This is a genomic window from Herbaspirillum sp. C9C3, from assembly GCF_013359625.1.
Taxonomy (GTDB): domain Bacteria; phylum Pseudomonadota; class Gammaproteobacteria; order Burkholderiales; family Burkholderiaceae_D; genus Herbaspirillum.
Genome location: NZ_JABFMQ010000008.1, coordinates 77,015 through 133,504, shown reverse-complemented (window position 1 = coordinate 133,504; position 56,490 = coordinate 77,015). Strand labels below are relative to the sequence as shown.

General features: G+C 63.1%; 53 protein-coding genes and 2 tRNA genes (1 of these 55 running past the window's edge). 16 read left to right on the top strand and 39 right to left on the bottom strand.

Annotated elements, in window-relative coordinates; translation table 11 throughout:
* Positions 1–780 carry the 5' portion of a type I glutamate--ammonia ligase gene (gene glnA / locus HNO82_RS10430; protein WP_034331334.1) on the bottom strand. 636 nt of this gene lie to the left of the window's left edge, so only the first 780 of its 1,416 coding nucleotides appear in the window; it begins with the start codon at positions 778–780; the stop codon falls past the left edge of the window.
* Between the two features lie 428 nt (positions 781–1,208).
* Between glnA and HNO82_RS10425 the strand changes: the two genes are divergently transcribed.
* Positions 1,209–1,670, top strand: a complete 462-nt coding sequence (locus tag HNO82_RS10425) for a rhodanese-like domain-containing protein (RefSeq protein WP_175343657.1) — start codon at positions 1,209–1,211, stop codon at positions 1,668–1,670.
* Positions 1,671–1,694: 24 nt separating this feature from the next.
* Here the strand turns inward: HNO82_RS10425 and HNO82_RS10420 are convergent, their stop codons facing one another.
* Entirely contained in the window at positions 1,695–2,423 is a 729-nt protein-coding gene (locus HNO82_RS10420) for a response regulator (RefSeq protein ID WP_175343656.1), read from the bottom strand.
* The gene (locus HNO82_RS10415) at positions 2,424–3,149 is read right to left on the bottom strand and encodes a response regulator transcription factor (RefSeq protein ID WP_034350482.1); all 726 of its coding nucleotides are present in this window, start codon (positions 3,147–3,149) and stop codon (positions 2,424–2,426) included.
* Positions 3,150–3,529: 380 nt separating this feature from the next.
* Between HNO82_RS10415 and HNO82_RS10410 the strand changes: the two genes are divergently transcribed.
* The gene (locus HNO82_RS10410; RefSeq protein ID WP_175343655.1) at positions 3,530–5,071 is read left to right on the top strand and encodes a DUF1800 domain-containing protein; all 1,542 of its coding nucleotides are present in this window, start codon (positions 3,530–3,532) and stop codon (positions 5,069–5,071) included.
* A gap of 15 nt (positions 5,072–5,086) precedes the next feature.
* Positions 5,087–6,406 (top strand): DUF1501 domain-containing protein, encoded by a 1,320-nt coding sequence (locus HNO82_RS10405; protein ID WP_175343654.1) that lies wholly within the window; start codon positions 5,087–5,089, stop codon positions 6,404–6,406.
* An 80-nt stretch (positions 6,407–6,486) separates the two neighbouring features.
* On the opposite strand, the gene iscX is transcribed toward HNO82_RS10405, so the two are convergent.
* From iscX to iscR, 9 genes are all read right to left on the bottom strand, one after another.
* Positions 6,487–6,681: a Fe-S cluster assembly protein IscX gene (gene iscX, locus HNO82_RS10400; RefSeq protein ID WP_175343653.1), complete on the bottom strand. Its 195-nt coding sequence runs from the start codon at positions 6,679–6,681 to the stop codon at positions 6,487–6,489.
* Positions 6,682–6,714: 33 nt separating this feature from the next.
* Positions 6,715–7,053 carry an ISC system 2Fe-2S type ferredoxin gene (fdx, locus tag HNO82_RS10395; protein ID WP_008330354.1) on the bottom strand — a complete coding sequence of 113 codons (339 nt, stop codon included), beginning with the start codon at positions 7,051–7,053 and terminating at the stop codon, positions 6,715–6,717.
* A 61-nt stretch (positions 7,054–7,114) separates the two neighbouring features.
* Positions 7,115–8,980 carry a Fe-S protein assembly chaperone HscA gene (gene hscA / locus HNO82_RS10390; RefSeq protein WP_008330355.1) on the bottom strand — a complete coding sequence of 622 codons (1,866 nt, stop codon included), beginning with the start codon at positions 8,978–8,980 and terminating at the stop codon, positions 7,115–7,117.
* A 45-nt stretch (positions 8,981–9,025) separates the two neighbouring features.
* Positions 9,026–9,652 carry a LysE family translocator gene (locus HNO82_RS10385; protein ID WP_175343652.1) on the bottom strand — a complete coding sequence of 209 codons (627 nt, stop codon included), beginning with the start codon at positions 9,650–9,652 and terminating at the stop codon, positions 9,026–9,028.
* A 13-nt stretch (positions 9,653–9,665) separates the two neighbouring features.
* Complete coding sequence (gene hscB / locus HNO82_RS10380) at positions 9,666–10,181, bottom strand: Fe-S protein assembly co-chaperone HscB (RefSeq protein WP_175343651.1); 516 nt, start codon at positions 10,179–10,181, stop codon at positions 9,666–9,668.
* Between the two features lie 177 nt (positions 10,182–10,358).
* Positions 10,359–10,682, bottom strand: a complete 324-nt coding sequence (gene iscA / locus HNO82_RS10375) for an iron-sulfur cluster assembly protein IscA (RefSeq protein ID WP_006712826.1) — start codon at positions 10,680–10,682, stop codon at positions 10,359–10,361.
* Between the two features lie 55 nt (positions 10,683–10,737).
* Complete coding sequence (gene iscU, locus HNO82_RS10370; RefSeq protein ID WP_008330359.1) at positions 10,738–11,136, bottom strand: Fe-S cluster assembly scaffold IscU; 399 nt, start codon at positions 11,134–11,136, stop codon at positions 10,738–10,740.
* Between the two features lie 81 nt (positions 11,137–11,217).
* On the bottom strand, positions 11,218–12,471 hold the full coding sequence (locus HNO82_RS10365; protein WP_008330360.1) for an IscS subfamily cysteine desulfurase: 1,254 nt from the start codon (positions 12,469–12,471) through the stop codon (positions 11,218–11,220).
* Between the two features lie 17 nt (positions 12,472–12,488).
* Positions 12,489–12,983, bottom strand: coding sequence for a Fe-S cluster assembly transcriptional regulator IscR (gene iscR / locus HNO82_RS10360; protein ID WP_008330361.1), 495 nt, complete (start codon positions 12,981–12,983; stop codon positions 12,489–12,491).
* Between the two features lie 338 nt (positions 12,984–13,321).
* Here iscR and HNO82_RS10355 point away from each other — a divergent pair, with 338 nt between their 5' ends.
* Both HNO82_RS10355 and kdgD read left to right on the top strand, forming a co-directional pair.
* Positions 13,322–14,089, top strand: a complete 768-nt coding sequence (locus HNO82_RS10355) for a FadR/GntR family transcriptional regulator (RefSeq protein WP_008330362.1) — start codon at positions 13,322–13,324, stop codon at positions 14,087–14,089.
* Positions 14,090–14,392: 303 nt separating this feature from the next.
* A complete protein-coding gene (gene kdgD / locus HNO82_RS10350; RefSeq protein WP_175343650.1) occupies positions 14,393–15,313 on the top strand; it encodes a 5-dehydro-4-deoxyglucarate dehydratase in 921 nt (306 codons plus the stop codon).
* A 159-nt stretch (positions 15,314–15,472) separates the two neighbouring features.
* On the opposite strand, the gene HNO82_RS10345 is transcribed toward kdgD, so the two are convergent.
* From HNO82_RS10345 to HNO82_RS10330, 4 genes are all read right to left on the bottom strand, one after another.
* Complete coding sequence (locus HNO82_RS10345) at positions 15,473–17,242, bottom strand: methyl-accepting chemotaxis protein (protein ID WP_175343649.1); 1,770 nt, start codon at positions 17,240–17,242, stop codon at positions 15,473–15,475.
* A gap of 308 nt (positions 17,243–17,550) precedes the next feature.
* Complete coding sequence (locus tag HNO82_RS10340) at positions 17,551–18,660, bottom strand: lactonase family protein (RefSeq protein WP_175343648.1); 1,110 nt, start codon at positions 18,658–18,660, stop codon at positions 17,551–17,553.
* Positions 18,661–18,744: 84 nt separating this feature from the next.
* Positions 18,745–20,313, bottom strand: a complete 1,569-nt coding sequence (gene garD / locus HNO82_RS10335) for a galactarate dehydratase (protein WP_008330366.1) — start codon at positions 20,311–20,313, stop codon at positions 18,745–18,747.
* A gap of 78 nt (positions 20,314–20,391) precedes the next feature.
* A complete protein-coding gene (locus tag HNO82_RS10330) occupies positions 20,392–21,732 on the bottom strand; it encodes an MFS transporter (RefSeq protein WP_008330369.1) in 1,341 nt (446 codons plus the stop codon).
* Positions 21,733–22,071: 339 nt separating this feature from the next.
* Here HNO82_RS10330 and HNO82_RS10325 point away from each other — a divergent pair, with 339 nt between their 5' ends.
* A complete protein-coding gene (locus tag HNO82_RS10325) occupies positions 22,072–23,130 on the top strand; it encodes a permease (RefSeq protein WP_034350702.1) in 1,059 nt (352 codons plus the stop codon).
* A 14-nt stretch (positions 23,131–23,144) separates the two neighbouring features.
* On the opposite strand, the gene mnmH is transcribed toward HNO82_RS10325, so the two are convergent.
* The 7 genes from mnmH to HNO82_RS10290 form a co-directional block, all read right to left on the bottom strand.
* Positions 23,145–24,236, bottom strand: a complete 1,092-nt coding sequence (gene mnmH / locus HNO82_RS10320; protein WP_175343647.1) for a tRNA 2-selenouridine(34) synthase MnmH — start codon at positions 24,234–24,236, stop codon at positions 23,145–23,147.
* Positions 24,236–25,270, bottom strand: coding sequence for a selenide, water dikinase SelD (selD, locus tag HNO82_RS10315; RefSeq protein ID WP_175343646.1), 1,035 nt, complete (start codon positions 25,268–25,270; stop codon positions 24,236–24,238). The genes mnmH and selD overlap by 1 nt, the downstream gene beginning before the upstream one ends.
* Before the next feature lie 91 nt (positions 25,271–25,361).
* Positions 25,362–25,763 (bottom strand): hypothetical protein, encoded by a 402-nt coding sequence (locus HNO82_RS10310; protein WP_175343645.1) that lies wholly within the window; start codon positions 25,761–25,763, stop codon positions 25,362–25,364.
* On the bottom strand, positions 25,750–26,331 hold the full coding sequence (locus tag HNO82_RS10305; protein ID WP_175343644.1) for a nucleotidyltransferase domain-containing protein: 582 nt from the start codon (positions 26,329–26,331) through the stop codon (positions 25,750–25,752). The genes HNO82_RS10310 and HNO82_RS10305 overlap by 14 nt, the downstream gene beginning before the upstream one ends.
* 113 nt (positions 26,332–26,444) lie before the next feature.
* Positions 26,445–26,520: transfer RNA gene (locus tag HNO82_RS10300), tRNA-Asn, on the bottom strand.
* A gap of 180 nt (positions 26,521–26,700) precedes the next feature.
* Positions 26,701–26,776: transfer RNA gene (locus tag HNO82_RS10295), tRNA-Asn, on the bottom strand.
* Positions 26,777–26,902: 126 nt separating this feature from the next.
* On the bottom strand, positions 26,903–28,120 hold the full coding sequence (locus HNO82_RS10290; protein ID WP_008330389.1) for an amino acid aminotransferase: 1,218 nt from the start codon (positions 28,118–28,120) through the stop codon (positions 26,903–26,905).
* Positions 28,121–28,553: 433 nt separating this feature from the next.
* On the opposite strand from HNO82_RS10290, the gene uvrB reads away from it, so the two are divergent.
* Together uvrB and HNO82_RS10280 are read left to right on the top strand one after the other, a co-directional pair.
* On the top strand, positions 28,554–30,635 hold the full coding sequence (uvrB, locus tag HNO82_RS10285; RefSeq protein ID WP_175343643.1) for an excinuclease ABC subunit UvrB: 2,082 nt from the start codon (positions 28,554–28,556) through the stop codon (positions 30,633–30,635).
* 72 nt (positions 30,636–30,707) lie between these two features.
* Positions 30,708–31,505: a uracil-DNA glycosylase family protein gene (locus tag HNO82_RS10280; protein WP_175343642.1), complete on the top strand. Its 798-nt coding sequence runs from the start codon at positions 30,708–30,710 to the stop codon at positions 31,503–31,505.
* Between the two features lie 25 nt (positions 31,506–31,530).
* Here the strand turns inward: HNO82_RS10280 and HNO82_RS10275 are convergent, their stop codons facing one another.
* Together HNO82_RS10275 and HNO82_RS10270 are read right to left on the bottom strand one after the other, a co-directional pair.
* Positions 31,531–33,534: a methyl-accepting chemotaxis protein gene (locus HNO82_RS10275; RefSeq protein ID WP_175343641.1), complete on the bottom strand. Its 2,004-nt coding sequence runs from the start codon at positions 33,532–33,534 to the stop codon at positions 31,531–31,533.
* A gap of 482 nt (positions 33,535–34,016) precedes the next feature.
* Positions 34,017–34,271 (bottom strand): hypothetical protein, encoded by a 255-nt coding sequence (locus HNO82_RS10270; protein ID WP_034350705.1) that lies wholly within the window; start codon positions 34,269–34,271, stop codon positions 34,017–34,019.
* 103 nt (positions 34,272–34,374) lie between these two features.
* On the opposite strand from HNO82_RS10270, the gene HNO82_RS10265 reads away from it, so the two are divergent.
* Positions 34,375–35,313, top strand: a complete 939-nt coding sequence (locus HNO82_RS10265; protein ID WP_034350484.1) for a LysR substrate-binding domain-containing protein — start codon at positions 34,375–34,377, stop codon at positions 35,311–35,313.
* Between the two features lie 45 nt (positions 35,314–35,358).
* On the opposite strand, the gene HNO82_RS10260 is transcribed toward HNO82_RS10265, so the two are convergent.
* The 4 genes from HNO82_RS10260 to HNO82_RS10245 form a co-directional block, all read right to left on the bottom strand.
* The gene (locus HNO82_RS10260; RefSeq protein WP_175343640.1) at positions 35,359–35,676 is read right to left on the bottom strand and encodes a putative quinol monooxygenase; all 318 of its coding nucleotides are present in this window, start codon (positions 35,674–35,676) and stop codon (positions 35,359–35,361) included.
* A gap of 80 nt (positions 35,677–35,756) precedes the next feature.
* Positions 35,757–36,677, bottom strand: a complete 921-nt coding sequence (locus HNO82_RS10255; RefSeq protein ID WP_008330413.1) for a metal ABC transporter substrate-binding protein — start codon at positions 36,675–36,677, stop codon at positions 35,757–35,759.
* Positions 36,678–36,735: 58 nt separating this feature from the next.
* Entirely contained in the window at positions 36,736–37,623 is an 888-nt protein-coding gene (locus tag HNO82_RS10250) for a metal ABC transporter permease (RefSeq protein ID WP_008330415.1), read from the bottom strand.
* Positions 37,620–38,456: a metal ABC transporter ATP-binding protein gene (locus HNO82_RS10245; RefSeq protein WP_175343639.1), complete on the bottom strand. Its 837-nt coding sequence runs from the start codon at positions 38,454–38,456 to the stop codon at positions 37,620–37,622. The genes HNO82_RS10250 and HNO82_RS10245 overlap by 4 nt, the downstream gene beginning before the upstream one ends.
* A 423-nt stretch (positions 38,457–38,879) precedes the next feature.
* Between HNO82_RS10245 and HNO82_RS10240 the strand changes: the two genes are divergently transcribed.
* The 5 genes from HNO82_RS10240 to HNO82_RS10220 all read left to right on the top strand — a co-directional run bounded on the left by HNO82_RS10240 (position 38,880) and on the right by HNO82_RS10220 (position 43,171).
* A complete protein-coding gene (locus tag HNO82_RS10240) occupies positions 38,880–39,473 on the top strand; it encodes a DUF2796 domain-containing protein (RefSeq protein WP_175343638.1) in 594 nt (197 codons plus the stop codon).
* A gap of 119 nt (positions 39,474–39,592) precedes the next feature.
* Positions 39,593–40,327, top strand: coding sequence for an ABC transporter ATP-binding protein (locus HNO82_RS10235; RefSeq protein ID WP_175343637.1), 735 nt, complete (start codon positions 39,593–39,595; stop codon positions 40,325–40,327).
* Positions 40,324–41,592 (top strand): ABC transporter permease, encoded by a 1,269-nt coding sequence (locus HNO82_RS10230; RefSeq protein WP_008330430.1) that lies wholly within the window; start codon positions 40,324–40,326, stop codon positions 41,590–41,592. The genes HNO82_RS10235 and HNO82_RS10230 overlap by 4 nt, the downstream gene beginning before the upstream one ends.
* A gap of 15 nt (positions 41,593–41,607) precedes the next feature.
* Complete coding sequence (locus HNO82_RS10225; protein WP_175343636.1) at positions 41,608–42,378, top strand: DUF3299 domain-containing protein; 771 nt, start codon at positions 41,608–41,610, stop codon at positions 42,376–42,378.
* A gap of 217 nt (positions 42,379–42,595) precedes the next feature.
* Entirely contained in the window at positions 42,596–43,171 is a 576-nt protein-coding gene (locus HNO82_RS10220; protein ID WP_175343635.1) for a hypothetical protein, read from the top strand.
* 711 nt (positions 43,172–43,882) lie between these two features.
* Here the strand turns inward: HNO82_RS10220 and HNO82_RS10215 are convergent.
* The 9 genes from HNO82_RS10215 to HNO82_RS10175 form a co-directional block, all read right to left on the bottom strand.
* Complete coding sequence (locus HNO82_RS10215; protein ID WP_175343634.1) at positions 43,883–44,551, bottom strand: DUF2026 family protein; 669 nt, start codon at positions 44,549–44,551, stop codon at positions 43,883–43,885.
* A 259-nt stretch (positions 44,552–44,810) separates the two neighbouring features.
* Complete coding sequence (locus tag HNO82_RS10210; protein WP_008330434.1) at positions 44,811–45,122, bottom strand: hypothetical protein; 312 nt, start codon at positions 45,120–45,122, stop codon at positions 44,811–44,813.
* Between the two features lie 436 nt (positions 45,123–45,558).
* Complete coding sequence (locus tag HNO82_RS10205) at positions 45,559–46,758, bottom strand: M20 aminoacylase family protein (protein WP_175343633.1); 1,200 nt, start codon at positions 46,756–46,758, stop codon at positions 45,559–45,561.
* On the bottom strand, positions 46,755–48,176 hold the full coding sequence (locus tag HNO82_RS10200) for a M20 family metallopeptidase (RefSeq protein ID WP_175343632.1): 1,422 nt from the start codon (positions 48,174–48,176) through the stop codon (positions 46,755–46,757). The genes HNO82_RS10205 and HNO82_RS10200 overlap by 4 nt, the downstream gene beginning before the upstream one ends.
* A gap of 39 nt (positions 48,177–48,215) precedes the next feature.
* A complete protein-coding gene (locus HNO82_RS10195; RefSeq protein WP_175343631.1) occupies positions 48,216–49,061 on the bottom strand; it encodes an ATP-binding cassette domain-containing protein in 846 nt (281 codons plus the stop codon).
* Complete coding sequence (locus HNO82_RS10190) at positions 49,058–50,062, bottom strand: ABC transporter ATP-binding protein (RefSeq protein WP_008330451.1); 1,005 nt, start codon at positions 50,060–50,062, stop codon at positions 49,058–49,060. Before HNO82_RS10190 ends, HNO82_RS10195 begins: the two co-directional genes overlap by 4 nt.
* Positions 50,063–50,084: 22 nt before the next feature.
* Positions 50,085–51,005: an ABC transporter permease gene (locus tag HNO82_RS10185; protein WP_175343630.1), complete on the bottom strand. Its 921-nt coding sequence runs from the start codon at positions 51,003–51,005 to the stop codon at positions 50,085–50,087.
* Positions 51,006–51,022: 17 nt separating this feature from the next.
* Entirely contained in the window at positions 51,023–51,940 is a 918-nt protein-coding gene (locus HNO82_RS10180; protein ID WP_008330456.1) for an ABC transporter permease, read from the bottom strand.
* A gap of 71 nt (positions 51,941–52,011) precedes the next feature.
* On the bottom strand, positions 52,012–53,550 hold the full coding sequence (locus tag HNO82_RS10175; protein ID WP_175343629.1) for an ABC transporter substrate-binding protein: 1,539 nt from the start codon (positions 53,548–53,550) through the stop codon (positions 52,012–52,014).
* A 380-nt stretch (positions 53,551–53,930) separates the two neighbouring features.
* Here HNO82_RS10175 and HNO82_RS10170 point away from each other — a divergent pair, with 380 nt between their 5' ends.
* Complete coding sequence (locus tag HNO82_RS10170; RefSeq protein ID WP_175343628.1) at positions 53,931–54,842, top strand: LysR family transcriptional regulator; 912 nt, start codon at positions 53,931–53,933, stop codon at positions 54,840–54,842.
* A 198-nt stretch (positions 54,843–55,040) separates the two neighbouring features.
* Here HNO82_RS10170 and HNO82_RS10165 read toward each other — a convergent pair whose 3' ends face one another.
* On the bottom strand, positions 55,041–56,084 hold the full coding sequence (locus HNO82_RS10165; protein WP_217509872.1) for an autotransporter outer membrane beta-barrel domain-containing protein: 1,044 nt from the start codon (positions 56,082–56,084) through the stop codon (positions 55,041–55,043).
* Between the two features lie 179 nt (positions 56,085–56,263).
* Here HNO82_RS10165 and HNO82_RS10160 point away from each other — a divergent pair.
* Positions 56,264–56,490 (top strand): hypothetical protein (locus HNO82_RS10160; protein WP_217509871.1); only part of this gene is annotated, 227 nt, incomplete at its 3' end.

Below are 56,490 nucleotides of genomic sequence, written 5' to 3'. Positions count from 1 at the left end.
GGGCATGAAGGTCGCGGTCTTGCCGTAGGTGTGGGCGACGTTCCAGATCACGTACTTCAGGGTCTGGGTCCAGTCAGCGCGCTCGACCAGGGTCGAGAACTTGGTGCCCAGTTCGTTCTGGCCAGCGCCAGCCACTTCGTGGTGGTGCACTTCGACGGGGATGCCCAGGGATTCCAGGATCAGGGACATTTCCGAACGCATGTCCTGGAAGCTGTCGACCGGGGGAACCGGGAAGTAGCCGCCCTTGACGGTCGGACGGTGGCCGGAGTTGCCGCCTTCGATCTTGGCGCCGGTGCTCCAGGAAGCTTCTTCGGAGTCGATCTTGACGAAGGAACCGGACATGTCGGCACCCCAACGCACGCCGTCGAAGATGAAGAATTCGGGTTCCGGACCGAAGTAGGCGGTGTCGCCCAGGCCGGAGGACTTCAGGTACGCTTCAGCGCGCTTGGCGATGGAGCGCGGATCGCGGTCGTAACCCTTGCCGTCGGACGGTTCGATCACGTCACACTGCATGAAGAGGGTGGTCTCTTCCATGAACGGGTCGATGTTGGCGGTGTTCGGGTCCGGGATCAGCAGCATGTCGGAGGCTTCGATACCCTTCCAGCCGGCGATCGACGAACCGTCGAAGGCGTGACCGGATTCGAACTTGTCGATGTCGAAATGCGAAACAGGCACGGAAACGTGCTGTTCCTTGCCACGGGTGTCAGCGAAACGGAAGTCGACAAACTTGACTTCGTTGTCCTTCACCATCTTCAAAACCTCTGCGGCCGTCCTTGCCATGCGAATCTCCTAAAACGAGGAAGTAGTATAAATTGGGGTGTTGAGCCGTTTTTTTGCGACTGGATCTTTGCATTTGATACAACGGTCTTGCGCCGAACTCAGTCGCGGATGATAGCAGATTCCATGCCACCAACCTTTCAGGTGCGCCAATAATGGAATATTTTAGGGAGGGCGCGGCCATCCGGGCAGCAAGCGCGGTGCAGCACTACGGATAGATTGCATTCTTTTAGTGCATCTCGATAAAAATGCACCATAAAAATGCAATCATTTGACGAAAGCAGCAAATTGCACCAACGATGTGCATGCGCCGTGTTGGGGCAGACTGCTTGCCGATGAGAAAGCATGCACCGGCCTGGGAAAATTGCCTAACTGTTTATATTGTTTAAAATCATTTGTCCGCTGTTCCTTCTTCTTCAGAGACTTTTCCCATGAGCAACGCATCCATTCTCAGTACTGCCGCCCACCGTGCCGCCGACGGCCATCTGCCCTACGCCGGTGCCGTGACACCGCAGGAAGCCCTGGCCCTGCTGCAATCCGATCCCGCCATCAAGCTGGTCGACGTACGCACCCGCGCCGAGCGCGACTGGGTGGGCGTGGTCCAGATCCCGCCGGCGCAACACCTGGCGGTGCAGTGGAATCTCTACCCCGAAGGCAAGCCCAATCCGCAATTCCTGGAGCAACTGCAGGAAGTCGCCCGGCCGGACGAGGTATTGCTGTTCCTGTGCCGCTCGGGCGTGCGTTCCAGGCATGCGGCCAAGCTGGCCACGGAAACGGGTTACACGCGTTGCTTCGACATTCTCGAGGGTTTCGAAGGCAACAAGGACGCCAACGGCCATCGCAAGACCATCGAAGGCTGGTGCCACGCCGGCCTGCCCTGGGTCGGGGCCTGAGACTGCACCACCTGCGCAGGCCCTTCAGGTCTGCAGGCTGCGCGCCTGCAGGGCGCTGGCCAGCGACTGCAACAGCAGGCTGATGGCTTGCTGGCCGTCGGCGTCGGCGCGCAGCGCTTCTTCCACGCAATCCAGCAAGGCCACCAGCTCCAGCCGCCCCATGGTCAGGGCCGCGCCCTTCATGCGGTGCGCAAGCTGCGCCATGCGCGCCCGGTCCCCCAGCAGGCTGGCCTGCTCCAGCGCGGCCAGATCATGGCGGGTGGTTTGCAGGAACAGCCGGTCCAGGTCCTGGCCGTATTCCTGCTCGGGCGTGGCGACCTCGCCTTCGTCTTCGGTGTCGTGATCGCACCAGAGCGCCAGCAGCCGACGAATGGCCTGGGTCTGCAGGGGCTTGGCCAGCATGCCGTCCATGCCGCTGTCCAGACAGCGCTGCACGTGCTGGGCATCGGCCTCGGCGGAAATGCCGATCAGGGGCGTATAGGGACGCTGGCGCTGCTCCTGTTCCAGACGCCGGACCTGGCGCGCCACTTCCTGTCCGGGGATGTCGGGCAGGAAGCAGTCCAGCAGGACCAGTCCATAAGGCCGCGCCCGGATGGCGGCCAGCGCACTGCTGCCATCGGCCACGCAATCGACCTGGCAGCCCAGCCGCTGCAGGCGATTCTGCATGGCGTAGCGGATGGTGACCGAATCATCAACCAGCAGTACGCCCGGTTCATTCTGCCTGGTCACTGCGCTTTCCCTCTGATGCGGCATTTACAGCTCCTTGATCTGATATTCGATCTTGAACAATTCGTTGTCACTGCGCACGCCCAGCTTGCGGAAGGCCGACTGCTTCTGTCCGCTGATGGTCTTGACGCTGCGTGCAAATTTTTCGGCGATTTCGGTCACCGACATGCCATCCAGGCAACAGCGCAGGACTTCACGTTCGCGCGGCGACAGGCTGGGCATGTCCGACAGGGTGTCTGGCGAGGTTTCGGTGCTGCGCGTACGCCGTCGCGGCGGGCGCACCTCGGGCTGGCTGCGAGTGGCCGCCTCGGCGGCCTGCATGATGGCCAGCTCGCGTGTCATGGCGCTGTTCAGATATTCACGTCCACGACTGATGGTACGAATGGCCAGGATCAGCTCGGCCAGTTCCTGCGATTTGCTCACGAAGCCGCGCGCGCCGGCCTTCATCGCCATGGCTACCGTCGCCGGGCTGCTGTGGGCCGAGGTCACCAGGATCTTGGCGCGGGGGAAACGCACACGCAAGGCGCGAATCAGGTTCAGACCGTCGATGTCATTGCTGCCCAGCGAATAATCGATGAGCAGCAAATCAGCCGGTGAGGCCCGCAAGGCCGCCATCAGCTCCCGGCTGGAGGCGAAGGCGCCGACCACCGTGAAGTCGGGCTCCTCGGCCAGGCGCTTGGCCAGGCCGTAACGAACCACGGCGTGGTCGTCCAGCAGCGCAATGCGCATCCCCGATGCCAAGGTCCATGTCATGCCCTCTCCCCCTCGAATTCTGATCATGTGAAGCTGCTGCGCTGCAGCGTCAGCTCCCCCTGGAAACCGACCCGCCGACAAAGCCGTTATTGTGGTGGAGCGGCGCCCGTCGGCGCATAAGAATCGTCTGAAAAACAGTGAGAAATCGCAGGTTTTTTATACTTTACCGCGCTTGCGGGAAGCTGACGAAGGCGTCAGCTTTGTAACACCGTGTATGAAGAGGAATGTTGGCTGCGCTACCGTGGCGTACGATGGCCATCGCTGCACTTCACGGCAGGCGCCAAGCCACGCATTACACTTTATTACAGCCCGCCTGCAGGCCCTTGACCATACTGGGCCGCAGTTCGTCTCCACTTTTTCCGATCTCCCGAGGCTCGTCGATGCCAGCGCCCTTCCAGCGTTTCCCTCTTTACCGCGCGACTTGGCTGGTGCTGGCGCTGGCGTCCTGCACCCTGGGGCAGGCCCGGGCTGCCGAGCCGGTCGCGGGTACGCTCCCGCTCTCGCAACCGGAGCGCGCCCTGCACGTGCTCAACCGCCTGGGCTATGGTCCGCGTCCGGGCGATCTGGAGCAGGTGGAACGCATGGGCGTCAAGCGCTACATCGACCTGCAGCTGCATCCCGAGCGCATCCCCTTGCCCGAAGATCTGCAGGCGCGTCTGGCCGCCTTGCCGGCCCTGCAGATGACGGCGACGCAGTTGTTTGACGATTATGGTCCGCCCTCCTTCGACCGCAGCGCCAGCAAGGAGGAGCGACAGGCGGCGCGGCAACGGGCAGCACGCGAGCTGCCCCCGCAGTGGCACATGGCGCGGCTGCTGCAAGCCACCGAGAGTCCGCGCCAGCTGGAAGAAGTGATGACCGAATTCTGGGTCAATCACTTCAACGTCTTCGAAGGCAAGGAGTGGGTACGCTACTGGGTCGGCGACTATGAAAAGAACGCCATCCGCCCCTATGCCCTGGGCAAGTTCCGCGACCTGCTGGGCGCGGTGGCGCATCATCCGGCCATGCTCTACTACCTCGACAACTGGCTCTCCAGCGGGGCCGGCACGCCCGGTGCGCGCGGGCGTTTCAAGGGACTCAACGAGAACTACGCACGTGAACTGATGGAGCTGCATACCCTGGGCGTGGATGGCGGCTATGTGCAGGCCGATGTGATCACCCTGGCGCGCATCCTCTCGGGCTGGACCATCGACGTGGGGGCCATGAAGGCCGGCGCCTCGCCCTTCCGCTTTGCGGCGCAACGGCATGACCCCGGCCCCAAGACCTTCCTCGGCAAACCCCTGCTGGCCAGCGGCTATCAGGAGGGCGAAGCGGCGCTGGATATGCTGGCCAGTCATCCGTCGACGGCGCGCTTCATCTCGACGCAACTGGTGCAATACTTCGTCGCCGACCAGCCCGATCCGGCGCTGGTGAACAAGCTCTCGCAAACATTCCTGGCCACCCATGGCGATATCCGGGCCGTGTTGCAGGCTCTGTTCGAGAGTCCGCAATTCTGGGCGCGCAGCAATTACCAGACGCAGTTCAAGACACCGTATCAGTTCGTGGTCTCGGCCCTGCGTGCGGGCGCCATCCCGGTACGCAACGTCAAGCCGGTCAACGGCGAGTTGGGACAATCCGGCATGCCGCTCTATGGCTGGCTCACGCCGGAAGGCTACAAGTATTCGCAGGCGGCCTGGCTCAACCCGGGGGCACTGCTGCGGCGGATCAATTTTGCCGGCCATCTGGCCAGCGGCAAGTCACCGATTGCCCGCGTCGAAGGTGCGCCCGCGCCCGCCAATGCCGAGGCTGCGCCACTGGACCCGCAATCCTTGCTGCGGGTGCTGGGCCCGGCCATCACGCCCGCCACCACCGCCCAGATCGAGGCCGCGCCCGAGAATCAGCGCGCCGCCCTGATCCTGGGCAGTCCCGATTTCATGAAACGCTAAGCGCTTGAGGCCCGTATGAATCGCCGCCATTTTCTTCGTTACCTGGGAGCTGCCGGCAGCGGCGCCATCCTGGTACCGGTCGGCCTGTCCGGTTGCGCCGTCGTCCCTACCGGCGACCAGAGCATCGGCCGCAGCAGTCACGGCTCCGGCAGGGTGGCCTATGGTTCCCCTGCCCCGCGCCCGCACGCGCAGGGTGACGGTGCGCCGCGCATGGTGGTGGTGTTCCTGCGCGGGGCGGTCGATGGGCTCAACGTCGTGGTACCGCATGGTGATCCGCTGTATTACCAGGCGCGTCCGAGCATTGCAGTGGCCCGTCCCGGCCAGGCCAATGGTGCGCTGGACCTGACCGGCTACTTCGGCCTGCATCCGGCCCTGCAGCCCCTGATGGCGTATTGGGAAAGCGGCCAGCTGGCCTTCGTGCATGCCTCGGGTTCGCCGGATGGCTCGCGTTCGCACTTCGAGGCCCAGGATTATATGGAAACCGGCACCCCCGGCCAGCACACTACGCGCGACGGCTGGCTCAACCGGATGATGGATTACCTGCCACCGGCGCAGTCGCCGCTGCAGGCCATCAACGTCGGCAGCGCCACACCACGCATCCTCAGCGGCCATCACGTCGCAGCCAATCTGCAGACCGGACGCGAGGCCACGCGTCCGAGCATGATCGACCAGCCGCGCTGGAGCCGGGTCTTCGATCCGCTGTATGGTGGCAATGATGCGCTGGACAAGGCTTATCGCGATGGCATGGCCGCGCGCAAGCAGCTCATGGCCGAGATCAACAGCCAGGAGCAGCAGATGGCCAACAATGGCGCGCCGCTGCCCAATGGACTGTCCATGGATACGGCACGTCTGGGGCGGCTGATGCGGCATGACCCGCGTATCCGCCTGGCCTTCCTCGCCGTGGGTGGCTGGGATACGCACATCGGTCAGGGCAATGGCACAGGGCAACTGGCCGGACGACTCTCGCCGCTGGCCACCGGCCTGGCCACGCTGGCGCGCGAACTGGGGCCGGCCTTCAATGACACGGTGATCGTGGTGATGTCCGAATTCGGTCGCACCTTCCGGGAGAATGGCAATGGTGGTACCGATCATGGTCACGGCAATGCGATGTGGCTGATGGGGGGCAATCTGCGCGGCGGCAAGATCTATGGTCAATGGCCGGGGCTGACGCAGACAGCCTTGAACGAAGGGCGTGATCTGGCGATCACGACGGACTTCCGCGCGGTCTTGTGCTCACTGTCGGAGCGGCATATGCGCATTTCGGATCAGGCATTGGAGAAAATTTTTCCCCAATATGCTGCGGGTTCCAAAGGTGTGCCTGCGCTCTTTGTCTAAGACAGCGCAGCGAATTCCAGACGTAAAAAAAACCGCATCGATGGATACGGTTTTTTCATTGGAGTATCAGCAGGCGAAGCTCACTCCGCCTCAGCAATCCACGCCGCCTGAATCGCCTCCAGAATGCGCTCTCCAGACCGATTGGGATCATCCTCGAACCCCTCCAGCTCCATCACCCAGCGATGCAGGTCGGTAAAGCGGATGGTCTTGGGATCGACATCGGAAAACTTGTCGTAAAGTTCCTCGGCAATCTGCTGGGTATCAGTCCATTTCATGTCAGTCTCCCTTGCACGGCGATGAAACCGCGCTCAGTGGTTTTCGGAAGCGTGGTTGATGGTGTACTTGGGAATTTCGACGGTCAGATCCTCTTCGCCCAGCACTACCTGGCAGGACAGGCGGGACGTGGCTTCCAGGCCCCAGGCCATGTCCAGCAGATCTTCTTCCTTGTCGGTCGGTTCTCCGAGGGTCTCGAAGCCTTCACGGATGACGACGTGGCAGGTGGTACAGGCGCAGGATTTTTCGCAGGCGTGTTCGATGTCGATGTCGCTGTCCAGCAGCGCATCGCACAGAGTCTTGCCGGCGGGGGCGTCGATCACCGAGCCTTCGGGGCAAAGGACCGGATGGGGGAGGATGACGATCTGGGGCATGGTGGCTCTCGTGTCTTGTCTATCGTGTCTACAGTGTGCAGTGTGCGGGTGAAGAAATCGCTTACGCGACTTCATCCAGTTTCTTGCCGGTCAAGGCGGCGTGGACGCTGCGGTCCATGCGCCGTGCGGCGAATTCTTCAGTACCGTGTGCCAGCGCATCGACCGCCGCCTTGATGGCGAGATGATCGCTGCCTTGCGCGGCGGCGCTAACGGCCTCGATCTGTGCTTCGATGGCCACGCGCTCCTCTTCCGACAGCAACGCGGCATCGGCCTGCAGCGCCGAACGGGTAGCCAGGACGATGCGTTCGGCTTCGACCTGCTCTTCACGCAGGGCGCGGCGCTGCATGTCTTCATCTGCCGAGCTGAAGGACTCCTGCAGCATGCGGGCGATCTCGTCATCGCCCAGGCCGTACGAGGGCTTCACGGTGATGGAAGCTTCCACGCCCGAGGTCATCTCGCGCGCCGACACGGCCAGCAAGCCATCGGCATCGACCTGGTAAGTCACGCGGATACGCGCCGCACCGGCCGCCATGGGGGGAATGCCGCGCAGTTCGAAGCGCGCCAGCGAGCGGCAATCGGCCACCAGCTCGCGCTCGCCCTGCACCACGTGGATCGCCATGGCAGTCTGGCCATCCTTGAAGGTGGTGAATTCCTGGGCACGTGCGCAGGGGATGGTGGAGTTGCGCGGGATGACCTTCTCGGCCAGCCCGCCCATGGTTTCGATGCCCAGCGACAGCGGGATCACGTCCAGCAACAGCCAGTCGTCCCCCGGTGCGCGGTTGCCGGCCAGCAGGTTGGCCTGCACGGCCGCGCCCAGTGCCACCACCTTGTCGGGGTCGATATTGGACAGCGGATTGGTCTTGAAGAACTCGCCCACCGCACGGCGGATGTGCGGCATGCGGGTGGCACCGCCGACCAGGACCACGCCGTCGACGTCTTCCACGGTCAGGCTGGCGTCGCGCAGTGCCTTGCGCACCGGGGCCATGGTCTTGGCCACCAGATGCTGGGTGATCTCGTTGAATTGCGCAGCGGTGATGGACAGGTGCACTTCCTCACCGGACTTCAGGACCGCATCGATCTGTACTTCTTCCTTGCTGGAGAGCAGCTCCTTGACTTCGCGCGCCTTGACCATCAAGAGGCGCGTGTCTTCATCCGACAGCGGCTGCAGCTGGGCTTCGTGGCTGATCCAGCAGAACAGGCGATGATCGAAATCGTCACCACCGAGCGCCGAATCGCCGCCCGTGGACAGGACTTCGAACACGCCGCGGGTGAGCTTGAGGATGGAAATATCGAAGGTGCCGCCGCCCAGGTCATAGACCGCGAAGATGCCTTCGGAGGCATTGTCCAGACCGTAGGCAATGGCGGCGGCCGTCGGTTCGTTGAGCAGACGCAGCACGTTCAGACCGGCCAGTTGCGCCGCATCCTTGGTGGCCTGGCGCTGGGCATCGTCGAAGTAGGCGGGCACGGTGATGACGGCGCCCACCAGATCGTCGCCCAGGGCATCCTCGGCGGTCTGGCGCAGCGTGGCCAGGATCTGGGCCGAGACTTCCACCGGGCTCTTCACGCCGGCCACGGTCTTGATCTGCACCATGCCGGGCTGGTCCTGGAAGTCGTAGGGCATGTTCTCGGCGTGGGCGATGTCCTTCAGGCCACGGCCCATGAAACGCTTGACCGACACGATGGTATTGCGCGGATCGATGGTTTGCGCAGCCTGGGCCTTGTAGCCGATGTGGGCATGGCCATTGGGCAGGTAGCGCACGATCGAGGGCAGCAACACGCGGCCGTCGTCATCGGCCAGGACTTCGGGAATGCTGTTGCGCACGGTCGCCACCAGCGAATTGGTGGTACCCAGGTCGATGCCGACGGCCAGACGACGCTGGTGCGGCGCGGTGGACATGCCCGGTTCGGAAATCTGCAGTAAAGCCATAGGATGTGGACTCGTCGTGGAGCGTTGTAGCGATGTGACTCGCTGTTATTCGGGTAAGGCCATCCGGATGCCCAGGCCGATGAAGGCACAGCCTGCCAGGCGATTCAGATGGACGGAAGCGCAGGCGCGACGGCGGAACATGGCGCCGACCGCGCCGGAAAACAAGGCGATGGCGCTGAAGATGACGAAGGCCTGCGCAATGAAGACCAGCGCCAGGACCAGCATCTGCAAGGCTTCATGCCCGGCTTCGCGTTGTACGAATTGCGGCAGGAAGGCGATGAAGAACAGCGTCACCTTGGGATTGAGCATGTTGGCCAGCACGCTTTGCCAGTAGATGCGACGCAGCGGCACGGCGGCAGCGCCCTGCCCGTCGGCGGACAGCGCAATGCCGGCCGAGGCCGAGCGCAGCGTGCGCACGCCAAGATAGGCCAGGTAGGCCGCACCCGCATATTGCAGGGCGTGATAGGCCGGCGGATACGCCTTGATGAGCGCAGCAAAGCCCAGCACGGCCAGCAGCGTATGAAAGATCAGTCCGGAACAGAAACCGGCTGCGGCCACCAAGCCGGCCTTGCGCCCCTGGGCGATACCGCGCGTGAGCACGTAGAGATTGTCCGGACCGGGGGCCAGGGTCAGCGTCATCGCCGCCAGCAGGAACAGGAACAGATCAGGCATGGAGCATCTCCGGTCAGCCTTCGATCAGGGCGAAGGCATCGCCGATCTCGGCACCAAACTTGTCGAGGAACATCAGCTGGCGCACCAGCTTGCCAGCAGCGACGTAGTCACCGGCATCGAGCAAGGCTTCGATGCGGGCGATCTCGGCCTTCTTCTCTGCCAGCAGTGCGGTATTGAGTTCTTCGAGGGCATCGATGTCCTTGCCGGCCTTGGCGTCATCGAGCGTCTCGCGCCATTCCATCTGCTGCATCAGGAAGGCCGGCGCCATGGCAGTATTGGATTCGGTCTGCAGGTCCACGCCGTGCAGTTCGCACAGATAGCGGGCACGCTTCAAGGGATTCTTCAGCGTCTGGTAGGCCTCGTTGGCGCGGGTGGCCCACTGCATGGCCACGCGCTTCTCGGCATCGCTGGCGTGGGCGAACTTGTCCGGATGCGCCTGGCTCTGCACGCGATGGAAAGCCTGCTCCAGCGCCTTCAGGTCGATGGCGAAACGTTGCGGCAGCTGGAACAGGTCAAAATGGTTTTGCATGTCTGAAAAATAAAAAGCCTGTCGAACTGCAACAGGCTTGGCACATCAGGGACGGCATACGGTGACAGGGTCAAGCCCGGGCGGGAGCAATCACACGGCTGTCACGGTATCGGCTAAGCACTGACCACGCACCGCAAAGCCGGTGCGACGGCATCGACAAGGATCCGACTCTGCAGATCAGATGCGGAAGCTTTCGCCGCAGCCGCACTCGTCCTTGACGTTGGGGTTCTGGAACTTGAAGCCTTCGTTCAATCCTTCGCGGGCGAAGTCCAGCTCGGTGCCGTCGATGTAGGGCAGGCTCTTGGGATCGACAAAGACGCGCACGCCATGCGACTCGAAGACGGTGTCTTCGGAGGATTGTTCATCCACATACTCCAGCTTGTAAGCCAGGCCGGAGCAGCCGGTGGTGCGCACACCCAGGCGCAGGCCGATGCCCTTGCCCCGGCGCTCCATGTAGCGGCTGATGTGTTTTGCTGCCTTCTCTGTCAACGTGATTGCCATGATGCTTGCCTTACGAAATCGAAAACCGCGAGTACCGCTGTCGGAAAAAGGCCGCTCAGGCAGCCTTCTGTTCCGCGCCGTGCTTGGCCTTGTAGTCCTGCACGGCAGCCTTGATGGCGTCTTCGGCCAGGATGGAGCAGTGGATCTTGACCGGCGGCAGCGCCAGTTCTTCAGCGATCTGGGTGTTCTTGATGGACAGCGCTTCGTCCAGGGTCTTGCCCTTGACCCATTCGGTCACCAGCGAGGACGATGCGATGGCCGAACCGCAGCCATAGGTCTTGAACTTGGCATCCTGGATGACGCCATCGGCGCCGACCTTGATCTGCAGCTTCATCACGTCGCCGCAGGCCGGTGCACCCACCATGCCGGTGCCCACGGTCTCGTCGCCCTTTTCGAAGGCGCCGACGTTGCGGGGGTTTTCATAGTGGTCGAGTACTTTTTCGGAATAAGACATGTTCTTTGCTCCCTAGATGATGGTTTCGGCCATCGCCCCTGCCCTGCTGCGGCTGCTGGCGATGGCTGGCAGAATCCTGGTTTAGTGGGCCGCCCACTGGATGGTGGACAGATCCACGCCGTCCTTGTACATGTCCCACAGCGGGGACAGCTCGCGCAGCTTGCCGACCTTGCTCTTGATCAGCTCGATGGTGAAATCGATGTCTTCCTCGGTGGTGAAGCGGCCGATGGTGAAGCGAATCGAGCTGTGCGCCAGTTCATCGCTGCGACCCAGGGCGCGCAGCACGTAGGACGGCTCCAGACTGGCCGAGGTGCAGGCCGAACCGGAGGAGACGGCGATGTCCTTGATGGCCATGATCAGCGATTCACCTTCCACGTAGTTGAAGCTCACGTTCAGGTTGTGCGGCACGCGATGATCCATGTCGCCGTTGATGTAGGTCTCTTCGATCTCTTGCAGGCCCTTGGCCAGGCGGTCGCGCAAAGCACGGATGTGCGCCAGTTCAGTGTCCATCTCTTCACGTGCCAGGCGGAAAGCTTCACCCATGCCGACGATCTGGTGCGTGGCCAGGGTGCCCGAACGCAGGCCGCGCTCGTGACCGCCGCCGTGCATCTGCGCTTCGATGCGCACGCGCGGCTTGCGGCGCACATACAAGGCACCGATGCCCTTCGGACCGTAGCTCTTGTGAGCCGAGAAGCTCATCAGGTCGACCTTCCAGTTCTCCAGATCGATCTTGACCTTGCCGGTGGCTTGCGCCGCATCGCTGTGGAAGATGATGCCCTTGGAACGGCAGAACTCGCCGATTTCCGGCACCGGCTGGATCACGCCGATTTCATTGTTCACCAGCATGACCGAGACCAGGATGGTATCCGGACGCACGGCGGCAGCGATCTGCTCGACGGTGACCAGGCCATTGTCCTGCGGCTGCAGGTAAGTAGCCTCGAAGCCCACGCGCTCCAGCTCGCGGAAGGTGTCCAGCACCGCCTTGTGCTCGGTCTTGACGGTGATGATGTGCTTGCCCTTGGACTTGTAGAACTGCGCCGCACCCTTGATGGCCAGGTTGTTGCTCTCGGTGGCGCCGGAAGTCCAGATGATCTCGCGCGAATCCGCGTTGACCAGTTTGGCGACTTCTTCACGCGCTTCTTCCACGGCCTTTTCAGCGGTCCAGCCATACATGTGGCTGCGCGAAGCGGGATTGCCGAACTGCTCGCGCAGGTAGGGAATCATCTTGTCGGCCACACGCGGATCGACCGGAGTGGTCGCCGAGTAGTCCATGTAGATCGGGAAGTGCGGAGCCTTGATGGTCTCCAGCAGGCTTTTTTCCAGGGGTGCGTTCATAAGGTCCTTGCTCCAAATCAGGCTGCGGCTTGCGGGCGGTGCATCACCACCACGCTCTGCGAGTCGGCGGCACGGTGTTCCGCCGGCTTGGGTTCTTTTTGCTGGTCGACCAGATCCTGGAGCGATACCGAATCCAGGTATTCGACCATCTTTTCGTTCAGGGTGGACCAGAGTTCATGTGTCATGCAGCGTGCGCCGCCGGGATGCGCGGCGCTGTGGCAGTTTTCCTTGCCACCGCACTGGGTTGCATCCAGCGGTTCGTCCACGGCGATGATGATGTCGGCAACCGACACGTCGGCCGCCTTGCGGGCGAGATTGTAACCACCGCCGGGACCCCTCACGGACTCGACGATCTGGTGACGCCGCAATTTGCCGAACAACTGCTCCAGATATGATAAAGAAATTTCCTGGCGCTCGCTGATGGCCGACAGCGTGACAGGACCCTTGCCCTGGCGCAGGGCCAGGTCAATCATCGCAGTCACGGCAAAACGGCCTTTGGTGGTAAGACGCATGAAGTTCGCTCCAGAAACAAATGCACCGGCGGGGCCGGTTACCCTGAATTCCCGAATATTTGAGTCAAGTATAGCAAACCCGAGTAATTCTGTCAGGTACCCTCCCTTTTCCTTCATATCGCCGAAAAGCTGGCCTGGCGCAAAGCGCATGAAAATTCCGCCGAAACTTGTCTGACCTCTTGCGTAAAGTGCGTTACCCTGAGGGCTACGGCTGGTCCTGGCGTCGTCGCTGCTTATCGATCTGGTAAGATGGCGCGACAATGTTCACCTCGCCTGATGCGGACCGACCACAAGCATTGACAAGCCGGTCCGCCAGCGCTCCCGAGAAATAAAACGATATGGATGTTAGCGACACCCCCAATCCGCTGCTGCGCCCTCGCCGCAAACCCCAGAGCCTGTCACAGGAAGTCGTGGCGGCGCTGTCGGCGATGATCAGCAGCGGCAGTCTCAAGCCCGGCGACAAGCTGCCCACCGAATCGGAGATCATGCAGACCCAGGGGGTCTCGCGTACCGTCGTGCGCGAAGCCATCTCGCGGCTACAAGCCGCCGGGCAGGTGGAGACGCGCCACGGCATCGGCACCTTCGTACTGGAGGCCAAGAAGGGCTCCAACATCAACATCGACCCGGCCACCATCACCACCATGCGTGACCTGCTGGCGCTGCTGGAGCTGCGCATCAGCCTGGAAACCGAAACTGCGGGCCTGGCCGCCTCCCGCCGCAGCGATGCCCAGTTGCAGGAGATCCGCGAGGCGCTGGACCTGTTCCACGCCAACCAGAAAAGCGGTGGCGATACCGTGGGACCGGACTTTCGCTTCCACTTCGCCATCGCCAATGCCACCGGCAATCGTTACTTCATCGAGATCATCAGCCATCTGGGCATGGGGGTGATCCCGCGCAAGCGCATCAATACCGCCGAGCTGGCCCATGACCAGCAGGCCAGCTACCTGGAGCGGGTCCAGCGCGAGCATGAAGACATCTTCGAGGCCATCGCCCGAAGCGACGCCGAAGCGGCGCGCGCGGCCATGCGCAATCACCTCACCAACAGCCGCGAGCGCCTGCGCCGCGCGCAGCAGGAAGCCGAATCGGGCAGCACCGGCAGCGCCTGACCTACCGGGCAAGGGCCGATCCGGGCATCTCCGGTCGGCCCGCTCCTTACCGCAGTCCCGTCCATCCTCCAGCCATCGTCCGGCAATACCGCCGACAGCGCCCGGCCTCGTCCTCTTCCGCGTCGGCAGCACCTGCCCTCTCTCTTCCTGCACCAGCGCAAAAGCTCAGAAGAAATTGCTGGCTTTCTGAAATCTTATGTTGTACGATGACTGATATCCTAATCGGATACAAGAAGATCAGAGACAACAATCAACACACTTGCCTCGTTTTCCAACCCATTCCTAACGGCGTCGAGCGAAACCATGTCCCAGTACACACCCCAAGACCTCAAACAGATCCTCTCTTCCGGCCTGCTGTCGTTCCCGCTGACGGACTTCGACGAGCAAGGCGATTTCCGCCCCAAGACCTACATCGAGCGCCTGGAGTGGCTGGCGCCGTATGGCGCGAGCGCCCTGTTCGCCGCTGGCGGCACGGGTGAGTTCTTCTCGCTGGTTCCGGGTGAATATTCGGACATCATCCGCACCGCCGTCGACACCTGCCGTGGCAAGGTGCCCATCATCGCCGGTGCCGGCGGTTCCACCCGCGCCGCCATCGCCTATGCCCAGGAAGCCGAGCGTCTGGGTGCGCACGGTATCCTCTTGATGCCGCACTACCTGACCGAAGCCAGCCAGGACGGTATCGCCGCCCACGTGGAAGCGGTCTGCAAGTCGGTCAACTTCGGCGTCATCATCTACAACCGCGCAGTCTGCAAGCTCAACGCCGAGACCCTGCAACGCCTGGCCGACCGCTGCCCCAACCTGATCGGCTTCAAGGATGGCGTCGGCGAGATCGAACCGATGGTGCATATCCGTCGCAAGCTGGGTGACCGTTTCACCTATCTGGGCGGCCTGCCGACCGCTGAAGTCTATGCCGCCGCCTACAAGGCACTGGGCGTGCCGGTGTATTCCTCGGCCGTGTTCAACTTCATCCCCAAGACCGCCGTCGAGTTCTACGAAGCCATTGCCAAGGAAGACCACGACACCGTCGGCAAGCTCATCGACGACTTCTTCCTGCCCTACCTGGCCATCCGCAACCGCAAGGCGGGTTATGCGGTGTCCATCGTCAAGGCCGGTGCCAAGATCGTCGGCCACGACGCCGGTCCGGTCCGCACGCCCCTGACCGATTGCACCCCGGAAGAGCACGAAGAACTGGCCGCCCTGATCAAGAAGCTGGGTCCGCAATAAGACTCACCTGATCCGACCGGCAGCAACAAGGGAGGGGGCCGCAGGAAACTGCGGCCCCCTCCCCTTTTTACGTGAGATGAAGGAAAGTGCAGGCCCCTGCCGAAAAAAAACCTCCGTAGCCGAAGCGACGGAGGTTTTCGTGAAGGGAAATGCCAAAACTCAGAACTCTTCCCAATCCTGTGCATCGTCCTTGATGCGGCTGCCTGGCGCCGGTGGCGTGGCCTTGGCCGGTTTGGCGGGCGGCAACTTGGGCGCCGCCTTCGGTGTGGCTGCAGCGGACGGCGCGGCGGGCACGGCAGGCGCAACCGGTGCAACCGCAGCCGAGGGCGGCGCCATCGGCGCCGGACGCGGCTTGGCTACCGGGCTGGCAATCTGGTGCGCATCGATCTTGAAGATGCTCACCGCGCCCACCAGGTTGGTGGCCTGGGCCTGCAGCGATTGCGCCGCAGCCGCTGCCTGTTCCACCAGAGCGGCGTTCTGCTGGGTCACTTCATCCATCTGGGTGATGGCGCGATTGACCTGTTCGATGCCGGTGCTCTGCTCGCGGCTGGCCTCGGCGATCTCACCGACGATGTCGGTCACGCGCTGCACGCTGGTGACCACTTCGCTCATGGTGGCGCCGGCCTGCTCCACCAACTGGCTGCCGGCTTCAACCTTCTCCACCGAATCATCGATGAGCGACTTGATCTCCTTGGCCGCCGCCGCCGAACGCTGCGCCAGCGAACGCACTTCCGAGGCCACCACGGCAAAGCCGCGGCCCTGCTCACCGGCCCGGGCGGCTTCCACCGCTGCATTCAGGGCCAGGATATTGGTCTGGAAGGCGATGCCATCGATGACGCTGATGATGTCGACGATCTTGCGCGAGGAATCATTGATGGCCTGCATGGTGTCGACCACCTGCGAAACCACTTCCCCACCCTTGCTGGCGGTGGAGGAGGCCGAATGCGCCAGCTGGTTGGCCTGCAGGGCATTGTCGGCGTTCTGCTTGACGGTGCCGGTCAGCTGTTCCATGGAGGCGGCGGTCTCTTCCAGGGAGCTCGCCTGCTGCTCGGTGCGCGAAGACAGGTCCATGTTGCCGGCGGCGATTTCCTTGGCACTGGTATCGATGCTGTCGGAACTGCTGCGCACGCGGCCCACGGTGGTCAACAGCGCCTGCTGCATGCTGCGGATGGCCGAGAACAGGCGGCCAATCTCGTTGTTGTTCTTGACATCCACCTTGGTCGTCAGGTCGCCATTGGCCACCAGGTCCAGCAGGTGAACGGCACGGTTGAGCGGCGTGAGGACGATGTTGCGCAGCATGAAATGCACCCCGATCACCAGGAACAGGGCGCCGATCAGACCGGCGACCACCAGCCAGACCACCATGTTGTATTCGTGCTGGCGCTCGCTGGCGGCGGTGTTGTTGAGATCCATGGCCCGCTTCTGGAACTGGTCCAGCGCCTTGGAGAAGCGCGCTCCGGCCGGATTGATCTGCTTGTCGTTGAGCTCCGAATACGCGGCGGTATCGCCCGCCTTCAACTCACCGGCGGCCTTGAGCAGCAGGTCGGAGAGTGCGCGCGCCGATTCGATGAGTTCCTTCTTCACCGCCGGCTCCTCGCCGGCCAGCTCGGACATCTTGCTGAACTCCTCCACGTACTTGAGGCCACGGTCATAGCTGGTCTGGGCGCTCTTGAGGGCGCCCTCGGTGACGGCCGGATCGTTCTTTTCCTTCAGATTGGCATAGGCGCGCGTGAGCGCAGAGCGTGTGCGCGTGGTGTCCTTGTAGGCGTCATTGATGACGATGACATGCTCGGCGATCTCATGCACATATTCCGTGGCCTGGTTGGCCCGACCCAGCGCAAAGATCCCCACGCCGGCCCCCACTACGATCATGCATGAAAACAGCGCAAGCGCGCTCATCAGGCTGAAGCGAACCGTCAGATTCCGCATTCCCTCTCTCCGCTTAATATTTGTACAACAACAAATGAAATGAACAACCTGGCGCAGACGATACAACAGCGAGGCACGCTTCATATCGGCGGCAAACTGACCAAAACGGCCCCAATTCCCGGTTAGGGCACTCGGCAAACAGGTGCTTGCGTATTGTGCAACGGCAACACCCGGCACTGGCTGTCCTGGATCAAGCCGGCTTCATATGTGACGGCAATCATGTGAAAAAGCTTGTCGGATTTACCTCCGACAAGCTCAAAAAACAACATATTGACGGTTTGAATGCTGAAGAAATCAGCAACCAGGAATCAGGGGGCTGCCGGCAGGTCGATGATCTCGACCCAGTTCGGGTTGCGCCCGAGGGTATAGCGGAAGAGCGGGGTCAGGGCGCCGCTGTCATGGTTGATGGCGTAGCTGGTCAGTCCGGCCTTCTGGCCGACCGCCAGCAGATAGCGCCCCTGCGGATCGATGTTGAAGCCACGCGGCTGGGTTTCGGTGGGGATGTTGAGGATGCGCGTGAGCTTGCCGCTGGCCAGGTCCACGCGATAGCCGGTGAGCGTATTGGAGGTACGCTCGCTGGCATAGAGGAAGCGGCCATCGGGGGTCAGGTGCAGGTCGGCCGCCGCCAGCTGCTCGCTGGTCTTGAAGCCTTCCGGCAAGGCCGAATCACTGCCCTGCAGGGTCAGGGTCCCGGCGCGACGGTCATAGGCGTAGGTGTTGACGGTGGCATCGAGCTCATTGGTCGAATAGACGAAACGCTGGTCCGGCGAAAACACGAAGTGGCGCGGCCCCGCACCGGCCCTGGTGGCCACGGAGGGCGGCGTATTGGGCGTGAGCGCACCGGTGGCCGCATCGAAGCGGTACTGCAGGATCACGTCACTGCCAAGGTTGCTGGCGAAGACGAAGGCATTGGCCGGATCGACCTGCACCGAGTGGGCGTTCTTCCCGGTCGGGATCACTGCCAGCGGCGGCGCCTGCACGGTGCCGTCGCTGGCGATCGCATTGACCGAGATCTTGTTGCCCGAGTAGGACGCCGCCAGCAGATAGCGGCCGCTGCGGTCGGTGGCGATGTTGGCCATGTTGTCGGCCAGCGGCGCCTTGGAAAGGACCTTGAGCTTGCCGCTGCGGGGATCGATGGCATAGCTGACGACCGAATAAGGCTGGCCTCGCAGGGAGGCATACAGGAAGCGGTGGTCCGGGCTGATGGCCAGCGGCATCACGGTGCTGCCGGTATCGACCTGCTCGATCAGATTGACGCTGCCGTCGCCATTGAGCCTGAGCACATAGATGTCCTGGCTGTCGGCGTTGGAGACATAGGCCACGGTGGCCGCATGGGCGTAGCCGGTGGCCAGACTGAGGGCGGAAGTGGCGATGAAGGTGGCAAGACGGGAAGAGGATGTGGAAATAAGGCTGCTCATGCGGTCTCCTGGCGGATCAACGTTGTTGTTGGTATGTGAACGGAAAAAAAAGGACCCGCAAGCGGGTCCCAAGGGAGGATGGCATCAGGTCACCGGCGCCGGGTTGAACAGGGTCAGTGCGTTGTGCAGCTTCCATTGTTCGGCCCAGGTGCGCTTCTTGCCGCTGGCCACGTCCAGCATCAGCTGGAACAGTTCCCAGCCGACCTGTTCGATGGTGGCTTCGCCGCTGGCGATGCGTCCGGCATTGACATCCATCAGGTCATGCCAGCGTCGCGCCAGATCGTTGCGGGTGGCGACCTTGATGACCGGCACGGCCGCCAGGCCATAGGGCGTACCACGGCCTGTGGTGAAGATATGAAGGTTCATGCCGGCGGCCAGCTGCAAGGTGCCGCAGATGAAGTCGGAGGCCGGGGTGGCGGCGTAGATCAGGCCCTTCTGCTGAAGTTTGTCGCCCGGCGCGAGCACGCCCGAAATCGGGCTGGAGCCGGACTTGACGATGGAGCCCATGGCCTTCTCGACGATGTTGGCCAAGCCGCCCTTCTTGTTGCCGGGGGTGGTGTTGGCGCTGCGGTCCACGCCGCCTTGCTTCAAGTAATTGTCGTACCAGTCCATCTCGCGGATCATGGCCTGGGCCACTTCCTCATTGACGGCGCGCGAGGTCAACTGGTCGATGCCGTCACGCACTTCGGTCACTTCCGAGAACATCACCGACGCCCCGGCGCGCACCAGCAGGTCGGTGGCAAAGCCCACCGCCGGATTGGCCGTCACACCGGAGAAGGCATCGCTGCCGCCACACTGCACACCGACCACCAGGTCCGAGGCCGGGCAGGTTTCGCGACGGCGCTTGTTCAGTTCGGTCAGGCGTGCCTCGGCCATGGTCATGATGGAATCGATCATGGAGTTGAAACCGACGTGTTCCGCATCCTGCAGGCAGACCACATAGGGTTCACCGGCCTTGTGGATGGGGATCATGTTTTCCGGCAGCAGGCGGTTGGGCTGGAGCTTTTCGCAGCCCAGGCTCACCACCATGGCCTGGCCGCCGAAGTTGGGGTTCAGGCTGATGTTGCGCAGGGTGCGGATGGGAATGCCGGCATTGGGGGCATCGATGGCCACGCCGCAACCATAGGTATGCTCCAGCGCGACCACATCTTCCACGTTCGGATACTTGGGCAGCAGCTCGGCGCGGATGCGCTTGACCGCATGTTCCACCACGCCGGCCACGCATTGCACGGTGGTGGTAATGGCCAGCAGGTTGCGCGTGCCCACCGAGCCATCGGCATTGCGGTAGCCCTCGAAGGTATAGCCTTCCAGCGGCGGCTGCGGTGCCGGTTTCCTGGTGGCGATGGGCAGGTTGTCGAGTTCGCGCGCCGGCGGCATCTGCACCAGCGATTCCTCGATCCAGCTGCCCTTGGGAATATCACGCACGGCATAGCCGATGGCCACGTCGTAGCGCACGATGGCTTCGCCCTGCTTGAGATCGCGCAGGGCGATCTTGTGCCCCTGGGGCACACGGTCGACCAGGGTCAGACCGTCGGGGAACACGGTGCCGGCGGGCAGGCCGCCGTCATTGACGACGATGGCGACATTGTCAGTGTCGTTCATCATGATGTAACGCGGAGTGAATGCCTGGCTGGCGACGGTATCGGTGCTCATGCTAAGTCCCAAAACGACAGAATGCTGCAATTGAATGGAAAAGGCGGCCACTGCCGGAGCGGCCGCCGACAAGGCGGATCAGGCGTCCTTGAGTTCGACGCGCTTGATTTCCTTGACGATCACAAGATAGCTGATCACGGTCACCAGCGCATTGATGCCCACGAACACCAGGGCACCGGCGAAGGAACCGGTTTGCTTGACGATGTAACCGATCACGATGGGGGTGGTGATGCCGGCCACGTTGCCGAACATGTTGAACAGGCCACCGGACAGGCCCACGATCTGCTTGGGTGCGGTATCGGCCACCACGGCCCAGCCCAGCGCGCCCACGCCCTTGCCGAAGAAAGCCAGGGCCATGATGCCCACCACCATCCACTGCGCCTCGACGTAGTTGCACAGGATCATGGTCATCGACAGCAGCATGCCGCCCACGATGGGGATCTTGCGCGACCAGGTGACCGACATGCCGCTCTTGATGAGACGGTCCGAGATCAGGCCGCCGACCACGCCGCCGATGAAGCCGCACACCGCCGGGATCGAGGCCACGAAACCGGCCTTGAGAATGGACATGCCACGCTCCTGCACCAGATACACCGGGAACCAGGTCAGGAAGAAATAGGTAATCACGTTGATGCAGTACTGGCCGATGTACACGCCCAGGAGCATGCGGTTGGACAGCAACTGGCGGATATATCCCTTGCCCTTGGTGGAGGGAGCGGCGACCTTCCTGTTGTCCATGTCGACCAGGCCGCCACCGGATTCGATGTGCTGCAGTTCGGCCTGGTTGATGCGCGGATGATCCTTGGGGCTGTAGATGACCCTGCCCCAGACCATCGCCAGCAGGATGCCGACCACGCCCATGACGGTGAAGACGTGATGCCAGCTGTAGCTGTGCACGATCCAGGCCATCAGCGGCGTGAAGATCACGGCTGCGAAGTATTGCGCCGAATTGAAGATGGCCGAGGCAGTGCCGCGCTCCTTGGTCGGGAACCAGGCCGCGACGATGCGGCCATTGGCCGGGAAGGACGGTGCCTCGGCCAAGCCCACCATGAAGCGCAGCAGGAACAGCGCGATCACGGCCGAAGCCGTGCTCATCCAGGTCACACCGGCCTGCAGGAAGGTGAAGAAAGACCACAGGGCGATACTCCACATGTAGATCTTCTTGGAGCCGAAGCGGTCCAGCAGCCAGCCGCCCGGCAGTTGTGCCAGCACGTAGGCCCAGCTGAAGGCCGAGAAGATGTAGCCCATGGTCACCGGGTCCAGCGACAGTTCGGTCTTCATCGCCGACCCGGCGATGGACAAGGTGGCACGGTCAGCGTAGTTGACCGTGGTGACGACGAACAGCAGGAACAGGATCAGATAGCGGATGTGGGTGGGCTTGACCGCCCCAGCGCCGCCGGTGGTGTTGCTTTGCGCCAATTGAATTCTCCAGGTCTCTCGCCATCCATGCCGCCCACCGGCTGCGCACAGACGCCGCGGGAACACGGACGTACTGGCGTGGAGCCTGCTGGGCGGGTCTCTTGGCGTATTGTTGTGCTTTGAATAAGGTTGTTATAAGACGTCATACAACAGCAAGCGCAGTATAGCAGGACGCCAACCGGACGCAAGCGCTGAATGCGCCCGGTACGATGGTTCTCGTGCGGTGGGCATGGAGCTATTGCGTCGGGGGGGCGTTGTATGACCTGTCCCTTCGCCGCGCTGACGAAGCGGCGCGGCGAAGGTATCATGCGCGGACTCTTCATTTCGCCAAGATTTCCCATGACACCCTCTTCCACCATCTCGCGCGGCAATTCCGCCTGGCTCAAGCCGCTGTTGTTCGTCCTGGTGGCCGCCATCGGCCTCTATTACGTCAAGTGGTCGCCCTACTATCTGAAATCCTTCGTGGCCGCCGACAAGCACAGCATCGGCGCCTCCATCCTGGGCAATGCACCGGCCGCACCGTGGTCGGCGGCGCTGGAATATGCCGGCGTCTACTTCCTGGCCATCTGGAAAGCCGCCGTACTGGGCGTGTTGCTGGGCTCGCTGGTGCAGGTGCTGGTGCCGCGCGACTGGCTGCTGCGCGTGTTCGGCCGCGCCGGCCTGGGCTCGACGCTGCGCGGCGGGCTGTTCGCCCTGCCGGGCATGATGTGCACCTGCTGCGCCGCCCCGGTGGTAGCGGGCATGCGCCGTCAGCAGGTCTCGGTCGGCGCCGCGCTGGCGTTCTGGATCGCCAACCCGGTGCTCAATCCGGCCACGCTGGTGTTCATGGGATTCGTACTGGGCTGGGACTTCGCTGCGCTGCGACTGGTGGCCGGTGTGCTGCTGGTGGTGGGCGTGTCGCTGATCGCGCAGCGCGTGGCGCAAGCCGAAACACTGCCGCAGGCGGCACTGGATGCGGTGGCCGCTGCCGAATACGAACCGATGGATGATGGACGTCACTTCCTGGTCCGCTGGGCCAGCAAGCTGTGGCAATTGTTCTGGACCACCATGCCGGTCTACATCGTGGTGGTGCTGGCGCTGGGCGCAGCGCGGGTGTGGCTGTTCCCGCAGGTGGATGCCGGCATGGGCAACAGCCTGCTGTGGATCGTGGCGCTGGCGGTGGTGGGCACGCTGTTCGTGATTCCCACGGCGGCCGAAATCCCCATCGTGCAATCGATGTTGTCCCTGGGCATGGGCGTGGGCCCCGGCGTGGCGCTGCTGATGACCCTGCCCAGCATCAGCCTGCCTTCGCTGCTGATGCTGCGCACCTCATTCACGCCCAAGGTACTGACCACCGTCACGCTGCTGACCATCCTGATCGGCGCGGTCAGCGGGATGGTGGCCGTGGTGCTGCTGTAATGCTGTAAGCAGGCTCAGGGACGATACTGCCGCAGGAAGTCGACCACCTCGGTCTGCTTCCCTGCGAAGAGCAGGCGCGAGCCTTTGGACTCGCGCTGGAAGGCATAGATGGGATCGTAGTATTCGGCCAGCAAGGCATCGATCCAGGCACGGTGCAAGTCGACCACGCCGTCTTTCTCCTGGCGCGCCAGTGCCGTTTCCATCATCTGCAGCAGGCGGCGGTAGCGCTGGTCGCCCAGGCGCTTGACCAGCTTGCCGAGCGCGGCCAGCAGATGAGCGCGATAGCGCTCGAAACCGTGGCGCGGATCCAGCGCCAGATATTCCTCGCACAAACCACTGACGTAATCGCGCAGGATGCGCTCAACGCGCCCTTCCCGGCTGTCCTCCAGCCATACCATGGGCAGGTTCTGCATACGCTCGTGCAAGGCCAGCGGCAAGGCGCAGGCGCCGATCAGGCGACTCTCGTCTTCCAGCGCGAACCAGTGGTGACCTTGCGCCTGCAGCTTGATGAGGGCAATGGCCAGGCGGTGTTCGAAGTCGATGGGCGCAGGCTGCGGGCTGGCGCGCTTGCCGAAACTGGAGCCGCGATGATTGGCGTAGGCTTCCAGGTCCAGCGCATTGTCCAGCTGCAGCAGCACGTCGGTCTTGCCGCTGCCGGTCATGCCCCCCACCACCACGAAGGCGCATTCGGCCAGAGCCTGGTCGATGGCTTGCATCAGGAAGTGCCGCAGCGCCTTGTAGCCGCCGGCCACGCGCGGATAGGCGATGCCGGCCTCACTGTTCAACCATTGCTGGGTGATCTGCGAGCGCAGCCCGCCCCGGAAGCAGTACAGGCAGCCTTGCGGATGCGCCCGTGCAAACTGCGCCCAGGCGGCGATGCGTTCCTCCTTGACTGATCCGCTGACCAGTTGATGGCCCAGTTCGATGGCCGACTGCTGGCCCGCTTCCTTGTAGCGCAGGCCGACCTGATGGCGCTCGCTATCGTTCATCAGCGGCAGGTTCACGGCAGTCGGAAAGGCGCCCTTGACGAACTCCACCGGCGCCCTTGCATCCAGCATGGGCGTATCGGCGAGGAACAGTTCGCGGCTGGGCTGCAGATCGGCCATCAAAGCACCTCGACCGCGTAACGCTGTCGTTCCACCAGTTCGCCGATAGGCGCCAGTTCCAACCCCAGCGCAGCGGCGGTGGCGAGAAATTCCGGATTGGCTTCGGGCCGCACTGCCACCAGGAGGCCGCCGCTGGTCTGGGGATCACACAGCAGATTCTTCTGGGCTTCGCTAAGCGGACTGATCTTGCTGCCATAGCTCTCGACATTGCGTCCGGTACCACCCGGCACGCAGCCTTCGGCCAGGTAATAAGGCACGCCCGGCAGGCTGGGCACCAGCGCGTGCTGGATGCGTGCGCTCACGCCGCTGCCGTCGCACATTTCCACCAGATGGCCCAACAGGCCGAAGCCGGTCACATCCGTCATCGCAGCCACGCCCGCCAGCTTGCCGAAGCGGCTGCCGGGCTGGTTGAGCTGGCACATCCAGTCGCGTGCCGTGCCGACGTCTTCAGGGCGCAGCTTGCCCTTCTTTTCGGCGGTGGTGAGGATGCCGATGCCCAGCGGCTTGGTGAGGTACAGCAGGCAACCGGCGCTGGCGGTGTCGTTGCGCTTCATGTGGCGCTTCTCCACCACACCGGTCACGGCCAGGCCGAAGATGGGTTCCGGGGCATCGATGGAATGACCACCAGCCAGCGGGATGCCGGCCGCATCGCAGGCCGCGCGGCCACCGCGCACGACTTCGCGCGCCACTTCCGGCGGCAGCACGTTGACCGGCCAGCCGAGGATGGCGATGGCCATGAGCGGATCACCGCCCATGGCGTAGATGTCGCTGATGGCATTGGTGGCGGCGATGCGGCCGAAGTCGAAGGGATCATCGACGATGGGCATGAAGAAATCGGTGGTGGAGACCACGCCGCGCTCGTCATCGATGGCATAGACGGCCGCATCATCGCGGGAGGCATTGCCTACCCAGAGTTTGGGATCGAGATGCTGGGCGCCGCTGCCGGCCAGGATGACGTCGAGCACCTGCGGTGAAATCTTGCAACCGCAACCGGCGCCATGGCTGTATTGGGTCAGACGAATCGGGTCGCTCATGGGAAAGTCCTGGCTGATCGGGGGGATGCCGATTCTAGCAGCGATTGCGGCGCCGGGATGGGCCCAGGTCTCTGAATGGGCAGCCGGTCAATCACGACAGGCGTTCCAGCACCTCAGCGCAACGAATCACTTGCAGGCCGAGATCTTCAGTCACCTCGTCACTGCCTTCGTATTCAAAGCCATTGCGAACATCATGCGCCCGTGCGAGCAAGCGCCAGACGTCGGGACCGACCTCCAGCGTGTGAGGCAGGCACTGGAACACCACATAGCGGCTGGCGGGCCGGAAACCCTGGCGCCGCAAGGCGGCCAGCGAGAACGCATACGCCGCGCTGTAGCCGAGGAGGAAACGGCCGGATAATGAAAGACCTGGTGCCGAGGCATCTTTGAGCCGATCCCGGCCACTTTGGAGATGGGTATCGATTTCGGCCGCCGAAGGAGGCTCCGGCTTCAGTTGCCCCAACCTGAGGAGATTTTCAAGCTCATTGCGCCCCATCCTGTGCTCCGATCAATTCGATTTTCGGACCAGCCATCACGGAAACCAGAAAATGATTCCGTGCCGCGATCTTTTTCCGGAATTCAGCGGGGCGATACACCGTCAGGGAAATCTTCCTGCCCAGTCTTGCCTCCAGCGCCACCAGCTCGGGGTAGAGATCGGCACTGCCAAGGTCATCCGCCAGCACCAGCAAATCAATGTCACTGGTCGCCGTATCCAACCCCTTGGCAACCGAGCCATAAAGGAAGGCGCGCTCGATGCGTTCCGAAAAAGGCAGCAGCATAGCCTTGATGGTATCGGCCACGCCAAAGGTCTTGCGAATAATGGCGCTCAGTTCCGAAAAAATTGGAGAGTCCGGATTGGGCTTGTAGAGCAAGACGCGCCCCACCTCTTCCCGCAGCAACAGGCCGGCCTCGGTCAATTTGCCAAGCTCGCGCTGAGCCGACGCAGAACTGATGCCGGTGCGGCTCATCAGTGCGCGCAGGTGCATCCCTTCCGGCCGCAGGAACAGCTGGCCGAGAATGGCTTGGATGGATTTGGAGAAAAGGGCGTCACTGAGGGTGCTCATGCGCTCAATTCTAGCTCAACTGCGCTAAATTTGAGCACAAGCAAGCAGAGGTGATGCCTGGCAGGGCCAAAAACAAAAAAGCCCCGCAAGGAACTTGCGAGGCTTTCGTATTCTGGCTCCCCGACCTGGACTCGAACCAGGGACCTGCGGATTAACAGTCCGTCGCTCTACCGACTGAGCTATCAGGGATCAATTGAGGGCGCGATTATGAACGATTTTTTTCAGATTTACCAGAGTGTAAAACGAAAATTTTTTACATCGTTCTGCATCGTGGCGGCATAGCCCTGCCGCTCTTTTGCGCGAGACCAAACAGCAGCCTCACACTAATTGAAAAGGCCCCGCAATCACTTGCGAGGCCTTCGCATTCTTTGGCTCCCCGACCTGGACTCGAACCAGGGACCTGCGGATTAACAGTCCGTCGCTCTACCGACTGAGCTATCAGGGAACAGCTGAGAAAAAGATTATGACGTGATTTTTATTTCATGTCAAAACTTTTTTCGGGGAAAAGGACGTTTCTCATAGGAGAAAGTCCCTCACGCGCCCCTCTTCCGAAAGAGGGGCGCGCAGGTCCTTACAGCACCTTGGCAATGGCGTCGACCACCACGTCGATGTTCTTGGTGTTCAGTGCCGCCACGCAGATGCGACCGGTGTCGACGGCATAGATAGAGAACTCGTTGCGCAGGCGTTCCACCTGGGCCTTGGTCAGGCCGGAGTAGGAGAACATGCCGCGCTGCTTGATGACGAAATCGAAGTCATGGCCGGGCGCCTTTTCCTTCAGCTTGGCCACCAGCAGTTGACGCATTTCGCGGATGCGTACGCGCATCTCGGCCAGTTCGTCTTCCCACAGCTTGCGCAGTTCGGGCGATGCCAGGGCGGTGGCGACCACCTGGCCACCGTGGATCGGCGGGTTGGAGTAGTTGGTACGCACCACGCGCTTCAGTTGCGACAGCACGCGGGCCGCTTCTTCGGCGCTGGCTGCGGCGATGGACAATGCGCCCACGCGTTCGCCATACAGCGAGAAGGACTTGGAGAAGGAGTTCGACACGAACAGCGGGCCACCGGCTTCAGCGAAGCGGCGCACCACCTGGCCGTCTTCGGCGATGCCGTCGCCAAAGCCCTGGTAGGCCATGTCCAGGAAGGGAACCAGGCCGCGCGAGGTCACCACTTCAATGACTTGCGTCCACTGGTCGTCGGTCAGGTCGGCGCCGGTCGGGTTGTGGCAGCAGGCGTGCAGCAGCACGACCGAGCCGGTCTTCATGGTCTTCAAGGCTTCCAGCATGCCGGCGAAGTTCACGCCGCGGGTGGCCGGATCATAGTAGGGATAGGCGTTGACCTTGAAACCGGCCATCTCGAACAGGGCGCGGTGGTTTTCCCAGCTCGGATCGCTGATCCAGACTTCGGTGCCGGCCGGCGAGAAGTGTTTCAGGAAGTCCGCACCCAGCTTGAGCGCACCGGTGCCGCCCAGGGCTTGCACGGTGATGGCACGCTTCTCGGTGACCACGGCGCTGCCGGCGCCGAACACCAGTTCCTGCACGGCGCGGTCATAGGTGGCCAGGCCATCGATGGGCAGGTAGGTGCGCGGGGCCAGCTTGGCTGCCAGTTCCGCCTCGGCTTTCTTCACGCATTCCAGCAGGGGGACCTTGCCGTTGTCGTCGTAGTACACGCCCACGCCCAGGTTGGTCTTGGCCGGGTTCTGGTCGGCGTTGTAGGCTTCGGTCACGCCCAGGATGGGGTCGCGCGGCGCCATTTCGATGGCGGAAAACAGGGAGGCGGAGACAGGTGCGTTCATCGTGATAACATGAAAAGTTAGCTGCAACAAAGCGCTGCAGAAGGAAATGGGTGCACTGGGAGAGATTCGGATGTGCACCTTTTTGCAACACTGCATTCTAACAAATGTGGATCGCCAATCACAGACACAGACTGGCTCAAATGCCTGCTGAATCTGCATGAAACCATGTTCTATCGACATAACCCCGATCTGCACCCGCCCCGCGCCAGGCCGCCCCACCCAGTGGATGAGCTGGCTGCTGACGCGGCTTTGCGTCCGGTTTTGCCGGCTGGACAGGCGCAGATTGTGTCTTGAACTTCAGCATCCCGACAGCATTTGATGAATATTCACGCCCCCACCTTGCCTGTGTGCAATGACCCGCTTGCGGGCGTTGCCGGTTCTTCCTGCACCGTGGCGGCCCATCGGAACTCGCGCGACAAAGGCAACCCCAACCATGGCTGAACTGACCCCCATCAATACCGAGCTGGACGAGAGCAAGTTCGTCACCTTCCCCGACTCGCCCTTCAAGCTCTACCAGGTGTTCCCCCCGGCGGGCGACCAGCCGGCGGCCATCGACAAGCTGGTCGAGGGTGTGCATGACGGCCTGTTCTACCAAACGCTTCTGGGCGTGACCGGCTCGGGCAAGACCTACACCATGGCCAACACGATTGCCCGCCTGGGCCGACCGGCCATCGTGTTTGCCCCCAACAAGACGCTGGCGGCACAGCTCTACAGCGAGTTCCGCGAGTTCTTCCCGCACAATGCGGTGGAATATTTCGTCAGCTACTACGACTACTACCAGCCCGAAGCCTACGTCCCCCAGCGCGACCTGTTCATCGAGAAGGATTCCTCGATCAACGAGCACATCGAGCAGATGCGCCTGTCCTGCACCAAGTCGCTGATGGAACGGCGCGACGTGGTGATCGTGGCGACCGTCTCGGCCATCTACGGTATCGGTAACCCGAACGAATACCACCAGATGATCCTGACCCTGCGCGCCAAGGACAAGGTCTCGCAGCGCGACGTCATCGCCCGCCTGATCCAGATGCAGTACACCCGCAACGAAGTGGACTTCGGGCGCGGCACCTTCCGCGTGCGCGGCGACACCATCGATGTCTTCCCTGCCGAACATGCCGAGCTGGCCGTGCGCATCGAGACCTTCGACGACGAGATCGACAGCCTGCAACTGTTCGATCCGCTGACGGGCCGCGTGCGCCAGAAGATCCCGCGCTTCACCATCTATCCCGGTTCGCACTACGTGACGCCACGCTCAACCGTGCTGCGCGCCATCGAGACCATCAAGGAAGAGCTGGCCGAGCGCCTGGAATTCTTCCGCAAGGAAAACAAGCTCATCGAAGAACAGCGACTGGAACAGCGCACCCGCTTCGACATCGAGATGATGACCGAGATCGGCTTCACCAAAGGCATCGAAAACTATTCGCGCCATCTCTCCGGCGCCAAGCCGGGCGACCCGCCACCGACGCTGGTGGATTACCTGCCCAAGGACGCCATCATGTTCCTGGACGAATCGCACGTGCTGATCGGCCAGCTGAACGGCATGTACAACGGCGACCGCGCGCGCAAGGTGAACCTGGTGGACTACGGCTTCCGCCTGCCCTCGGCGCTGGACAATCGCCCTCTGAAGTTCGACGAGTTCGAGAAGAAGATGCGCCAAACCATCTTCGTCTCGGCCACCCCGGCGGACTATGAAAATACCCGCGCCGACCAGGTGGTGGAACAGGTGGTGCGCCCAACCGGTCTGGTGGACCCCATCATCGCAGTGCGTCCGGCCACCACGCAGGTGGACGACCTGATGCAGGAGATCAACGACCGCATCGCCAAGGATGAACGCGTGCTGGTGACCACACTGACCAAGCGCATGGCCGAGCAGCTGACCGAATTCCTCTCCGACAACGGCATCAAGGTGCGCTACCTGCACAGCGACATCGATACGGTCGAGCGTGTGGAAATCATCCGCGACCTGCGCCTGGGCACCTTCGACGTGGTGGTCGGCATCAACCTGCTGCGCGAGGGCCTGGACATTCCCGAGGTCTCGCTGGTGGCCATCCTGGATGCGGACAAGGAAGGCTTCCTGCGGTCCGAGCGCAGCCTGATCCAGACCATCGGCCGCGCCGCCCGCAACTTGAACGGCATGGCCATCCTCTATGGCGATGTGGTGACCGATTCCATGCACAAGGCCATCACCGAGACCGAACGCCGCCGCGCCAAGCAGGTAGCCTTCAACCAGGCCAATGGCATCGTGCCGACCGGCATCAAGAAGGAGATCCGCGAACTGATCGACGGCATCTTCAATCCGGCCCAGGCGCGCAGCGAAATGATGGTGGCCGAGGAGAAGAAGAACTACGAATCCATGAGCGAGAAGCAGATCAGCAAGGAGATCAAGCGCCTGGAAAAGCAGATGCAGGAACACGCCAAGAACCTGGAGTTCGAAAAGGCCGCCGCCGCGCGCGACCAGTTGCAGCTGTTGAAGCAGCAGCTTTTCGGTGCATCGGGCAGCGATTCGGCGGTGGCCTGATCCTGCGGGGAGGCCGCTCGGGCGGTATACAATGCCGCCACTTTATCGATATGGCCGTTTGCCTCCCCTTTCATGTCTTCCGTTTCCGCCCTCCCCGCTGCCCTGCTGGACCTGATCCACACCGCCCATCCCTCCTGGCATGCCGCCCTGCGCGCCGGCCTGGAGGCGATCCGGCAAGCTGATCCGGCCTACCTCTCCGCCCTCGCGCAGGATGATTACCTGCCCACGGAAGGCCGCCTGTTTGCTGCCTTCACGCAGCCCATGAGCCAGGTGCGCTACGTGCTGGTCGGCGAAGGTCCGTACCCGCGCGCAGCCAGCGCGACCGGCGTGTGCTTCATGGATGGCGCAGTGGGTTCACTGTGGTCGGAAAAGGGCTTGTCCAAACAGGTCAATCGCGCCACCTCCCTGCGCAATTTCATGAAGATGCTGCTGGTTGCCGACGGCGCGCTACAGGCTGGCCAGACCAGTGGCGACGCGCTCGCGGGTATCTCGGCCCGCGCACTGGCGCCGGGCTCGGGCAGCATCCAGACCCTGGCCGACCTGCAGGACAACCTCACCGCGCAAGGTTTCCTGCTGCTCAATGCCAGCCTGGTGTTCCGCACGCACGTGGCGCCGGTAAAGGATGCCAGGGGCTGGAAACCGTTCTTCGAAACGATATTGCGCGCCCTGGCCGAGCATGGCCAGGCGCAAGGCAAGTCCCTGCCCACACTGGTCCTGTGGGGCAAGATCGCCGAACAGCTGAGCGGCCTGCCACTGCTGGCGTCCTTCCCGCGTGCGGTGGCCGAGCATCCCTACAATCTCAGCTTCATCGAGCACAGCGGCATGCAGCAACTGTTTGCACCCATGCAGCTGCTGAAGAAACGGGCCTGAACCGGCCCGCTTCGCCCTTGCTCGTTCAGAACTCTTCCCAGTCGTCGCCCCCGCCGCTCTTGGGCGCTGCCTTCGGGGCGGCAGGTGGCGCCGGCTCGGCAGGCAGTGCGGGCTTGGTGGCAGGCTTGGCTTTGAGGGGCACCGGCTTGGGCGTGATGTTGAGCGGTGCAGGACGCGGCGCCGCAGCGGGCTGCGCAGCAGGATGAGGCACCGGTGGCGGCGTCGTTGCCGCGGACCCGCCACTTTCATCCAGCTTGAATCCGGCCACCACGGCGGCCAGGTGCGCCGCCTGCTCCTGCAGGGATTTGGCTGCGGCTGCCGCCTGTTCCACCAGGGCCGCATTCTGCTGGGTGGCTTCATCCATCAGGGTGACTGCATTGCCCACTTCGGTGATGCCGGCACTCTGCTCCTGGCTGGCCGAACTGATCTCGCCGACGATGTCGGTCACCCGGCGCACGCTGGAGACCACTTCATCCATGGTCGAGCCGGCCTGCGCCACCAGCTGGCTGCCGGCTTCCACCTTTTGCACCGAGTCATCGATCAATTGCTTGATTTCCTTGGCAGCCGTGGCCGAGCGCTGCGCCAGCGAACGCACTTCGGAAGCGACCACCGCAAACCCGCGCCCCTGCTCACCGGCACGGGCCGCTTCCACGGCAGCATTCAAGGCCAGGATATTGGTCTGGAAGGCGATGCCGTCGATGACGCTGATGATGTCGACGATCTTGCGGGAAGACTCATTGATGGAACTCATGGTACTGACCACCTGGCCCACCACGGTGCCGCCATGCACCGCCACGTCCGAGGCCGACACCGCCAGCTGGTTGGCCTGGCGGGCATTGTCGGCATTTTGCTTCACGGTCGAGGTCAGTTCTTCCATGGCCGAGGCGGTCTCCTCCAGGGAACCCGCCTGCTGCTCGGTGCGGGCGGACAGATCCATGTTGCCGCTGGCGATCTCGCTGGAAGAAACCTTCACAGACTCGCTGGCGCGCCGGATATCGAGCAAGGTCCGCGAGATCTTGTCGGCAAAGTGATTGAAGGCGCGCGAGATCTGCGCCAGTTCATCCTTGCCGCTGGTGTCGAGGCGGCGCGTGAGGTCGCCGTCGCCCGAGGCGATCTCGTCCATGGCATTGCGCACCACGCCCAGGCGGCGCAGCAGGCGTGTGATGGTGTAACTCAGCAGTACCGCCGCCGCCACGATGGCTGCCACCGCCAGCACCACTGCCAGCGCCATCAGGGCGGAAATGGCATGGGTGGCTTCGCCATAATCCAGCGCCACCACCAGCGACCAGTCGGTGTTGTCGATGGGTTGCGTAAACAGCAGATAGGGCAGCCCGCCGATGGTGGCACGACCGCCCTGCTTCATCCCGGCCAATGAGGCAGCCGACAGATTCTGGTCGAGCGCCGAGACCGGCTTCAAGGCCAGTTCCTTGTTGGGGTGCGTGATGATGAGGCCATCCTTGCCGACGATGAAGGCAAAGCTGGACGGCGTGGGCTTGATGCCAGCCACGGTGCGCACCACGTTGTCCAGCTGCACGTCCGAGCCCAGCACCGCCTGCAAGCTCCCCTTGTCGATGACCGGCTCGGCGAAGGTCACCACCAGCTTGCCGGTGGTGGCGTCCACATAGGGTGCCGTCAGGACCGGCTTGCCGGCCTCGACCGCCTGCTTGTACCAGGGCCGCGCGGTCGGATCATAACCGGCCGGCATCGGATGCAAGGCCAGCATGCGCTTGTCGGGATAGCCGATATAGGCGTCGTCGAAGGAACCCGCCTCCTGGGCCGCCGCGACGATGGGCAGGACATCGCTCTGTTTGAGGGCCTGCTTCATGGCCCCGGTGATGATGCGCTTGCTGCGCACCCACTCGGTGATGTTGGCGGCGTGGCTTTCGGTGAGCTGGCGGGTCTGGGTGGAAATGGCGCTGAGCGTATCGCTGCGAACGGTATAGATGTTGGCAGCACTGAGAACAATCATGGCCACCGCTACGATGAGTACGCAAATGACGATCAGCCGGGCACGAAGTGAAGACAACATGATGGACTCCCCTGGTAGAAGCAATGAAGCGGAACTTACAAGAACAGCAACATCTTTCTTTTCCCCGTAACAAATATAGCAGCGCTGCACTACCGCGCGATGTCATTTTTGTTAAGAAGAAAATGTCCGTGCCGGTCAAGCTGACCTGTCTTCCAGAGAGCAGACACCGGTAAACGACAAATCCCCGCAACAGCGGGGATGAGGGATTTCAACGCAGCGTGCGCCTGACCATGCTGGGGGCGCTGTCGGCCAGGAGGCCGCCGTTGCGGATACTACGGATACTACGGAAACTGCGGAGAGTGCCGGATCAAGCCGGCCGATGCGGTGGCAGGGTCTGCCTCTGTGGGCGACTGCTGGCTGCCTGTTGCGGCCCCGGAGCGGGCGGAGCCGGTCTCTTCATCATCGTCTTCAGGCGCATCAGGCCTGGTCATACAAGATATTTCAGCTACTGCGGTACTGCATGAAGCTTGCCGCGACGGCGCTCAGATCTGCGATTGCAGCTTCCAGACGGCGTGCAGGTGGCTGTGGTCCAGCTGGCGCAGGCGCACTTCCATCTCGAAGTGATCGGTCACACCTTCGAAGTAGGCTGCGTCGTTCAGCTCGGCAGCATCATTGCGCACCGGCTTCAAGGCGTGGGCAGAGATGACTTGCTGGACGGCAAACTTCACCAGCTCGACCAGGGAGCGCAAATTGTTAGAAAAACCGGCATCTTTTACCAATATACTGACGTTGTTCACGATGAATTCCTTCTGTTTGACGTTTGGGTGATTGAAGAATAAGGTCGCCCCCGGCTTTTGCAAAGCAACATTTTCCGTCACCACTATAAGTTTTTCTTACAGCATGTCTTCATCCCTACCCCCGCTCAAGGCCCTCAAGGTGTTCGAAGCGGCAGTCCGGACGCGGAGTCTGACGCTGGCAGCCCATGAACTGTTCATCACCCATAGTGCGGTCAGCCAGCAGATCAAAACGCTGGAAGAATATTTCGAACAACCGTTGTTTTTACGCCAGTCGCGTGGCGTGGAACCCACAGAAGCGGCCCTGGCCTTCTATGCCGAGGTCAAGGCCAGCCTGGACCGCATCGCCCTGGCGGCCGAACAGCTGTCGCTGGCCGGCAAGAGCCGCGTGGTGCGCATGATCGCCGCGCCCTCGGTGGCGATGCGCTGGCTGATTCCGCGCCTGTCGCAGTTCCAGATCGACAATCCGCGCATCGAGGTTCGTGTCACCACCACCATGTCGGAGTATTTCGAGGATGTGAAGGATCCTTTCGACGTCATCATCTGGCGCAGCCCGCTGGAGCGCAGCGGCTATGACTGCGTGCGCTTCCTGGATGACGTGTCGGTGCCGCTGGCCTCGCCGCACTTTCTGGAGACGCACCCGATCCGGGTGCCGCGCGATTTCGTGGAGGTGCCGCTGATCCATCTCTCCAGCCGGTCGGCGGCGTGGTCGCAGTGGCTGGCCAAGGCCGGGGTGGCGGTGCGGCGCAAGATGCCGGGGACGGTGTATGAACATTCCTTCCTGAGCCTGCAAGCGGCCGCTACTGACCAGGGCGTGGGCATGGGCACGCTGGCGCTGGTCGATGACGACCTGGCCGCAGGCCGGCTGGTGCGGCTGTTTCCGGAGATCGTGCTGCACGGGGAGGGTTACCACATGCTCTATCGCAGCAGCGCCGACACCAATCCGGCACTGAAGACCTTCATCACGTGGTTGAAGCAGATGGGCCAGGCATCTTCGTTCGATCCGCAGCAGACCTGGCCGGCGGATTTCCCTGGCGAATACTGAGGGAGTCCGTCCCCGCATCGCGCACGGGGACGAATGCGGCGAGGATCAGTCCGCCGACTTGAGCACATGCACCTTGCGATCCGCGATCAGGTCCTTGGACTTCTCGCGGTAGTCGGTCATGTGCGGCAGGGTGAAGTGCAGGCGCAGCGCCTCTTCATCCTTCCACTTCTCGACGAAGGCGAAGGTATCCGGCCCCATCGGCGCCTGGTTGGGACCGAAGCCATCCACATCCACCACCAGTCCATATTCGATGCAGCCAGCCTCGGCGCGCACGGCGGCCAGGTTGGCACGGGCGATGGCCAGCAGCGCTTCACGCTGGCCGGGCTTGGCGGTGATGATGGCGACGACGGTAACGGTGCTCATGCGGGAATTCTCCTGTGCAAGATGACAGACGCCGTCAGGGCGACGGCGCGGGGCCACCAGCATACGCGATTCGGGCGGTCTTAGTTCAGGCGGATCTTTTCCAGCAATTGCGTGATGTTGTAGCGCATCAGCGAGAGGTAGTCCGGTGCCGGGCCATCCGGCTTGGAGAGCGCATCGGCATACAGCTTGCCACCGGGCGCGGTGCCGGATTCACGGGCGATCTGCTGCAGCAGCTTGGGATTGCTCATGTTCTCGAAGAACAGGGCCTTGATCTTTTCACTGCGGATCTGGCGGATCAGGGTGGCGATGTCGCGGGCGCTGGGTTCGCTGTCGGTGGACACGCCCTGGGCCGCCAGGAAGCGCACCTTGTAACGGGCACCAAAGTATTCGAAGGCATCATGCGAGGTGATGACCTTGCGCTTGGCGTCCGGGATCTGGCTGAACTGGCGCGCAGCCCAGGCATCCAGGTCCTGCAGCTTGCTGATGTACGCCTCGCCATTCTTGCGGTAGATCGCAGCGCCGGCCGGGTCCAGCTTGGCCAGGGCAGTGACGATGTTGCGGGTGTAGACGATCACGTTCTGCGGGTCTTGCCAGGCGTGCGGGTCATCCTTGCCGTGATGCTCATGGTCATGGCTCTCTTCGTCCTCTCCCACGCGCTCGCGCGCCTGAATGCCGGCCGAGGCCACCACGATGGGGCCGCGGTAGTTGGCCGATTGCGCCAGCCGATCCATCCAGCCTTCGAAACCGAGGCCATTGACCACGATCAGTTTGGCGCGCGAGACCGCCTTGATGTCGTCCGGGGCCGGCTGGAAGACGTGGGCATCTTCATCCGGGCCGACCAGGGTGGAGACGGCGACGCGATCACCGCCGACATTGGCGACCACGTCGCCCAGGATGCTGAAGCTGGCCAGCACCGGGATGCGCTCGGCAGCAAGCGCCGGTAGGCTCGCTGCCAGGGCCAGAGCGGCCAGCAGCGCTGAAAGGGGACGAAACAGTTTCATGAACACTCCGGGGAAAGAGAAACGGAAGAACGCGGAAAAAGACAGGAAAACCGAAGCCTCACGCCTGCAGATGCGGCCGCCGCAACAGGCGCGGTAGCCAGCCGCGTGGGGCCAACAGCAGCGAGGCGGCATACAGCACGCCGGCGCAGACGATGATGACGGGGCCGGAAGGCACCGAGGCGTAATACGAGATCAGCAACCCGGCATAGCCGGCCAGCATCGCCTGCAAGACGCTGTTGCACAGCTGGGCCGGCAAGGTGTCGTGCCACAGTCGCGCCGAGACCGCCGGCAGCATCATCAGGCCCACCGCCATCAATGTGCCCATGGTCTGGAAGGAGGCCACCAGGTTCATCACCACCAGCATCAGAAACACCTGCTGGTAGATCGCCCCACCGCTGCGCCCGCCCCCCACGGCCATGTAGGAAGGATCGAAGCTCTCCAGCAGCAGCCCGCGATAGAGCGCGGCGATGCCCAGTACGCTGGCACTGGCCACGCCCGCAATGAGCACCAGCCCCTGGCTGTCCACGCCCAGCACATTGCCGAACAGGATGTGCAGCAGATCGAGCTGGGTGCCGTGGCGCGAGATCAGGATCACACCCAGCGCCAGGGCCACCACGTAGATGGCGGCCAGGCTGGCGTCTTCCTTGAGTTCGGTATGACGACTGATCCAGCCAGCCACGGCCACCACCAGCACACCGGCGGCAAAGCCGCCAATGGACAAGGCCGGCAACGACAGGCCAAAGAAGATGAACCCCACCGCCACGCCCGGCAGCACGGCGTGACTCAGGGCTTCGCCGAACAGGCTCATGCGGCGCAAGGTCAAGAGCACGCCCAGGGGCGCACTGCCCAGCGCCAGGGCAAAGGCGGCCACCAGAGCGCGGCGCATGAAGGAAAATTCCTGGAACGGCGCTATCGCCAGGGCCTGCAGGGTCGAGAGTGCGCTCATGACTGGCCTCCCGAGGTGGCAGCAGGGTGCGTGTGCGAATGCGCATGTGAATGATCGTGCGCATGTTCGTGCATCCTCGACAGGGCCAGCACCTCGGCTTCGCTCACCTCGCACACGCCGGCATGTTCATCCACCGCCTCGGCCATGGCGCGGGCACGTTGCAGATTCTCTTCGCACATCACTTCCGCGGTGTCCCCCCAGGCCACCACGTTGCGCGCCAGCAGCAGGGTCTGCGGGAAGGCGCGACGCACCTGGTCATGGTCGTGCAGCACCGCGATCACGGTACGGCGCTCGGCGTGCCAGGCCGAGATGATGCGCAGCAAGTCGCCGGTAGTGCGGGCATCGATGGCATTGAAGGGTTCATCGAGCAGGATCACCTCGGCATCCTGCAGCAGGATGCGGGCAAACAGCACGCGCTGGAACTGGCCCACCGAAAGACTGGAGACCGGGCGCGCCGAAAAGCCGTCCAGCCCGACCGCCGTGAGCGCCTGCACTGCGCGCTGGCGCATGGCGGCGTCGATGGCGCCCCAGTTGCCCTTGGCCTGCCAGTATCCCAGCAGCACGCAATCGATCACGGTGATGGGAAAGCTGCGATCAATCTCGGCCTGCTGCGGCAGGTAGGCAATGCGACGGGCATCCACGTGCGTATGGACGCGGCCGTCATTGCAGCGTACCAGGCCCAGCATGGTCTTGAGCAGGGTGCTCTTGCCGGCACCGTTGGGGCCGACGATGGCCGTGAGCGAGCCGCGCGCAAAGGCGCCGTTGACGTGGTGCAAGGCCGGATGGCGACGATAGCTCACCGTCAGGTTGTCCAGAGAGATGGCGGCATCCATGTCAGCCCTCCCCCAGCGCCCAGTGCACACCCAGCCACAACAGCAGGACCACGGGCACGACGGCCAGCACGCGCTGCCACCAGGGACTGGCGAGCACGCCTTGTTTCATGAGGATTCGAGAGAAAAACGACACGGCAGGCAATCTGAAAAGAAGCAACACGGGCTCCGGACAGCGCGGCCAGCAGGGCTGATCCCGACGCCCTTGTCCTTTGGCGCAACCGAGTTGCAGAAACAGGGAAAGCAGGCATTATAATGCAACCCTGTTGCAGAATGTAACAACACTGCAAATCCGGTCGTTGTCCGGGGCACAATGCCGGGCGGACGGCGGATCTTCAGCCCATGTTTGCAGTCTGTCTTCCAGCGTTGTCGACTTGCCGTCTCCCCCTTTGAATTCTCTTTACAACAAGCACAAGAAAGCCGCCCATGTTCCGATCCCGTCCATCGTTTCGACTGATTCCTCTCGTCCTGTTGTCGCTGGCCAGCCTGCCCGTGCTGGCGGCTGGTGAAGGCCATGACCAGCACGGCAACCATCCCGCCCACGTGCATGGAGTGGGCAAGCTGGACGTGGCACTGGAAGGCAATACCCTGACCCTGCACCTGGACAGCCCGCTGATCAACCTGGTCGGCTTCGAACACGCGGCCAACAGCGGCAAGGACAAGGACGCCGTGCGCGCGGCCGCAAAGAACCTGCGTGATGTGAACCGCATGTTCGCCACCGACGCCGCCGCCCAGTGCAAGCCGGCCGAGGTGCAGCTGGAGTCCGCCGTGCTGCCGCCCGCCCTGTTGGGCGAGAAGACGTCCGCCAGCAGCGAAGCGGCCCCCACCGATGGCCATGCCGACCTCGACGGCGACTTCACCCTGGTATGCGCCAGCCCCGGCGCACTCGCCACGGTGGATGTGAGCGGCTTGTTTGCGGCCTTCCCGGGCTTCCACCGTATCGACGTGCAACTGGTCACCCCCAAGAAGCAAGGCGCGGCGCAACTGGTGCCGGGCAGCGCACTGATCCCCATGAACTGATGCCGGGGGCCGCCGGGGCAGGTTCCCCGGCGCGCCAGTCAGGCCACTGACAGGCACCGGCGCTATGATCGGCGGTAAAGTCACGTCCTGGCGCTTCTGCGATTTTCCTTCATGTTGTCATGACTATTCCTGAACGTTCTTCCCCGGTCGCCGCGATTGCCATGCGCGACCTGCGCTTTACCTGGCCCGGCCAGGCGCATCCGGCGCTGGTGTTGCCGCATTTCCAGGTGGCGCCTGGTGAACATGTCTTCGTCAGCGGCCCCAGCGGCAGCGGCAAGAGCACCCTGCTGGCGGCCATCGGCGGCATCATCGTGCCCCAGGCCGGCACCGTGGAAGCGTTGGGGCAGCCCTTCCATACGCTGTCGGCGGCACAGCGCGACCGCTTCCGGGTGGATCACATCGGATTCATCTTCCAGCAGTTCAACCTGTTGCCTTATCTTTCCATCCTCGACAACGTGCTGCTGCCCTGCCAGTTCTCGGCCTACCGCAAGGCGCGCACCGCGCAGCAGGGCGCCGATCTCAAGAGCGTGGCGCAATCCCTGCTGAGCGCGCTGGACCTGGCGCCGTCGCTGTGGTCGCGTCCCGTGACGCAGCTGTCCATCGGCCAGCAACAGCGGGTAGCGGCGGCGCGCTCGCTGATCGGCCGGCCGGAGATCATCGTTGCCGACGAGCCGACCTCGGCCCTGGACAGCGACCGCCAGCAAGCCTTCCTCGACCTGCTGCAGCGCGAGTGCGCACAAAGCGGCGCGGCGCTGGTCTTCGTCAGCCACGACCAGCGCCTGGCCGTACGTTTCGAGCGCCGCATCGCACTGGAACAGCTCAACGAGGCTGCCCGTCCCGAGGAGGCCGCATGAAGCTGCTCCTGCGCCTGGCCGCGCACAGCGCCTGGAACCGGCGGTTCACGCTGGGCCTGATGCTGCTGGCCATTGCCCTGTCCACCACCATGCTGCTGGGCATCGAACGGGTACGCCATGAAGTGCGGGCCGGATTCTCGCAATCGGTATCCGGTACCGACCTGGTAGTCGGCGCCCGCACCAGTCCGATCCAGCTGATGCTGTACGCGATCTTCCGCATCGGCGGTGCCACCAACAACATGGGCTGGGACAGTGCCCAGACCCTGGCCCGCAATCCGGCGGTGGCCTGGACCATCCCGATCTCGCTGGGCGATTCGCACCGTGGCTTCCCGGTACTGGCCACCAATGGCGATTACTTCACGCATTTCCGTTATGGCAGCGGTCAATCCCTGGTGCTGGCCAAGGGACGGCCCTTTACCGGGGTCTTCGATGCCGTGCTGGGGGCCGATGTGGCCGAGAAACTGCACTATCACCTGGGCGACGTCATCATCCTGGCCCACGGCATGGGCGGCATGGGCCTGACCCAGCACGCCGACAAACCCTTCAAGGTGGTAGGCATCCTGGCGCGCACCGGCACCCCGGTGGACCGCACGGTGCATATCGGCCTGGACGGCATGCAGGCCATCCACCTCGACTGGGAAGGGGGCGCGCCCTTGCCGGGTGTGCATATCCCGGCAGAATTCGTGAAGAAATTCGACCTCACCCCGACCAGCATCACCGCCGTACTGGTGGGCCTGAAGAGCCGCGCGCGGGTCTTCGCCGTGCAGCGCGCCATTGCCGACGGCGACGGCTTCAAGGAGCCCCTCATGGCCGTGCTGCCGGGGGTGGCGCTGGACCAGCTCTGGGACGTGGTCGGCATCGGCGAGAATGCCTTGCTGGTGGTTTCGGGCATGGTGGTAGTGGTCGGCCTGGCGGGGCTGGTGGCAGCGATCCTGGCCAGCCTGGGCGAGCGGCGGCGTGAGCTGGCCATCCTGCGCTCGGTCGGGGCGCGTCCGCTGGACGTGTTGTGGCTGCTCTGCGTGGAGGGCCTGGGCGTGATGCTGTGCGGCGTGCTGGCAGGCCTGTTGCTGCTGAGCGGTCTGATCTGGGTGCTGGGGCCGATGCTGGCCGAGCAGTTCGGCATCGCCCTGCGACCGGCATGGCCGGCGGCCGGCGAATTACAATTGCTGCTCTGGACCGTGCTGGCCGGACTGGTGGCCAGCCTCTTGCCGGCCTGGCGGGCCTATCGCCTGAGCCTGTCGGACGGCCTGACCCCAAGAATCTGATCTGGAAGCACTGACATGAAGACTCTTTACTGGATGGGCGGCATCGTCGCCGCCGGCCTGCTGGTGGGCAGCGGTGTGCGCCTGCTGGCGCATGACGATGCCCGGGCGGCGCCGGTACCGGCCTCTGCCGGAGCATCCGCCACCGTCGCCGGTGGCCCGCTGGCAGGTGCCGTCCCGGCCGTGACTGCGCGCGCCGACAGTGGCAGCACCGTCGCCGGCGTAAGCGACGCCGCCAGCGGCCAATACAAGGTCGGTGACCACCTGCAGCAAAGCGCGGCCGTCACCGAAAAGCCCTATCAGGCCTCGGGCAAGATGGTCAACGGCTTCCAGGAGATCGCCTGGGAATCGCTCATCCCCAAGAACTGGGACCCGATGGCGCCCTTCAAGGGCCTGAAGCTGGACCAGATGACCGATGATGACCCGCGCGCCGATGCCGCGCTCTGGAAGGCCAAGAAATACTGGAAGGAGGCGCCCGTCGATCCATCCATGGAAGGCAAGCCGGTGCGCCTGCCCGGCTTCGTGGTCTCGCTGGACCGCGAAGGCGAGGCGCTCAAGGAATTCCTGCTGGTCCCCTACTTCGGCGCCTGCATCCACGTGCCGCCACCGCCGGCCAACCAGATCATTCACGTCAGGAGCGTCAAGGCCGTCAAGAACGTGCGCACCATGGATGCGGTATGGATCAGCGGCGTGCTCAAGGTAGAACGCTCGGATTCGTCCATGGGCGCCTCCAGCTACAGCATGAAGGCCGTCAGCGTCGAACCCTACAGCGCCCCCGACCAGGGCTGACGACCACACGGCGGCGTGCTCTGCTGCGCCGCCGCTTATCCCCAGTTTCCCCCAGTTGTCCCAGCCTGTTCCCAAGACCTGCCGCAGGCAGGTCTTATCCACATTTTACGGGGGCAAGCTTGTGGACAAGGCTTTGACAAGCCACCCAAACCCTTGATTCTTCTAGATTTTTCAACTCCGCTTCGGCAACGCGCAGAGTTGGGGCAGGCCGACTGCGATGAGGCTCGTCTCTGCATCGCGTCTGGCAACTTGCCCGGATATCCACATTTTTTGGGTGCAAGCCTGTGGAGAAGCACTGGGCAAGTCGGACAAGGCATTGATTGCAAAGGACTTTCCGCTGCCGCAGCAAGGCGCGGCAAAAAGGGGGCAGGCAGACACCCGGGAACGCCGCCTCAGGAGCGGCGACGATATCCACATTTTCTGGTGGCAAGCTTGTGGAGAAGCCCTTGACAATCCCATCAAGCCATTGATTTTAAACAACTTTTCAATATCGCAACAGAGTGAGGCAAGCAGCCCCCAAACCTGGCACCTCACCCCTTCGGACACGGGCCACGGAACATTTCGGCAGGATATCCACACTTTTTGGGAGCAAGCCTGTGGACAAGCACTTGAAAAGCCAGACAAGCCTTTGATTACAAAGGAAATTCACGCTCAGATGCAAAGTCGTGCACTTTGTTGGCGGGCCGGGTGGTCCGCCGCAAAGCCGCGCCCAGACTGGCCGAGCGCGGCGATATCCACATTTTTTGGTGGCAAGCCTGTGGAAAAGGCCTGGACAAGCCACTCAAGCCATTGATTCCAAACGATTTTATGTGAAGTAACAAGACGCAGGCAGGGCCCGGGATCATGCCGGCCTTGCCCGGATATCCACATATTCTGGTGGCAAGCCTGTGGAAAAGCGCTGGGTAAGCCATCCAAGTAATTGATTGCAAAGGGAATTCATCACCAGAGCAGCCGATGGGCAAGCGCCGTGCAAGGGAGGACGGAACGGAGGAAAAGCGATGGGCAGACTCCAGTCATGGAGCCTGCCCGGAAGGGAGGGACGCACCCCGCGCCGCGCACCGGCAAGCATGCACTTGCCGGGAAGGGAGGACCGCGACTTCCATCACGTGTGCGACCTGCCGGGTTACGACGCCACTGTCCGGCCTGGGCGTGAAGCATGAAGCAAGGAGAAACTGGCTGATCCGAAGAAAAAAACCTGCGATGCGCTCGCATCGCAGGCAACAACATCTGCACGGAGTCAGAGGAGACAGGCGCAAGTCTAGTGGCCGCGTATGACCTCCCCATGACAGTGCACAGGGAGATGAAGAAAAAGGACGAAGAGAAGAAAACCGGGAAACGGAAATGTCACGAAGCCGTCATAACGACGAACTATAGTGCGAAGCTTAGTGCGGTACATGCAACCGATATGTATGACCGCATGGTGTGTTGGACATCTGTCCAGCACACCCTCCTTTCGGAGGCGTCCGCCTCCATGACATTTCCCTCAAGAACTGGTTGAACGGTCTTACCAGACCCCATCAATGGCGGTGGCTTGCGACTTGATGCGCGAGACTTCGCCATCGCTGCCTTGCAGGGCCAGGTCGTCCGGCATCGCCTTGGGCGGCTTGCGGAACCATTCCAGGCACAGTTGCGAGAGATTGGTGAGGGCCTTCTTGGCCATGAACTGCTGCAGCAGTTCACGCGTGAGTTCGAGATTGGAGGCCAGGAAGAAATCCCCCGGCCGGACCAGCGCCTGCACGCCCGCGCTCATGCGCTGCAAGTCCTTCTGGAACATCTGGCGCGGCACCGGCAGCGGATGGCCGGCCGAGACCAGCAATTCCTGGAACAGCGGCGCCATGAAGTCCAGCACATAGCCGTCGCATTGCACCCAGGCATGGAAGGCGTCCTGATGGCTGGCCACGCTCTGGCCGTCTTCGCCCAGGGTGCCGAAGGACAGCGCACCACCGCCGTCTTCACGAATCAGGTAGAAGGCAGCGCCGGCCACGGGGAAGGCGTTGCGCTTGTAGAACTTCTTGAGGATCTGGGCGGCAGTGACGGAAAAGAAAAAACTGGCGGCCGGGATATCGGCTTCCACGCTGTGCAGGACGGAATGGATGACGCGGAAGATACGTTGATAATCGGCCAGGGGAATCAATGGGCGCAAATTCTGCGCGGAGGAATGTGAGCTTTGCATGGGCGCTATTTTCTCATGGAAAAGAACGGGCAAGCCGCTAAGCCGCTTCACGGGAATGCCGGACTGCGCAGTCCCGATGCGTGACGCGCTTTGGAACAAAAGCGGTTTCACGACTTGCCGTTCCACCCTCAAGAGATCTTTGCTGCTCAAACTCTGCTGCTACTGCTACTGCTACTGCTACTGCGATGCCGGAAGAACTACCCCTAGTCCCTGCAGCGGCACGACTTCACTTCCCCCCACCATCCCTCACCCCGGGCATTCAATCCTGCTTCTTCGGCTCCTGCATGAAACAGGTGCAATCGACATCGTGATACTGTGCGCAATGCTGCAGTGACGGGCGGGTCAGGCCGTTGTTGAACAGCGAACGGTCTTCCGCATCCACCGTCACGTAGCGCAGGGCCGAGGCCATCACCTGCTGGTCGCGCTGGTCGACGTCGTCCAGCGACACTTCCAGCCGGCCCCATTCCTTGTCGGTCTTGACGAAGAGGTACATCAGGACGGTACAGAAGACCAGATAGCTGATGAACATGAGGGTGATTTCACCCGGTACGGGTTCGGTAACGAAGGACATGGCTGGCTCCAATGGCAAGATACTTCGGCAAGGTCTTGCGTGCCAGTCACGACCCCACCGTGATGTCGGGAGTCCGGAGCACAGACCGTGTTTCATTGGTTCCCATGGTAGTAGCCCCGCTTGACTGCGAACATCGGGGAATTCCTGAGCACGCAACGCCACTTGCCAACTCGACAGCAGCCTGGGCTCGGGCTTTGTGGCGCATCAAGCGCTGCCATGCGCCGTGAAAGTTACGTGAATTTCAAGCCCGCGTGCTGCAGGGAAACAGCCTGAAAAAAACCCGCCAGGCTTGCGCGTGGCGGGTTCAGACTCGAATTGTCCAAGTCCAAGGACGTCTGAGGAGACACCCCCAATGTACCGGGCCATGCTCCTGCTGAAAACGAAGCATTCGTCATGCGCTTATGCTGTTGACGCATAAGCCGCCCGACGCCTCCTCTCAGCCGGCCTTGACGGGCAGCCAGCGCTCCACCAGCCGGGTCCAGAAGGCGGCTCCCACCGGGATATTGGCATCATTGAAATCGTAGCCTGCATTGTGCAGCATCGGCCGTCCCTGCCCGTTGCCCACGCGCAAGAAGCAGCCGGGCCTCTGCTGCAGGAAGTAGGCGAAGTCTTCGCTGCCGGCGATCGGACCGAAGGGGGCGATCACCTTGTCGGCGCCCACCAGTTCCTCGGCCACGCCGCGGGCAAACTCGGTCTCGGCCTCGCTGTTGACCAGCACCGGATAGCCGCGCAGATACTCGATCTCGGCACCGGCACCATAGCTTTCGGCATGCAGGGCCACCAGCGCGCGGATGCGCTCTTCCAGCAACGCGCGTACCTCGGGCTTGAAGGAGCGCACGCTCAACTCCAGCGTGGCGAATTCCGGAATCACGTTGGACGCCTTGCCCGCATGCAGGCTGCCCACCGTCACCACTGCGGTCTCCATGGGATCGACATTGCGCGAGACCACCGTCTGCAAGGCCATCACCAGGCTGGCGGCGACCACCACCGGATCGACCGACAGGTGCGGTCGCGCCGCATGGCTGCCGCGACCGACGATGCGGATCTTGACGGTATCGCAGGCCGCCATGAAGGGGCCGCTCCTGAACATGAAGGTCCCCGCCTCTACCCCCGGGTGATTGTGGATGCCGAAGACGGCATCGCAGGGGAAACGCTCGAAGAGACCATCGGCCAGCATCTTCTGCGCCCCGCTGTCAAAACCGGCTTCCTCGGCCGGCTGGAAGATCAGGTGCAGCGTGCCGTCGAAACGGCGCGTGCGCGCCAGGTGCTTGGCCGCGCCCAGCAACATCGCCGTATGGCCATCGTGGCCGCAGGCGTGCATGGCACCGGGCTTGACGCTGGACCAGGCCAGGCCGGTTTCCTCATGGATGGGCAAGGCATCCATGTCGGCGCGCAGGCCGATGCTGCGCGCACTGCTGCCGGCCCGCAGCGTGGCGACCAGGCCATTGCCGCCGATATGGCGGGTGACCGCGTAGCCCCATTCCTGCAGGCGCGCCGCCACCAGGGCAGCGGTATCGACTTCCTCGAAGGACAGTTCGGGATGCTGGTGCAGGTGGCGGCGGATGCCGGTGATTTCCTCGTGGATGTCATGCAGGTCGGCGACCTCGCAGAGCTCCTGCTCGTGGGGGTGACTCATCGTTTCTCCGTGGGGGATGTGCGTCGTGCCAGCACTTCGCGGCCCTGCTCGGCCAGGTCCCAGAACAGGCCCGCCATCAGTTGCAGCGACTCGCGCGACACGCTGGCCAGTATATGCTCGTTGGGCGCATGCTGTGAGCAGGCCGGATAGGAGTGCGGCACCCACAGCGTGGGCAGGCCCAGGGTTTCGGAGAAGACGTCATTGGGCAGCGAGCCGCCCAGGTTGGGCAGCAGCGTGGGCGTCTTGCCGGTGCTCTCCTGCAGCGAGGCCAGGCCCCAGCGTACCCATTCATCGTCCGGATCGAGCCGGGTGGCGGCGAACTGCACGCCCGACAGCGCCACCTGCACATCGTCATAACCCTGTTCATCCAGATGCGCGCGGATGTGTTCGATGAAATGCGCATCATCACTGCCGACCACGAAGCGAATCTGGCAATGCGCAGTGGCGCGTCCGGGAATGGCATTGACCGGGGCTTCCGGATTGCCGGTCTTGAAGGCCAGCACTTCCAGCGTGTTCCAGCCGAAGACACGTTCGGCCGGGGTCAGGTCGGGCTCGCCCCAGTCGGGATCGATCTCGGGATCGGTCGGACCGCCGCCCACCTTGACGCTGGCCAGCGCCTTGCGCACGCTCTGCGGCAGCGCCTCCGGCAGCAGCGCGGGGACGCGGATGGCGCCGCGCTCGTCGACCAGGCAGGCAATCGCATTGGCCAGACGCACGCCGGGGTTGCGCAGCAGGCCGCCCCAGTTGCCCGAGTGGTGGCCACCATCACGCAGATGGCAGGTCAGGTCGAAATTGCAGCCACCGCGCGAACCCAGGAACATGGTCGGGGTAGGCGCATTCACCCGCGGACCATCGGAGGCGATGAAGAGATCGGCCTTCAGGCGTTGCGCATGCTGGCGGCAGACTTCGTTGAGACCGGGCGAACCGGTCTCCTCGCCCATCTCCAGGATCAGCTTGACGTTGTAGCCCAACTGCCCGCCGCGCACCTTCATGACTTCTTCCAGCGCCGCCAGGTTGATGGTGTGCTGGGCCTTGTTGTCGGCGATGCCGCGCCCGTACCAGCGCTCGCCTTCGACCACGATCTCCCAGGGCGAGAGACCGGCGCGCCATTGGTTGTCATAGCCGCGCACCACATCGCCGTGGCCGTAGGTGAGCAAGGTGAAAGCCGCCCCCTCCTCGACGCGCTCGGCGATCAGGAAGGGGCTGCCGCCAGGCAGCGGATTGTCGATCACCTCGCAGACAAAGCCCAGTGTCTGCAGAGAAGGCATGATCTCCTGCTGCAGATAGTCGTAGAGGATGGGCAGGCTGGCCGCTTCCTGGCTTTCGGTACGGATGGCCACGCGGCGCTTCAGGGTTTCCATGAAACGGCCGTCGTCGAAATAAGCCTGTACGCCGGCAATGGCTTGTGCTCTGCTCATGCTGCTGCTCCTTGGTTTTTTTCAGATTCGTTCATGTTCTCAAGCGGCTACCGCCAGGGCCGGAATGCCCAGGCCCGGATCGGGCGTGAGCGCCGAGGCCAGCAGCATGCGGGTATAGGGATGCTGGGGATCGCTGAAGAGTTGTTCACGTGAGGCCAATTCCACGATGCTGCCCTTGTTCATCACGGCGACCCGGTCCACCAGATGCTCCACCACACCGAGGTCGTGGCTGATGAAGAGATAGGTCAGGCCGAATTCGGCCTTGAGGTCCAGCAGCAGGTTGAGAATCTGCGCCTGCACCGACACATCCAGCGCCGAGGTCGGTTCATCGCAGATGAGGATGTCGGGCCGCAGGATCAGTGCCCGCGCAATCGCCACCCGCTGGCGCTGACCGCCGGAGAGCTGGTTGGGATACTGCGTGTGCGTGCGTTCGGGCATGCCGACCAGATCGAGGATCTGCCTGACCTGGCGGCTGCGCTCGGCGGCACTGCCGATGCCGTGCAGCTTGAGCGGCAGGCCGACGATCTCGCCCACGGTCTTGCGCGGATTGAGCGAGGAATACGGGTCCTGGAAGATCGGCTGGATATGCCGCGCATGCTGGCGGCGCTCGGTCGGATCGACTTCCTGGCCGTTGATGAGCACATTGCCCGAGGTCGGTGCCAGCAGGCCCAGCAGCATCTTGGCCAGGGTGCTCTTGCCGCAGCCGGATTCGCCGACGAGACCGAGGGTTTCGCCACGATACAGACGCAGCGAAACGTCATCGACCGCCTTCAGTTGACCCGGTGCCTGGAACAAGCCGCGCTTGAGCGGATACACCTTGGTCAGCGCGCACAATTCGAGCGCGATATCGTCCAGCGGCGGCTGGGGATTCAGAGAGGCACTCATGCCGCCACCTCCAGTGCCGACACCGGCACATCGAGCTTGAAGCAGCGTGCCTCATGCGACAAACCGGGACTGCCCTGCTGCACCATCGGCGGGTCCTGTTCGCAGCCGCTGTCGGCCAGGGTGCAGCGATTGCGGAAGGCACAGCCGCTGACCTGCCCGACCAGGCTGGGCACCACCCCGGGAATGGCTTGCAGCCGGCTGCCCGGCAAGGTCTTGCCGCGCACCGGAATGCAGTTGAGCAAGCCGCGCGTGTAGGGATGGCGCGGCTGTGCAAAGAGTTGCGCCACACCGCTGGTCTCCACCACCTGCCCCGCATACATCACCGCAACCCGGTCGGCGATGCGCGAGACCACGCCGAGGTCATGCGTGATGAAGATGACGGCGGTGCCGAACTCCTGCTGCAGCTCGCGGATCATGCGCAGGATCTGCGCCTGGATGGTGACGTCCAGTGCGGTGGTGGGTTCGTCGGCGATGATGAGGTCGGGACTGCACATGAGCGACATGGCGATCATCACGCGCTGGCGCAGGCCGCCCGAGAGCTGGTGCGGATACTGGCGCAGGCGGTCTTCGGCGTTGCCGATGCCGGTCCGGTGCAGCAGGTAGAGTGCCCGCTCGCGCGCCTCGGCGCGCGTCACGCCGGGCTGCTGCAACATCGCCTCGCACAGCTGGTTACCCAGCGTATAGGCGGGATTGAGCGAGGTCATCGGCTCCTGGAAGATCATCGCCATGCGCTTGCCGCGCAACTGCATGCGCTGCCGTTCGCTCATGCCATTGAGGTCGGCACCATCGAAGAGGATGTGGTCGGCGCTGCATTGCGCCTTGCGCGGCAGCAGACCCATCAGGGCCAGCGAGGTCATGGACTTGCCGCAGCCGGACTCGCCGACCAGGCACAGCATCTCGCCACGGCTGACCTGGAAATCGATGCCGCGCACGGCATGCAGCATGCCGTTCTCGGTGGGCAGATCCACCTTCAGGTTCTTCACGTCCAGCAATACACTCATGGGGTTCTCCTTGCGTGACGGATCAGTTGCGGCCATCGGGTGCGTTGACATCGCGCAGGCCATCGCCGACCAGATTGATTGCCAGCACCAGCAGCGCCAGCGCCACACCTGGAATGACGATCACCCAGGGCTTGAAGAACATGTAGGTCTTGCCCTCGGCCACCATCAGGCCCCACGAGGGCGTGGGCGGCTGCACGCCCAGTCCCAGGAAGGACAGCGTGGCCTCCAGCAGGATGGCGTGGGCCATTTCGAGGGTGGCCACCACGATGAGCGCCCCCATGATGTTGGGCAGGATCTCGCGCACCAAGATGTAGGGTGTGGAGGCGCCGATGGCCTTGGCTGCCGCGATGAATTCGGCATCGCGCAACTGCTGTGTGGCCGAGCGCGTCACCACCGCGAAACGATCCCACAGCAGCAGCCCCAGCAGCACGATCACCACCTTGAGGGAACCGCCCACCAGCGAGGCCATGGCCAATGCCACCAGCACCACCGGCATGGCCAGCCGCGTGGTGATGAGATAGCTGATGACGGCATCGGTACGTCCGCCGAAGTAGCCTGCCAGCACGCCCAGCGTCGTGCCGATCAGCCCCGAGATCAGGGCCGCGGCAATACCGATGGTCAGTGACACGCGCGCACCGAAGATCAGGCGCGAGAGATAGTCGCGGCCCAGCTTGTCGGTGCCGAGGATGTGTTCCCAACTGCCCTGGGCCTGCCACACCGGCGGGATCAGGCGCGCGGTGACGTCCTGGTCGAAGGGATCGTGCGGCGCCAGCAACGGCGCAAAGATTGCCGCCAGCACGATCAGCGCCAGCACCAGTGCGCCCAGCATGAGGCCGCGATGGCCCAGCAGGCGGCGCAGCTTGCGGCGCCAGGCGGGCAAGGGCGGCAAGGCGGTCGTGAGCATGGGGGTGGCGGGCAAGGTAGAGGAGGTGGTTGCGCTCATGGGGTCTCCTGGCAGGATCAGCGGGTACGGATGCGCGGGTCCAGCAGCGCATTGATGACATCGGCCAGGAAGGTCAGCCCGATGTAGAACATGGCGATGATCAGCACGACCGCCTGCACCACCGGATAGTCGTTGCGCGAGATGGCATCCCACGCCAGCTGTCCCAGGCCCTGCATCGAGTAGACCGATTCGATGACCACCGAGCCGCCCAGCATGAAGCCCAGCTCCACGGCCGCCAGCGCCACCACCGGAATGACGGCGTTGCGCAGTGCATGCTTGAATACCACCCGCGCCCGGGAGAGTCCCTTGGCGCGCGCCGTGCGGATGTAGTCCGATCCCAGCACTTCGAGCATGCCCGAGCGCGTGAGCCGCATCATGGCCGGCATGGCGTAATAGCCCAGGGCCACGGCGGGCAGGACGAAGTGCTGCCAGCTGTCGTTGCCGGCCACCGGCAGCCAGTGCAGGGTCACGGCGAAGATCAGGATCAAGGTCAGCCCGAACCAGAAACTGGGCATGGCCTGGCCAACCACGGCGATGAGCAGCGCGGCGCGATCCAGCCAGGTATCCCGATAGAGCGCGGCCAGCACCCCTAGCGGAATGGCGGTCAGGATGGCCAGCAGCAAGGCGCTGCCACCGAGCTTGAAGGTGATGGGCAGGCGTTCGGAAATCATTTCCATCACCGGCCCCTGGAAGTAGAAGGACTTGCCGAAATCGAGCTGCACGGCACGTCCCAGCCAGTCGAAGTATTGCGTGGTCAGCGGACGGTCCAGACCGAACTGGGTGCGCACCGACTCGACCTGGGCGGCGGTGGCTTCCGGCCCGGCGATGGAGACTGCCAGGTCACCCGAAAGATGCAGCAGCGTGAAGCTGACGACGGACACCGTCAGGGCCACACACAAGGCGATGGCCAGGCGGCGCAGGAGATAGATCAACATGGCGGTCCTTCCTTGCGGAGACTGGGCGGACGATGTCAGGAACGGCGCACGCAGAGCGTGCGCCACCGGGCTTACTTCCAGGAAGCTTCGTAGAACCGCGGCAACTCGTCCGGATAACCCTGGAACTTCAGCTGCGAATTGAAGGCATAGAAGGTCGAGTAGGAAAACATCGGCGCCACGTACGCCTGTTTTGAGATCAGCTCCAGGGCCTTGCTGTAATTGGCCTTGCGCACCGCCGGATCGATCGAGGTATCGGCAACCTGAAGGAACTGCTGCAGTTGCGGATCCTTGGTGATGTCATCGGCGCCCCCCTTGAAGTAGACACCGGCAAAGGCCGAGGTATCGTTCATCGAGAACGAGCCCCAGGAATAGAAGCTCATGGGGGTCTTGCCGCTGCGGTATTCGGTCTGCAGGGCGGCGAACTTCATGTAATGCAGGCGGGCGCGGATGCCGACCTTGCGCAGGTCGCCGATGATGGCTTCGGCGACTTCCCGTTCGCGATAGGCATAGATGTCGGTATCAAAGCCGTTCGGATAGCCGGCTGCTGCCAGCAGTTCCTTGGCCTTGGCCGGGTTGTAGTCGTACTTGATGACGGCATTGCTGTCACAGCCGAACTGGGTACGGAAGCAGGCGGTGTAGACCGGCTGGCTGCCGCCACGCATCAGGTTGTCGGCATAGCCCTTGCGGTTGATGGCGTAATTGACCGCCTGGCGCACGCGCAGATCCTTGAAGGGTGAATTGGGCGCCGAGGTGCCGGTGGTATCCAAGGTGATGAAACCGACGCGCATGGTCTCGCCGCTTTGCACGGTCAGCTTGGGGTTGGTCTTGAGCGCATCGGCCTGGTCGGGCGGTACCCGCCAGATCCAGTCGATGGCACCGGTCATCAGTTGCGCGGCGCGGGTTTCCGGATCGGGAATGACCACGAACTTGATGTTGCCGATCGAAGGCTGGCCCTGCGGGCTGTCCTTGAAGTAGTTGGGGTTCTTGACCAGGGTCACGCCCTGCCCTGGCGTGACGCTGGTGACCTTGTAGGGACCGGTGCCGATGGGCGCCTTGGAGAAACCTTCCAGCCCGACCTTCTTGAAGTAGGCCGCCGGATAGATCGGCAGCGGACCGGCCAGGTATTCAAGCGCGGCAGGGAAAGGCCCCTTCAGGTTGATGCGGACCTGATAGTCGCCGAGCTTGTCGACGCTCTTGATCCAGTCGGTATTCTGCCGCGTGACCGCCTTGGATTCGGGCGAAACCACATAGTTGAAGGTGAACACCACATCGTCGGCGCTGAACTTGTCGCCGTTCTGGAATTGCACGCCCTGGCGCAGGTCCAGCACCAGCGCGGTGGGCGATTCCCATTTCCAGGAGGTCGCCAGTTGCGGCTTGTACTCGTTGGTCTTGGGATCGCGATAGATCAGCGTATCCCAGATCAGGTGCGCCAGGATCACGCCTTCGCGCAGGTTGTTGTGATACTGGCTGATGTTCTCGACTTCACTGTCGGAGGCATAGACCAGAGTGTCATTGGCCTTGTTGGCATGCGCAACCGAAGCGCCCAACGCCCCCGCCACCAGTACCGCGCAGCGCGACCAAGCCAAGAGAGATGTGTGTAGTGCGTTCATTCCTGCCCCTTCGTTCGAATAAGACAAATTGGAACCCATTTCATCAATAGGCGAGCCTGCCTGTTGATGAAATGGGTTCAAGAAAAACCGCGACATCGAGGGGCATACTAGGCTAGGATTTATCGATGCCACAATCATCAAATTTCTAAGCCTGCGTTGCCGATACCAGAACGCAAAAATGCTGCACCACAATGTGACCACCCTGGCAAAAGTCGCATCCCTGCTGGGTCGCGGGGCGTGGAGCAGGTGCAGCATCGCGGTGCGCCGGGATACTGGCGGTGCTGCACCAAAGGCGTGAAGCACGCACCAAATAAAGCGGGAAATTATTTGCCGGGGCCAGCGCCCTGGTCAGATCTGGTCAGACTGGAAGGAATCTCGGGATGAAATCACAGCAACTGCAAGACACTGCCTTGCGCTACTTCCTGGAAGTGGTGCGATGCGGTTCCATCAGCGAAGCATCGCAGCGTCTGAACGTGGCCAGCTCGGCCATCAGCCGCCAGATCAGCAGTCTTGAGGAAACGCTGGACACGATTTTGTTTGAGCGGCGTCCGCGCGGGATGGTGCTGTCGGCGGGCGGCGAGATGTTGGCTGCGCACGCGCGCAAGATGGCGCTGGAAGCCGACCGCGTGGTCGCCGACCTGCAGGCCTTGAAAGGCTTGCGCAGTGGACGCGTGCGGCTGTCGGCCTCGGAGGGTTTTGCGATCGATTTCCTGCCGCGGCTGATCAACGCCTTCCAGCAGCACTATCCGGGCTTCGTGTTCCAGCTGTTCGTGGGGGCGCCGGCGGTGGTGTCGCGCCAGGTCCGCGAGGGCAATGCCGATATCGGGCTGACCTTCGCACGTCTGCCGGAACCGGAAATCAAGGTAGTGCACCGCCAGCCCGGCCCGATTGCTCTGGTGATGCGCAACGAGCATCCGCTGGCGCGTTTCCGCCAGGTCTCGCTGGGCCAGCTCAAACCCTATCCCCTGGCTCTGCCCGACCCGACCACGACGCTGCGCCAGTTGTTCGACATCGCCTGCAGCCGTCAGCAGGTGGTGATCGAACCGGTCATGACCAGCAACTATATCCAGTCGCTGCACAACTATGTGCTGGACAACGATGCGCTCTCCATCACCGGCGACGTCACCGTGCGCTACCGCATCGAACGCGGCGAGCTGACCATGCGACCGATCCGCGATTGCCCTAATGACGGCCGCTTCGTGGAGGTGCAGACACTGGCAGGACGGACCTTGCCGCGCAGCGTGGAGATCTTCCTCGATTATCTGGTGGCTGAACTGAGCAAGGATTTGTGAGCGCTTGTCGCGGGCATCCAGCCCAGCCCGTTTGATGTCATGCCGAACAAACGGACGCTGCCGGCCCATGCGGATCAGTACCCGACCCGCTTCCGCCGGCGGCACACCGAGTCCTGCAAACGCCAAGCGGCCGCTACAAGTGCGGCCGCTTGGCGGGTTTCAAAGTGTCAGGGTTTCAGCGTATCAGTGCATGAATCATCAGAAACGCCAGCCTGCCTTGACTGCTGCAGACTTGTTGATGAAACCGCTGCGCCCTTCGGCATCGATGCGCAGAGAGATCTCTGCCGACTTCGGCAGCTTGAAGCGATAGCTCACGCCGCCCTTCAACAGCCAGGGTGAGTGCGCGGGGCCGGGCGTGGTGAAGGCCTGGCCGGGTGCCCCCGCGTAGGTGGCCACCAGATCGTCACGACCGTTGATGACATCGTAGCTGACCCCGAGGTAGCTGCTGATCTGCGACGATGACGTCAGGGTGTAGTTCAGTCGTGCACTGGTACCGAGCAAGAGTGCTTCGCTGCGCTTGCCCTGTACCGACAAGTTCAGCGCCCCTGCCCCGCTCTCGGCGTAGGACGGGCTTTGCAGCCGCGTATAGTCGATCTGCAGGGCAGGTGCCAGACTCATTGCTTCACTCAAGGGCAGCGTGAATGATACGTTTGCGCCCAAATGCGCATGCCAGCTGTGATAGTGGCTGGTGGCGATGCGGTTGAGACCACCGAAGCGCATCTCGCGCGACAGACGATTGCCGTTGCGGCCCAGGTCGGCCTGCCAGGTCAGTGCCAGTTCGCCCAGCGGGACGTTGCCGTAGAGGGCCAACATATTGGACTCGGTATGACTGCGGCTGCCGGCACCGGTGATGGCGGTGTTGCCGCTGGCCCGGGTGCTGGCGTAGGCGTACGACAGGCCGACGCGTCCGCGCTCCAGTTCCATTTCGGCGCCGGTGGCCATACCCCAGGTACTGGCGCTGAAACCGGGTTCACCGTTGCGGTCGTCCTGGTTGGTGCGCGACTCGAAGGGCATGAGCCAGACCTGACGATCGCGAGCCGCCTCGCCCGAAGACAGCCCGCTGCCCAGACCGGCACCACCGACATTGCCGGCCTCGTTGCGGGTAGCGATGACGCGATTGAGGGACGTCATGCTGCCCCGGATGGCGCTGGTGCCGACGTTGCTGGGCAAGGTCTGGCTGGCGGCGCGGCGCACGCTGCCAGCGTCAGGCAGCCGACCCAGCGCTGTGGCAACCTGAGCCATATCGCCACTGGACGGACGCAGGATCTGCTGGCCCAGCACCGGCGCAACCGGCGCTGCTGCAGCGGCGGCGAGGGTGATGGGTGATGGGCGGACGGCGGGCGCTGCTGGTGCTCCCTGTGCTCCCTGTGCTCCCTGTGCTCCCTGTGCTGCCTGTGCTCCCTGTGCTCCCTGTGCTGCCTGTGCTGCCGGATCTGCTGGAGCTGCTGGTGCAACCGGTACTCGCTGTGCTGCTGGTGGCTTCGGCATCACTGACGACGCCGGTGCGGCCGATGCAGATGATGCTGGCGCTGCCTGTGCTCCCTGTGCCGCCGGTGATTCCTGTGTCGCTGACGACGCCGGTGCGGCCGATGCTGGTGCTGCCTGCGCTCCCTGTGCTGCTGGTGGTGTCGGTGTCACTGACGATGCA

Coding starts and splice junctions, on each gene's coding strand:
- hscA (WP_008330355.1), bottom strand. CDS start 8,980: ATGGCTTTACTGCAGATTTCCGAACCGGGCATGTCCACCGCGCCGCAC.
- HNO82_RS10235 (WP_175343637.1), top strand. CDS start 39,593: ATGACTATTCCTGAACGTTCTTCCCCGGTCGCCGCGATTGCCATGCGC.
- selD (WP_175343646.1), bottom strand. CDS start 25,270: ATGAGCGACCCGATTCGTCTGACCCAATACAGCCATGGCGCCGGTTGC.
- HNO82_RS10195 (WP_175343631.1), bottom strand. CDS start 49,061: ATGAGTGCCTCTCTGAATCCCCAGCCGCCGCTGGACGATATCGCGCTC.
- HNO82_RS10240 (WP_175343638.1), top strand. CDS start 38,880: ATGTTCCGATCCCGTCCATCGTTTCGACTGATTCCTCTCGTCCTGTTG.
- HNO82_RS10170 (WP_175343628.1), top strand. CDS start 53,931: ATGAAATCACAGCAACTGCAAGACACTGCCTTGCGCTACTTCCTGGAA.
- HNO82_RS10290 (WP_008330389.1), bottom strand. CDS start 28,120: ATGAACGCACCTGTCTCCGCCTCCCTGTTTTCCGCCATCGAAATGGCG.
- HNO82_RS10215 (WP_175343634.1), bottom strand. CDS start 44,551: ATGCAAAGCTCACATTCCTCCGCGCAGAATTTGCGCCCATTGATTCCC.
- HNO82_RS10365 (WP_008330360.1), bottom strand. CDS start 12,471: ATGAACGCACCCCTGGAAAAAAGCCTGCTGGAGACCATCAAGGCTCCG.
- HNO82_RS10345 (WP_175343649.1), bottom strand. CDS start 17,242: ATGCGGAATCTGACGGTTCGCTTCAGCCTGATGAGCGCGCTTGCGCTG.
- HNO82_RS10185 (WP_175343630.1), bottom strand. CDS start 51,005: ATGAGCGCAACCACCTCCTCTACCTTGCCCGCCACCCCCATGCTCACG.
- uvrB (WP_175343643.1), top strand. CDS start 28,554: ATGGCTGAACTGACCCCCATCAATACCGAGCTGGACGAGAGCAAGTTC.
- HNO82_RS10175 (WP_175343629.1), bottom strand. CDS start 53,550: ATGAACGCACTACACACATCTCTCTTGGCTTGGTCGCGCTGCGCGGTA.
- fdx (WP_008330354.1), bottom strand. CDS start 7,053: ATGCCCCAGATCGTCATCCTCCCCCATCCGGTCCTTTGCCCCGAAGGC.
- iscA (WP_006712826.1), bottom strand. CDS start 10,682: ATGGCAATCACGTTGACAGAGAAGGCAGCAAAACACATCAGCCGCTAC.
- HNO82_RS10190 (WP_008330451.1), bottom strand. CDS start 50,062: ATGAGTGTATTGCTGGACGTGAAGAACCTGAAGGTGGATCTGCCCACC.
- HNO82_RS10305 (WP_175343644.1), bottom strand. CDS start 26,331: ATGAGCACCCTCAGTGACGCCCTTTTCTCCAAATCCATCCAAGCCATT.
- HNO82_RS10280 (WP_175343642.1), top strand. CDS start 30,708: ATGTCTTCCGTTTCCGCCCTCCCCGCTGCCCTGCTGGACCTGATCCAC.
- HNO82_RS10250 (WP_008330415.1), bottom strand. CDS start 37,623: ATGAGCGCACTCTCGACCCTGCAGGCCCTGGCGATAGCGCCGTTCCAG.
- HNO82_RS10420 (WP_175343656.1), bottom strand. CDS start 2,423: ATGCCGCATCAGAGGGAAAGCGCAGTGACCAGGCAGAATGAACCGGGC.
- HNO82_RS10220 (WP_175343635.1), top strand. CDS start 42,596: ATGAGGCTCGTCTCTGCATCGCGTCTGGCAACTTGCCCGGATATCCAC.
- HNO82_RS10260 (WP_175343640.1), bottom strand. CDS start 35,676: ATGAGCACCGTTACCGTCGTCGCCATCATCACCGCCAAGCCCGGCCAG.
- iscR (WP_008330361.1), bottom strand. CDS start 12,983: ATGCGTCTTACCACCAAAGGCCGTTTTGCCGTGACTGCGATGATTGAC.
- HNO82_RS10405 (WP_175343654.1), top strand. CDS start 5,087: ATGAATCGCCGCCATTTTCTTCGTTACCTGGGAGCTGCCGGCAGCGGC.
- kdgD (WP_175343650.1), top strand. CDS start 14,393: ATGTCCCAGTACACACCCCAAGACCTCAAACAGATCCTCTCTTCCGGC.
- HNO82_RS10340 (WP_175343648.1), bottom strand. CDS start 18,660: ATGAGCAGCCTTATTTCCACATCCTCTTCCCGTCTTGCCACCTTCATC.
- HNO82_RS10265 (WP_034350484.1), top strand. CDS start 34,375: ATGTCTTCATCCCTACCCCCGCTCAAGGCCCTCAAGGTGTTCGAAGCG.
- HNO82_RS10205 (WP_175343633.1), bottom strand. CDS start 46,758: ATGAGTCACCCCCACGAGCAGGAGCTCTGCGAGGTCGCCGACCTGCAT.
- HNO82_RS10275 (WP_175343641.1), bottom strand. CDS start 33,534: ATGTTGTCTTCACTTCGTGCCCGGCTGATCGTCATTTGCGTACTCATC.
- HNO82_RS10415 (WP_034350482.1), bottom strand. CDS start 3,149: ATGACATGGACCTTGGCATCGGGGATGCGCATTGCGCTGCTGGACGAC.
- HNO82_RS10325 (WP_034350702.1), top strand. CDS start 22,072: ATGACACCCTCTTCCACCATCTCGCGCGGCAATTCCGCCTGGCTCAAG.
- HNO82_RS10230 (WP_008330430.1), top strand. CDS start 40,324: ATGAAGCTGCTCCTGCGCCTGGCCGCGCACAGCGCCTGGAACCGGCGG.
- HNO82_RS10355 (WP_008330362.1), top strand. CDS start 13,322: ATGGATGTTAGCGACACCCCCAATCCGCTGCTGCGCCCTCGCCGCAAA.
- HNO82_RS10225 (WP_175343636.1), top strand. CDS start 41,608: ATGAAGACTCTTTACTGGATGGGCGGCATCGTCGCCGCCGGCCTGCTG.
- HNO82_RS10310 (WP_175343645.1), bottom strand. CDS start 25,763: ATGGGGCGCAATGAGCTTGAAAATCTCCTCAGGTTGGGGCAACTGAAG.
- garD (WP_008330366.1), bottom strand. CDS start 20,313: ATGAGCACCGATACCGTCGCCAGCCAGGCATTCACTCCGCGTTACATC.
- iscX (WP_175343653.1), bottom strand. CDS start 6,681: ATGAAATGGACTGATACCCAGCAGATTGCCGAGGAACTTTACGACAAG.
- HNO82_RS10210 (WP_008330434.1), bottom strand. CDS start 45,122: ATGTCCTTCGTTACCGAACCCGTACCGGGTGAAATCACCCTCATGTTC.
- HNO82_RS10425 (WP_175343657.1), top strand. CDS start 1,209: ATGAGCAACGCATCCATTCTCAGTACTGCCGCCCACCGTGCCGCCGAC.
- HNO82_RS10165 (WP_217509872.1), bottom strand. CDS start 56,084: ATGGCTCAGGTTGCCACAGCGCTGGGTCGGCTGCCTGACGCTGGCAGC.
- HNO82_RS10385 (WP_175343652.1), bottom strand. CDS start 9,652: ATGCCTGATCTGTTCCTGTTCCTGCTGGCGGCGATGACGCTGACCCTG.
- HNO82_RS10245 (WP_175343639.1), bottom strand. CDS start 38,456: ATGGATGCCGCCATCTCTCTGGACAACCTGACGGTGAGCTATCGTCGC.
- HNO82_RS10410 (WP_175343655.1), top strand. CDS start 3,530: ATGCCAGCGCCCTTCCAGCGTTTCCCTCTTTACCGCGCGACTTGGCTG.
- mnmH (WP_175343647.1), bottom strand. CDS start 24,236: ATGGCCGATCTGCAGCCCAGCCGCGAACTGTTCCTCGCCGATACGCCC.
- HNO82_RS10255 (WP_008330413.1), bottom strand. CDS start 36,677: ATGAAACTGTTTCGTCCCCTTTCAGCGCTGCTGGCCGCTCTGGCCCTG.
- iscU (WP_008330359.1), bottom strand. CDS start 11,136: ATGTCTTATTCCGAAAAAGTACTCGACCACTATGAAAACCCCCGCAAC.
- hscB (WP_175343651.1), bottom strand. CDS start 10,181: ATGCAAAACCATTTTGACCTGTTCCAGCTGCCGCAACGTTTCGCCATC.
- HNO82_RS10180 (WP_008330456.1), bottom strand. CDS start 51,940: ATGTTGATCTATCTCCTGCGCCGCCTGGCCATCGCCTTGTGTGTGGCC.
- HNO82_RS10200 (WP_175343632.1), bottom strand. CDS start 48,176: ATGAGCAGAGCACAAGCCATTGCCGGCGTACAGGCTTATTTCGACGAC.